This window comes from Methylobacterium sp. WL19 (assembly GCF_008040005.1).
GTDB classification, from domain to species: domain Bacteria; phylum Pseudomonadota; class Alphaproteobacteria; order Rhizobiales; family Beijerinckiaceae; genus Methylobacterium; species Methylobacterium bullatum.
On the sequence record NZ_VRVC01000026.1, the window covers coordinates 1 to 44,790 of the forward strand.

Sequence of the window (44,790 nt, forward strand, 5' to 3'; positions counted from 1 at the left end):
TTCGGAGAGGGGCCGGACGAGGTGCAGGCTCCGAGCCCCGCGGCGAGGCCGATGGCCAGCATCAGGCTGGCCGGTTGCGGCGGCACGATGTTCCTGGTCACGGCGGCTCTCCTTCACGCTCCGGCGCGATGGCCGGCACGGCATGGACGCCGCGCCGGGTTCTTGCCTTCACGTGAGGGGCGGGTCAATCACCGCAGCCGGGGCTCCGGCGACGATCCCGGACCCCGTGTCGGACCGTCACGTCAGCCCGTCACGCGAGCGCGTCATTTGGCCTTCTCGGCGATGGCCGCGAGGCCGGACTCGTAGATCCCCGTGATGGCATCGGTCGCCACCGTGTCCGGGACACCCTTGGCCTTGAAGGTCCCCGTCCACGTCACCGTCGATCCTGAGCCTTTCGGGCTCACCGCGAGGGTGGAGGAATAGTCGGAGACCGGCAGCGGGCTCTCGACGATGGCGTAGGTGTAGCTCATCGCCTTGTCGTCGCGCGCCGTCTGCGATTCGACGATGGCGCCGCCGCCCTTGAGGCTGAGTTTGCGCAGCATCGTGCCGCCCTTGGTGGAGGGCTCGCATTTGGCGATGGCCGGGTGCCAATTGCCGATGCCGCAGAAATCGCCGATCGTCGCCCAGACCTTGGCCGGGGGAGCCGCGATATCGATGGTCTTGGTGAGGTCGATGGCAAAGCCGGGGGCGGTGCCGGCAACCAGAACGAGGCCGGGCAGCACGATTCGACGCAGGAAAGTGCGCGACATGGACGGGTGTTTCCTTCCGATATTGTTATGTCGGCGCGGTACGAGGCGCACGCCGTGCCGTTGAACGGACGAACGTCAAGCTAGTCGCGAACCGGCACGCGACAATGGCCGGATCCCTGCCCACGAAGATGTGATGGACGGCGGCGCGTGCAGAGCGATCCTTGTCAACGGGGGCGTCGAGGGGTACGAAGCCGCTCGGTCGCATCGTTCGCGCGCCCGCTACGCCATTCGGGAGAGACGAGCCTTGGCCAGCGCCGGCTCCACGCAGGGAACCGCAGACACCGCCTTCGCGGCGGTGCGTGGTCATGCGCGTCCCCGAGCGCTCCTCGTCGGCCTTCTCCTCCTTATCCGCCCCTGAGGGCCGTCCGGGCGCGTGCGCCTGGGCTCTCAGGGGATCGTTTCGCGACCGGGGCCCTCGAGGGCTTCGTCGAGCCGATCGATGGATCAAGGCGCCGCGTCCCTCAGCGACCGCGCCTCCGACAGGACGACACGCCATGACCGACATCACCGCCCAGCCCAACGCCTCCCCGAAGGACCGGGTCCTCATCTTCGACACGACCCTGCGCGACGGCGAGCAATGCCCGGGCGCCACCATGACCCTCGACGAGAAGCTGGCGGTGGCCGAACTCCTCGACACGATGGGCGTCGACATCATCGAGGCGGGCTTCCCCATCGCCTCGATCGGTGATTTCGAGGCCGTCTCCGAGATCGCCCGCCGCTCGAAGCGCGCGACCATCGCCGGCCTCGCCCGCGCCATCCCCGCCGACATCGCGCGGGCCGGCGAAGCCGTCCGCCTCGCCCGGCGGGGGCGCATCCACACCTTCGTCTCGACCTCGCCGATCCACCTCGCCCACCAGATGCGCAAGTCCCAGGACGAGGTGGTCGAGATCATCCTCAAGACCGTGGCCCAGGCCCGCGACCTCGTGGAGGACGTGGAATGGTCGGCCATGGACGCGACGCGCACGCCGATCGACTATCTGTGCCGCTGCGTCGAGGCCGCGATCCGGGCCGGTGCGACGACGATCAACCTGCCCGACACGGTGGGCTACGCCACGCCCGACGAATACCGCAGCATGTTCCGCCAGGTGCGCGAACGGGTGCCGAATGCCGACAAGGCGATCTTCTCGGTGCATTGCCACGACGATCTCGGTCTGGCCATCGCCAACTCCCTGGCCGGCGTGGAAGGCGGCGCCCGGCAGGTGGAGTGCACGGTGAACGGCATCGGCGAGCGGGCCGGCAACGCGGCCCTGGAGGAGATCGTCATGGCGATCCGCACCCGCGGCGACGTGATGCCCTACGAGACCGGCATCGAGACCACGATGCTCACCCGCGCCTCGAAGCTCGTCTCGCATGCGACGAACTTCCCCGTGCAGTACAACAAGGCCATCGTCGGCCGGAACGCTTTCGCGCATGAAAGCGGCATCCACCAGGACGGCATGCTCAAGCATACCGAGACCTACGAGATCATGACGCCCGCCTCCGTCGGGGTCGCCAAGACTTCCCTGGTGATGGGCAAGCATTCGGGCCGCGCGGCCTTCCGCTCGAAGTTGGAGGAACTCGGCCTGCACCTCGCCGACAATCAGTTGCAGGACGTGTTCGAGCGGTTCAAGGCGCTCGCCGACCGCAAGAAGCACGTCTACGACGAGGATATCGAGGCCCTGGTCGACCAGGGCCTCGCCACGGCGCATGACCGCATCCGCCTCGTCTCGCTCTCGGTCATCGCCGGCACGCGCGGGCCGCAGCGCGCCACGATGAAGCTCGCCATCGACGACCGCATCGTCACCGAGGAGGCCGACGGCAACGGCCCCGTGGACGCCGTGTTCAATGCGATCCAGGCCCTGGTCCCGCACGAGGCGCAGCTCGAACTCTACAAGGTCGACGCTGTGACGCAGGGCACCGACGCCCAGGCCGAGGTCTCCGTCCGATTGAAGGCCGGCGACCGCAGCGTGACGGCGCGGGGCGCCGATCCCGACACGCTGGTGGCCTCGGCCCGCGCGTATCTCTCCGCCCTGAACAAGCTCTCGGCCACGGCCGTGCGCCTCCACGCCCAGCACGCCGCATCGGTTTAGCCGGAAAAATGACGTCCCGGGGGTGGACACCCCCCGGGGCCTTTGCTATCAGCCCCCTCGTCGCAGCGGGTTTGGTGGCTGCCGCGACTGCCGCAAGGCAATGGGTGCATAGCTCAGTTGGTAGAGCAGCTGACTCTTAATCAGCGGGTCCAAGGTTCGAACCCTTGTGCACCCACCAAACATATCAATGACTTAGCTTCTGGTTGTTGGCTTCCTAAAAATCCCTAGCAACCACATAGCTACCAGTTCGTTGTAGCAGTCTTCCCATTCCAAGCTGGTGTTGAGCGAACGGAAACGCGTGAGCGCGGTGGGTTCGTACCACTCTACAATTTTTCGAGTGGGGTCGATCCAAGCTGAGTCGGCTGAGTTTGAATGGCAGGCCGCTGCCTGAAGCATGCAGCGCCGTCGAATTCGCATGGCTACCTTCTTTACCTCAGACACCCATTTCGGGGATGCTCACATCCTGCGTCAGCGCGGAGTGGCATTCGGATCACTCAATGATCACGACGGGGCTCTGATCGAGGGTTGGAACGACGTTGTCGGCGCGGACGACGACGTCTGGCATCTCGGCGATTTCGCTGCCGGAGCGAGCCGGGCGCGCTGCGCGGAGATCTTCGAGGGCCTAAGAGGCCGAAAGCGGCTGATCCGCGGCAATCACGACACCAATCGGGTTCTTGAATTGCCGTGGGTGAAACCGCCGCAGGAAACTGCGCGGATCACTGTCAGCGATGCCGATGGCACGGAATGGCGGTTGTTTCTCGCACATTACGCGCATCGCGCTTGGCCCGGCCTGTGGCGCGGGACGCGGCACCTGTATGGCCACACACATGGTTCACTGCCCGACACCCGCTTCTCATGCGATGTCGGCGTCGATGCATGGGGCTACCGACCGGTTGGCATCGCAGCCCTCATCGCGCGTCAGGATCGTGCCGTAATGCTACCCGAAGAGCTGGCGCGCGATGCCTTGGAATGAGTTGGACTATAGCGGCTGTGTGCATCGCGCATTCCGTTGACCCGTGAGGAACAGGAAAGCACGCTGATGGCAGGAACCGACGATTATCTCCGAACGCTCTTCGGTCAGGCTGCCGTAGAGGAAGCATTCCTTGACAGCCTCCGCCAAGCTAAGGACGTCCAGCCATCCGGTGCGGCTATCGCGCCTGCGCCACTTGCCGTGCTTTCTTTGATGATCACGAACCAGCAACGGGCGGAGCTGCGCGAGCTTGGCTTCTCAGATGAATCCATTCGGATGATGACGCCCGCTGAGGCGCATGACCATCTTGGGCTGACAAAGCCGAGCCTCTGAGCGAGGGATCGATGGCCGAACCATGGCGCGCCTGCCTATCAGGACTCCAGCCCTCGGCTGAGGCGAGTTCATAGGAAATCCAACCTCGGTGGGCTTATTGGAGCGGGCGCAACCGTGCCCTTCTGCCGTGCTAAGCTGCATCCACCACTTGTTGTATGATGGTGTTAGCCAGAACTTGGATTGGGCGCCTTAACCCTGATCAGGCGACGACCCCGTCGATATCTTCAAAGGGATCCGCTCCGGCATCTAGCTTCAGCCCCTTAACTCGGCTGGAAAACACTGCACGGAACCGCTCCATTTTTTCCAGCATCCAAGCATGCTGCCCTTCACGGGATGTTTCGTCGGATGGGTCGGTGGCTGACCTAAACAGTGCGATGCGACACGCTTTCTTTCCGGGAAGCTCCTGCCAACTCAGCTCTTCACCGAACTCTAATTCTGCCGCATCTTTCTGATCCAGAAGAGCCTTAAAGGCTCGCTTGCTAGGATCATTAGCGATGTAAAGCTCAACTCCAATGCGCTGTTTGTCTGTGCTGATTGTCGAACTGATCACAAAGCCGCTGCGTCCAATTGGAAACTCAAACCAGTGGTCCTTGTTCGCGCGCTTTATCCGGAACCCTGTGTTGCGTGCTTTCAGGAACTCGCCAAACGACGCCCAGTATGCGAGCCGGACATGATGTCGCTCAGCGAGAGCTACCTCTCCAACATTCCGAGTTGCAACACGCGCCTGCCGTGTCCAGTCGTTTGGGCTGGCGATCACATTGAACCGTGGGGCAGGAGGCGAATCCCCGATACGCCAGAGTTCGAGTTCAACAGCAAAGAACGAAAAATCTTCGTCGGTGTGTTCATTTAGCCAATCGATAGCCGCCCGGTGGTCAGGCTGAAACGTTTCCGCAATCCAAACTATAGTCTTAGCAGACTCAATACCCGCAAGATAAGTTAGAATCTGACCTAAGTGGCGGTGATCAGTACGACCGAACTGATTTTCAATCAGAACCCTGTGGTCCGCCTCATCCTGTACACGAGCCAAAACATCGGCTCTGAATGGGCCGACCCAGTGCTCGACCGCCTCAACTTCCATTTCTAGGCCGAGTGTAACGCCGAGTTGCACCATGTTCGGCGACTGCGCCAGCCACGGAGTGAAGTTGCGATCCTCGGTCGGCCAAGCTTGAGTGATCGCGACTTTTTCGAAGATACCTAAAGGAATTATAGAACTCACTTGTGCTCTCCGAGTCGTGCAGAGAGCACGCTGTTGCGGAATGACTATTTGGTAGTGAGCCACTCACGCAATTTCGTCCAGCGCCGCTTCTGCTGTCCGCCTCGCACAGCCATGCCGATGGCCTTGCGCTGGCCGATCAGCACCACAAGTTGCTTGCCCCGTGTGACCCCCGTGTAGAGCAGGTTCCGGGCCAGCATGTTGAAGTGCTGCGTCACAATGGGGATCACCACCGCCGGGTACTCCGAGCCCTGGCTCTTGTGGATCGTGGTGGCGAACGCAGGCACGAGCGTATCGAGTTCGCCAAACGGATAGACGACCTGGCGGCCGTCGAACGTCACGAGGACGGCACCCTCTTCCTCGTCAATGCCGGTGATCATGCCGAGGTCGCCGTTGAAGACCTCGCGGTCGTAGTCGTTCTGCGTCTCCATCACTCGGTCACCCGGCGCGAAGCGCCAGCCGAAGCGCTCCACCTGCACAGGCGGCTTGGGGTTCAGCACGCGCTGAAGCTCGTGGTTGAGGTTGCGGCTGCCGAGCGAGCCACGCATCATCGGCGTCAGCACCTGCACATCGCGAACCGGGTCTAAGCCGAACGTGCGTGGGATACGCTTGGTGACCACCTCGATCAGCTTGGCGACGCCGACTTCCGGGTCCTCAATCTCGATCAGGTAGAAGTCGGACTTCTCACCTGCGCGGGGCCACTCGGGCATCTGCCCTTGGTTGATTCGGTGAGCGTTGACGATAATCCGGCTTTCAGCCGCTTGCCGGAACACCTCAGTCAGTCGGGCAACCGGCAGCCGCTCAGATGCGATCACGTCGGCCAGGACCTGCCCCGGTCCAACTGAGGGTAGTTGGTCTACGTCGCCGACGAGAAGCAGCCCTGCGCGCTCTGGCACGGCCTTGAGCAACGCGTTCATCAAGGGCACGTCGATCATCGAGCACTCGTCGAGCACGAGGAGGTCGCAATCGAGGGGGTTCTCCTCGTTGCGCGAGAAGCCACCGTGCTTCGGATCGATCTCCAGCAAGCGATGGATGGTCTTCGCTTCCAGACCCGTCTGCTCGTGCATGCGCTTGGCAGCACGGCCGGTGGGAGCCGCCAGCAACACGCGCACGCCCTTGGCCGTCAGGATGCGCAGGAGCGAGTCGAGTGTGCTGGTCTTGCCGACCCCAGGACCGCCGGTGATCACCGTGAGCTTCGAGCCGAGCATCAGCCGGATGGCTTCAACCTGCGAGGGCGAGAGGGTCTTGCCGGTCTTCTCCTCCACCCAGGGCCGTGCTTTGTCGATGTCGATCTCCGGCCAGGGCGGCGACCCAGAGGCCCGGTCGATCAGGCGCTCGGCGATGATCCGCTCGGAGGAGTGCAGCCCCTTGAGAAAGATGCAGGTCTCGCCATCCACTGTGTCGGCGACCACGTCCTCACCGCGTAGCTCCAGGGTGATGGCGATGTGGACGAGATCAGCCTCGACCTCCAGCAGCTTCTGCGCGAGCACGGCAAGGCGCTCGGTGGGCAAGCCGCAATGCCCTTCATCCATGGCAGTCTGGAGCGCGAACGACACACCTGCCCGCAGGCGCTGCGGCGCTTCCTTCTCAAGCCCGAGCTTCATCGCGATGGCATCGGCTGTCCGGAACCCGATGCCGCGAATATCGCGTGCGAGCCTGTACGGGTCTTCCGTCATGACCTTGATGGACTCTTGGCCATAGGTCTTGAAGATGCGCACCGCCCTGGCGGTGCCGACGCCGTGCGCGTGCAGGAAGATCATGATCTCCCTCACAGCCTTCTGCCCGGCCCAGCCCTTCACGATGCGCTCGGCACGCTTCGTCCCGATGCCTGCGACCTCCTTCAGGCGCTCAGGATTGGCTTCAATGACCTCGAAGGTGTTCTCGCCAAACAGCGCAACGATGCGCTTGGCCATGGCAGGACCGATGCCCCGCATGTACCCTGAGGCGAGGTACTTCTCTATGCCTTCGACACCGGTCGGCGGCGTGGCCTTCAGGGTGTCGGCCTTGAACTGAAGTCCATGCTGCCGGTCTGAAAACCAGATGCCGGTAGCCGTGATCCACTCGCCTGCGCCGATGGCCGGAGCATGCCCAATCACCGGCACGAGGTCACGTTTGCCTCCCGCTTGCACCTTGAGGACGCAGAAGCCCGTCTCGGCATTGTGGAAGGTGACACGCTCGACCGTCCCGGCGAGTGTCTCCACGGGCGTGCCACGCTCAAATCTGGCTGGGCTCGCCCTCTGGTTCATCTCGCCAATCACTACCTCAGAGCTTTCACTACTCACCGTACGTGGACTGCGATGATCCGCCAAACGGGCAAACGTTCATTGGCCTAACACCAGAGTTTGGGCAGTGGTGACCGGCGCTGAATCGCGGAATGCCGCCTCGGCAATGATGCAAATCTACTGTTCTGCCGCTGCCAGCCGCTCGACCTCACGCACATAGCCGTCGGCATCGAACTTCTTCAGCGTCGCCGCGCCGAGCGAGCGCACATTGCCGTAAACCGGACGCGGACCCCATGGCCGGTCGTGTAGTCCAACCCCATCCAGTAGAGAACGTAAGACGCCTTCTCCTGGGTCGGGGCGTCGTTCAAGGGCTTGATGCGTGTCGGCTGGATCATCGCCGTATGGTGCGTGAGAAATCATCGCGGCGAACTACGGCCAAGCGTCACAACCCCGACATCGATTGCTGAGCGCACTGGCGGAGCATCGAGGTTCAATGCTGAACCGACGCGGGGCCACCGGCAGTGAACACGACGGTCCGGGAGAGCTCAGCGATCCCGCCCCAGCAACCAGGACGACAGTGGGTCTAGCACGTAGGCAGATAGCCGACCCGCCCAAACTCTTGCCCTTGAGGTGAAAGCATCACGGTCCTCGCGCAGGCTGTCCTCGCGCGCCAACTGCACGATCATGACAGCCGAGACATAGGCATCCTCGTTGGGCTTGCACGCAGCGAGCGCGGCACGTTGCGCCGCCACGTTATCTAGCCCCAGGGGCTGACCCGCGAAGGACCGCCGTACGCAGCGATGCCATTCCTTCTCAAGCCGCACCAAGTCAAAGGCCTCCACCCCCTGCGCCTCGGCTTTTACAGCCGCCTGCGAAAAGCAAGCGAGAGCGAGGCAGAAGCTGAGCACGATGCGCATTCGCCTCGTATCCCGCGAACCGCCAAGCTTGGCAAGAACAAACGGGCAACACTGGGCTCCTTTCGAGCGGTGGTCGTTCTCGCTCATGACGGGGATCGGCCTACAGTGTCGCTGCAAGTGACCCAAAGGCCGTTCATCCCAAGGCACTCGACGACGTTGTTGAGCCGTAAGTGCTCAAGCACGTTGGAAAGGAACTTCGAGGCTTGTGCCCGCCTCCCGCCCCCAGCCACATGGACGACCATGCCGGATACCCTGATCGCCTGGACGCAAGATGAGATCGCCAACGTTCCGCTCCAGCGGTTTATCGGCCGCATGGGTGAAGTCGAAGTGGGTACGGTCGAATACGACGGTGCGCATAAGCTCTGGACATGGTGGAGCCCCTTCTCTGAGGAAGCATGGGGGCATGCCCAGGAAGAAAGCGGAGCCAAGCAGGGATTCGAAGTATGGCTGCGGCAGTGGCTGGAAAACTTCAGACCGTTTTTCGAGGAGCGCTGAAGCTCCTCTACTGCTTTGTGTCTCCCGCAGGTTTCTTTGCGACCCTCTGAGGCGCGACTTGCCGCACGATGAGTTCGACACGGGTCTTCATGCGATCTGGAGGCCATCATGAACCACGACCGAGGCTGATTCCCCTGGGGATGAACCTTGATCGGGGCTGGTTGAGCCGATGTCGCGTTGCGTAGGTTTCTCCCCTGAGTCGTTGTGGCTTAATGCTCCGCAATGGCATCCTCCGGGACCGAGACACAGTGACGGTTACGCAACCCCTCGACAGCATTGCTTCTGTGCTGGAGAGCACAGGCGAATACCGCGTGCTTAGGAGGGTTGGACCGTTCGCCGATTGCACCGATCAGCCGACCGAGCCGACGTTCATTGGCCTGATCCTCGATACCGAAACGACCGGGGTCGATTACACGCACGACGAAGTGATCGAGCTTGGCATGATCAAGTTCGAGTACGGCGCGAGCGGCCGCATCTACCGGGTGCTTCAGGTCTTCAACCAACTTCAAGAGCCGCAGAAGCCGATCCCGCCAGAGATCACTCGACTGACCGGCATCACGGACGCTGACGTGGCCGGTCAACGGATCAATGACGCGGCGGTACAAGCGATGGCTGGCGATGCCGTCGTGGTGATCGCCCATAACGCAAGCTTCGACCGCCAGTTTTGTGAGAGCCGCTGGCCGATCTTCGTTGAGAAGAACTGGGCTTGCTCTTGCCATCAGTTGCCATCCTGAGGATCGACGACCTCGACGCCGATGGGTTCGAAGGCGGCCTCGCGACCGATGCGAAGCGGTCCGAAGGGATCATCCTCGCCAAGCGCGGGGGCGAACCGCGTCGCCGCTTCACCATCGCGCACGAACTCGGCCACTTCCTGATGGCGCACCACGTCCCGGATCAGCCCGGCAGGTTCCTATGCAAGAGTTCCGACCTACTGCGCGTGCAAGCGAAGGAGGGCGACCAGCGGCAGCGCAGGGAGGTCGAGGCCAACCGCTTCGCCGCTCTCGTGCTGATGCCCCCGCACCTGCTGCGAGGGGCCATGGCAGCCTTTCGCGAGCCCGATCTGCATCACGTTCTCACGCTCGCACGCGACTTCGCGGTCGGTAGGGAGACGGCGGCTCGGGCCTACGTGCAGTACCACCCCGAGCGGATCGCCATCGTCGTGGCGGGCAACGGTCGGGTGCAGCGGTGCTACCGCAGCCTCTCCTTTCCTGCCATCGTCTGCGCGGGTGGCAGCCCGGTCCCGCTGCATTCGCTCTATCACAGCAGTTCGCATCGGCCGAACATCGCGAGCGACATCGCCGTGTGTAGTGCCGACCTTTGGATCGATGTGAAGCGCGACCTCCGCGCGCCGGCCCTCTACGAGCAGGTGTACCTCCAGCAGAACGGCTTCGCGATGATTATGCTGTGTCTGAAACCCGTCCCGGAAGAGAGCGCGGAGGAGCGCAGGCTTGAGGAGGGCTGGCGTCACCGCTTTCACTCGGGGCGACGGTAGGCCAGAATCATCCAGGGTCTGCATGCTGAGCGTCGCCACAATCCCGGCCCCTCCCATGTGGTCGTGATCGTAAGGACAACCGTATCGAGTCGAATGGCCAAGGATTACCAGTGGCGCGGGCGGGTGATTGCTCGAACGAACTCCTCGCAACCCGGCACACATCATCCCGGGACCATACAAATAAAGCGGTCCGATCAGTGACCGGGTAAATCGAGCCATGAAACCGGAGAGAACGGCTCTTGTTAGCCTTTGACCGCAATGGTGCGCGACAAACTCCTCAACGGCGAAGGCTCTTTCTTTCTCAAGAAAGTCGGCGTCGGGTTAAGGAACAGAGGTAATGGATCACAACAGCAGCGGTTCGCATCCCTTGTTTGGGCACCAATCGCCTGCACCGAAGTTGGTCATTTGGTGACGGAACCAAGTGGCTCCGTGTCTTCTGCTCACCCCGCCATCGTCAAGCGGTCTACGCTGCCCTCTGTTTAAACCTGGGCCACCGAATGGGAGGTAGGCGCCATTGTCATTGATCTAAAGAGGAATCCCATTTACCAACGCAGTAGCCGCGCGTGAAAATAATGCTGCCGGGAGGTCGAGTTCCGTCAATGCCTGGAAAGCCCACGTTCGCAGATTTTGGCCCTTGGGCTCAGAAAAACATTGGCTTTGATCCAACGGCGAAATCGCTGAGCTCATGGATTAGTACAAATACTAGAACTTTTCTTGCCTCTATTGAGGATCATATTTTTTATTCAAGACTACAAAGTTTAGTTGAGGCGCATAAGGCCAACGCTACACATCAACAAATAAATATAGTCACCATAAAGCCGGAGCTAAATGTCAAAAGCGTAGACTCTATTATATCAAAACTTTATAGAATTAACGTAGTGGAGAACGGCAATTTTCCTAATCCGAAAGGGGAGAGGTGGGTTGGCGCCAATGATATTTTCAAAGAACTAAAAGATATCATAAGGACAACAATTGTATGCAGGCACATTGACGAGCCAGCAAAAATCACAGCTTTGATAGAAAGTATATGTAAAGAGCTCGAGCTCCCGTGTCACGTCAATGCTCAGGCGAAAGAGCATGGGTACTATGCGTATCATGTTTATGTTGTTTTTAATTTTGAATTCACCAATATGGCGTGGGAGTCATTCCGGGAAAATGTTTACTTTGAAATTCAAATTACAACAGAAATGCAGTATATGCTGTACGCACTGACGCACGTTTTTTACGAAGCAGAGCGGGAAAAGTTAGATTTAATTCAAGATACTTGGAAGTGGGATTATAAATCGGCTAAATTTTCAGCTTCCTATCTTAGTCATTCTCTTCACTTATTAGAAGGTCTGTTGCTGAGGTTGTACGAGGATGTTGCCACTAATGCTAATCAGCCGGCAGTGCTTGGTACAGAAGATCATGCGCTCTCAAAAAGCATAGATAATGAGGCGACTGATAATAACGCTATGCCTGAGCCCCTCGGAGAGCAGTAAATGACTTCCCCATCAAGTTCACCGGCGCCTACGCCAGCAGTTGAGCATCTTCCGACAGTGTTTCGACGTATCCGCACTGGTGAATATAGAGTTCCTCCTTTCCAGAGAGAATTCATATGGGATGAAAGGCAAGTCCTCGAATTGCTTGAGAGCGTTTACTTGGGGTTTCCTATTGGTAGTACTTTGCTGTGGAAAGTCGAAAATAAAGTTTTTAAGACAGTCAAAGAAATGTCAGCGGGATTTCCGCTCGTCTCTGAGGCTTATCCTACCAGCTTTGTATTAGACGGAGTCCAAAGGCTAAGTTCCTTGAATGGTGTTTTTAATCGGGACGAAGTTGCCGATGATAAAAGATTCGACGTCTTCTTTGATTTAGATGAAGAGATATTTGTTCACGCTAGAGACTTGAACGACAAGATGGTGGCGATTCCTTTAAGCACAGTTTTCCGCCCAAGGTTGTTTTTGGATCAACAGCGGCGGCTTGCAAGTTTAGATAAGGGGGATCTTTACTTAGAACGGGCTGTAAATATTCTTACCGTTTTTCAAGAGTATCTTCTCCCGGTAGTCACTATTTACAATCGTAACCCAAACGACGTTGTTAGCATTTTTCAACGCATTAATTCCACTGGCGTCCGCTTGGGCGTAGTGGATTTTATGCGAGCTTTAACATGGTCTGATGATTTCGATTTGTCAGCAGCACTATTAGATCTGCAGGATCACTTTGGGCATCGGGGTTTTCGGTTTGATGACGAACTGCTCCTGAAATCGCTAGGAATGGTTATGGGACTTCGTCCCCTACCCGACGTTTTGCTCGAGCTCCGGGGGAGATCCGCAGACGATCTCCAGCAAGGGGTGCAGCTACTGCAAAGTAGGCTAGACGACGCAGTTGAGTTTGTTTCGACATACATTGGAATCGCAAATAGTGATGCTTTGCCGTATGAGGCTCAATGGTTGCTGCTGTTAAGGCTAATTTGTAGCAATGTAAAACTTGAGCAGGTCAAGATACCGCTCCTAAGTTGGATTCGAACCTCAAGCCTAACAGAGTCTTTGCAGGGCCGTCCTGATCATGCCCTAGTCAGAATGATCGACGAAATCGACGGTGCAGTCTCTAAAACCGGAACCATTAAGCCTGTTCCAGTCCATATTGCCGCAGAAGACATACTATTTAAAAGATTCCTTAAGGGAAAGGCTATGTCGGTTGCATTTCTATCTCACCTATCAGATAGGGGATTGTTCAATCATGAACCTATGCTTGATGTCCCTTATGACAGATTTCTGCCATTATTCGATAGGGCCGAATTATCATCAATGCTAGATAGAGAGATAAACTCAGCGAGAACTATTGGGAACGTAGTATATCTAGCTGATATAAAGCCGAAAAAAGACGGAACGCTTTTTGAATTGATACAAGAATCCTTTGTCCGAGGGGACGCTGAAATTATTGAAATGCTTGATAAGCAATACATCGACAAAGAGTTTATAAAATTCGTGAATGCCGGGTTGCCTGAACTTGCATTAAGGGAGCGGGCGCAAAAAATGCTTGATGGCGCAATGCAAATATAGCGACGTGAGGTCTGGTTTCCCTGACAATGTCGCCTTAAGCCTGTTTCTAACATCAAGGTATACCCTGAAGTGACGTAACATGACCAACTTCGGCCGTCGTAACATCTGGGTTGACACCGACTATTTGTGACAAGGTAGCCTCGGGCCTAAAGCTTGAGGTTACACATCATGGCCCGCATCGGTTACGCCCGCGTCAGCACCCTTGACCAGGACCTCGACGGGCAGGTCGCCCGGCTGAAGGCCGAAGGCTGCGGGGTTATTAGGTCGGAAAAGGTCTCTGGCGGTAGCCGCGACGGCCGAGCCGAGTTGGCGACTGTGCTGGAATTCCTGCGGCCGGGCGATGAACTGATGGTTACGCGGCTTGATCGCCTCGGTCGCGATACCCGAGACGTCCTGAACCTCATTCACGAGGCCGAGCAGCGCGGTGCGCATGTCACTGTGCTCGACCCGCATGTCTCGACCCGAGGGGAAATGGGCCACGTTGTTTTGACGGTGCTCGGTATGGTCGCGCAAATGGAACGACGTTTTATCAAGGAGCGCCAGCGCGAGGGCATTGAGCGGGCGAAGGGTAGCGGCGTGTATGCCGGCGGCAAGCGCCGCCTCGACCACGACCGGATTATGTCGTTGTCGAAGGCTGGCAATGGGGCCGCGGCGATTGCTGCGGCCTTGGGCTGCTCCCGCATGCAGGTGTACCGCGTAATCCGCGAGGGATGACGTCAGGCCGGCTGTATCGGGCCATCGCTATGTCCCTCATGGTTGGACTTTTGCCGATCTGTTTCCGGGGCGCAATGCATGAATGCGGACGATATCGCCGTACCCGCTCACGACCTGTCTCGGACCCTCGGAAGGTCTGCTAAGAGGTAGGTTGGCGGAGGATGGCCCCACGTGTGGGCTGGGTAGAAATGAGACGGTCCGCTTTCACACTCATGTGAGGGCAGAAGCGGACGTCCAAGTAGCGCTCGTGCCTTAACGCGCCTGCCCGAAGCGACGATGCGTGGTTAGGCGGCGCGGACAGTGTGGAGGAAGCGACCGACCTCGGCGGAGAGTTGCTCAGACTGGCGCGACAGCTCCGATGCGGCCGACAGCACTTGGCTGGCCGCTGCTCCCGTCTCTTCCGACGCCCGCGCCACCCCAGACATGTTGCTAGTTACCTCGGTCGTTCCAGTGGATGCCTGGGCGACGTTGCGCACGATTTCCTGGGTTGCGGCACCCTGCTGCTCGACAGCGGCGGCAATCGAGGTGGCGACCCCGTTGATCTCGCGAATTCGCGCCGTCATCGATCCGATGGCGGACACCGCCTGCCCGGTGACGCCCTGGATCTGGCCGATCTGCGTACCGATCTCCTCGGTGGCCCGTGCCGTCTGCGAGGCCAGTTCCTTCACTTCGGTGGCGACCACCGCGAAGCCGCGCCCGGCTTCGCCCGCACGGGCTGCCTCGATGGTGGCGTTGAGGGCCAGGAGGTTGGTCTGGCTCGCGATGTTCGAGATCAGCCCGACCATGTCGCCGATCCGGGCCGAGGCCTGGCTGAGGGCCTGGACCAATTGCAAGGTCTGATCCGCCTCACCGACGGCCGTTTGGGCGAGGTCGGACGAGCCCGAGACCTGCCGCCCGATCTCCTGAACGGATGATCCGAGCTCCTCGGCAGCAGCAGCGACCGTGCTCACGTTCGTGGACGCCTCTTCCGCCGCTGCGGCGACCGTGATCGACTGCGCTGCAGTTTCAGCAGCATTCGAACTCATTTGTTGGGCGGTCACCTGCAGCTCGGTCGCTGAAGAAGAGACCATCCCGACGATCCCGCCGACTGCCGCTTCGAACCCGTCGGCCAGTTCGATCATGGTCCGTTTGCGCTCTTGAGCGGCCGCTGCTTCAGCGACACGCTTGATCTCTGCCTGTTCCGCCGCCTTGGCCGAGACCATGGCCTTGATACCTTCGACCGCCTTGCCGACGGCCCCGATCTCGTCCCCGCGTCGCGCTTCCGCGATGGATGTGTCGATCTCGCCTTGCGCCATCCGCTCAAGCACCGCCACCAGGCGACGGATCGGTAGAACGATCAAGCTAAAGACGAGGCCTGTGAGGAAAACGGCAATGATGACACTGGCGATGCTTCCGATGATATTGGTCAGGTAAGCCGTTGAGAAAGAGGTTTTCTGTTCGATCCCTCGCACATGGAGCAAATCGTGCTCAACCTTTGCCATTTCGCCAACGACAGCCCGAATAGCATCCATCGATGCCTTGCCGGCACCACTTCCCTCAAGCGCCCGCGCCTGTTCTAATTTGCTCGACTCAACTAGGCCGATTTCTTTGCTCGCAATGTCAGTTGACCATGATGTGGCAACACGTTGAAGTGCCGTAAGGCGATCTTGCTGGGCTAAGTTGTCAGCAGTCAGATTTTTGACTTGATTGAACTTTTCCTGGAATTCAATCTGACCTGACTTGTAGGGTGCGAGAAAGTGAGAGTCTCCTGAGACGAGATATCCACGCACGCCGGTCTCTTGATTGACCATGGCCATGTTGATGCCATCAAGGGCCTGTAAAACTTTGTATGTGTGCTCAGTCTGGCCGATGCTCGCTTCAATTGAGGACAAGCGCGTGTAGCCAAGCAAGCTGACGCCTATAGTCACGGCAGACAAGGAAACGAAAGCAACCGCAAGCTTGGTAGTTATTTTAATATCTGAAAGAGCACGCATCTCGGGAGCCTCAAACAGATCCACAAGGGCGCGATCTGGTGGGCCGTTCATAAATCTTATAGGTTAATCTCAAGTTTCGCTCAGAGAGCACTGTAGAAATCGGAGGGGTTTTCACAAACTTTTGAGCACACGAGCCCCATGGCCGCTGCTGTAAACCTAGCAATGGCCTGTGACTTATCGTTGTATTTCAACCCTGCCTCGCTTCAAAGTTCGGCAGCTGGCAGCCAGATCTGAGCACTGGGTAACGATGAGCAGGCATATGAAGCGACAACTCAGAACCGCCAGCATCTACATCCAAATAAGCCGAACCTGGCGGTTGGTATCCGATCACGCATTTTACGAATGGCCACAGTCGGAACGTCCGCTTTAGGGCGAAGCGTCAGGGGCCGCTCACCACCCTCAGCGGAATTAGCCCGAACTGGAGGGATCATGACCGATCACGCCGCCCTAGCAGAGTGGGCCGCCGCCTGTGCTAAGCGGGTACAGCCCATCTTCGAACTCGAAGGTACTAACGACGCCCGACCTCGTGCGGCCATCGCGGCGCTCCACTCGTGGCTCGGGGGTGAACTATCTATGCCGGAGGTCAGAAAATTTGCTTTCGCCGCGCACGCAGCCGCGCGGGATGTGTCCGGACCGGCTGCCACCGCTGCGGCACGTGCCGCAGGGCATGCTGCGGCAGTTGCCCATGTTCCAACCCATGCGCGGCACGCAGCAGCCTACGCATTGAAGGCGGTCGCACTATCGGCCGGGGATATCAAAGCCGAAGCGGCTTGGCAGAGAGATCGTTTGGCGGAGCACCTTCAGCTTGAGCACTGTCCAGGCAAGGGCAACGAATGATCGTTATCCACCCATTACAGTCGCGGGTCCTCGTCAACCAAGCTGCTGGAAAGTAAACCTTCCGAGGATTTGAAAAGGGTGGTTTGTTGTCCATCTGCTTCCGGGCGAGAGTTAGCAGAAGCAGACAAGGTCGTCATGCCCTGGTATTGCAGTCGCAGCAGGAAAATAGAGGGACAATCTCGTCGATGATCTTAGGTGGATGCCTTTGCGGTGCTTGTCGCTACAGCACCGACGCCGAACCGCTTAATGTGCGCGTCTGCCATTGCCACCGTTGCCAAAAGGCGACGGGCACCTCCTTCCTCGCGCGTGTCTTGGTGCCGCTGGCCGGGTTGTCCTTCAATGGGCCGACAGGGTGGGTAAGCAGCGATAGCGGTCTACGACGAGGCTTCTGTACCCGATGCGGAACAACGTTGTTCTCAGAACGCCAAAGCGCTGGCGCGATAGGTCTTTCAATGGGCAGCCTTGATCGACCGGAAGCGTTCGAGCCGACCGAGCATATCTGGACCTCCAGCAAACAGCCTTGGCTGGTCATTAACGACGGAAGACCTCAATACCTCGAAGGATCACCGGTTTGAACGGCCAACGAATGGGCGCTTATGGGAAGTGCCGATGTCGGTCCACGCGGCCAACATGGGTCTGAGGAGGAGCGTCCGCTGCAGGGCGAAGGGGCAGGGTCCGCTCCCCACCCCGAGCCGAAGTTGCCGAACGGCCAACGAATGGCCGCTTATGGGAGGCGGTCATGGCAATCTGGGCGGCTGGGTTGGGTCGAGACCCGTCCGTCTGCCCAACGGAAGGGTTGGGTGGGGAACGGGCCCTAACTCTTCGCCCTGAAGCGGACGTTCCGCACCCGACCCTTCTCAGACGTTCTGTACGGGCGCTAAGCATCTGGCTTCATCCGCCTGTCCCTATCCGGGCCGGGTTGGATCGGCTGAGTTGTCCGTCTGCTAACCAGCCAGCCGGCATCCTCCCATCGAGCCAAGTTGCGTATCGGCTCGCTGTGAGATGGACGACCCACCCCGCCGGCCCCGTGAGCAGATCGGGGCGGCGGGGCTGTGCCCGCCTCCCCTATCGGCGCTGGTTGGGCTCAGGACGGCCTAGGCGCCTTCCATGCATGCCTATCAAGCTGCGGCAGTCTTCCGAGGCCGACCCGCTCGCTTGGGTTTCTCAGGGGTCGGGACGGCCTCTTCCACTGCTGCCTTCGCTGGGACAGCATTTGCCTCCGGAGCCGTCATCTGGCGTATCTGTCCAAGGCCCAGGGATCGGGCAAGCGCCGAGCGCTGCGCTGAGTAGCTGGGTGCGGTCATCGGGTAGTCAGCGGGCAGACCGTACTTCGCGCGGTAGGTCTCCGGGCTCAGACCACGAAGCGTCAGATGCCGCTTCAAGGTCTTATAGGACTTGCCGTCTTCGAAGCTGATCAGCGCGTCCGGTGTGATGGACTTCCTAATCTGAGCCGGCGTCAGCTTCTCGATCTTGCCCGGCGCCGATGCGCTCTCTCCTCCGGCTGTGAGGCCACTAATCGCGGCATGCACGTTGCTCAGCAAGTCGGCCAATGCAGTGACCGGGACAGAGTTATTGGAGACGTAGGCGGCGACGATGTCGGCCGCGAGTTCGATGTAGTTTGCCTTAAAATCTTGGGTGCTGTCAGTCATAGCGTTTTCTCTGAGGACCATGGACGCCTCATAGAGTAAGATTGGTACGAAACACAACATTTCCAACGAACAGAACCCACGTAGCTTGTTGGATAGCAGCGCCCTGAAGCGATCCACTCCGGTCAGAGCTGCCGAAATCGGTAAGGCATGACGCCTCAGCAAGGCCGGCATCATCACGACCAACTTCGCGCCCATTGCCGAACCTCGGAAGGTCCGCTCCCAGGCTGTTAAGCCAGACGCCGACGTCCGGGGTGGGTGGAAAGCGGTCGTCAGTCACTCGCGAGATAGGCCGACGCTTCTAGGTCAAAACCGAAGCGACCAATCGCTGCCACCACGTCGTTCGGCACGAGCAACGAAGCAGTCACGCGATCCTCCTGGACGAAGAAGGCAACGTCTAGGGACGGCCGCCCAACCTCTCCGCGCTCGACGTGCCCCAGCAATGCTGGACCGACCCGTTCAATGAGAGCGAGCACGTCTGACCATGCGCAGTCTTCGGACGTGCCGATCTGAGCGTAGTTGAAGCCGCTCACCTTGGATGCCTCGAACCGATCAAGGGGGCCTACTATCGCCTCCATCGACGTTCGGGAGATAGTGACGGCTGGAACGCGCACCACGGCATTGACGGGAGGTTTCGACTGCTCGGCCATGCGAGCAGTTTCAGGCGAAGTGCCTACGTCCGCAATGGGTCGATAGGAGCCATCCGCCCTACATCTTTCGAAGGATCGAGGCTTTGAGCATCCGGTGTTCGATCTCGTCGATGTGGCCGGCTGTGCGGAGATCGGCGAGGCGTTCGAGTTCCCGCCCTGCATCGGCCGGCGAAAGAGTGGATCGCGTGAGGCCGCCCCCTTCGAGGTAGGGGGCCGCCACGATGGCGACCCGCCGGGTGTCGTTGACCAACAGGTTCAGCCCCGACTCACCGCCCTGCGAGGCGCCGGGTGTGTCTGGCCGATGCACCGCGTGAAGCGCCCAGACCAGCGCAACGACCCAACCCACGAGCGTCCCACCAAACAACCCGTTGACCGCCAGGTTGACCCAGCGGTTGGGGTGGCGCCGATGGAAAGCGATGATGGACGGAAGGCCATAGATCGCGACGCAAACGGTGACGACGACGAGGATCGAGGCCGTGTCGTCGTTCACGCGCCGCGGGCCTGTGACAGGGCTTGCGCCTTCATCACCTCGAACTCGGCCTCCGACAGGTTGCCGCCCGCACGAAGCTTTGCCAACCGCTCGATCTCGGCGATTACATCACGCTGCGGCAGCGCGACGGGGGGCGCTGTCACAGGGCCTGAGGCGGCAGCGGCAAGTGAAGCAGGCACGACACCGGCCACCGGGGGCGGCCCGAACCGGTTCGTCCCCGGCGTCCCGGCAAAACAGGCAAAGACCAGTGCCACGGGACTAAGCAACAACCACCAGCCCGAATGGTCGGTGTCGTGCATGCGGCGAACGCCAGCGGCGATCTGCGGTATCAAGTGGCCAAGGTGTACCAAGCCGATGAACAGGCCGCCATCCTTGTTGCCTGTGCCCAACGCAGCGTCAACGACGAGGGCGATCATGGCGATTCCGATGTACACAAGGATAAAACGCCAATAATCGCCCCGGGAGGTTCTTCCCCTAAACTTGGCATAGTTGCGCATTGCGCGGAGATATGAATCAAGCATAAATTGACCTTCAACAGGGGCAAGCTGGGTGGCGCGAGTCAAAAGTCGCGCTTTGGAACGGCTGCGGCTGGCGACAGCATTCGGAAGTGATCGCGCAGGGCTGTGAAAAATCCGTCGCAGTAATTTTTCCCGTATTGATTGAACTCCCGACCCTCTACCGCTGCAACACCGAATGCACGGTGATATGCAACAACGCGTTCCATTTCGTTGACGGGGGTTGGGTACTCATAGGCATTTGCAGCCGCCCAAACTTGATCCTTATTGATGCTTGGATCCTGTTTGACAATTTCGCCTTCAATTATTTTGATGGCTTTCTTTGCAAAATCAAATTCGTTATCTTGAACGTAACGGATGGCATAGCCTTGCCGGCTCGCATAGCACTTGCTTACGCCAATATAATTTCCATACGCGATGAGCAGCATGCCTTTTGGTTTACCCTCCTCCTCTTCCTGCTCATTGCGCACTGAAATCGTCCTTTCGAGCTTGTCGAGGGCGGCCTCCACTCTTGGGAGGCATCTCTTCAATTCGCTACGCTCCATCTGACTTAGATCGTTTCCTAAACCGACAATTTGCTTGCTGTATCCGCCCCATGTCTTGATCTCATTGGAGAGCGCATTCTTGACGTTCTGAAAAACCTCAGTTGCCTTTTGAGGCTGCCCCTCGAGTAGCCCATTCTCTAATCGCTCTGTTACTCGATTTACAGCACTGCCTATCGTCGGTTCAGCCAGCCAACTGTTGCAATCGGAAAGTACATAATTTCCTTTGTTTGCTTGAGCTAATGCGTTCGTAGACATCGTGGCTGTTAGAAATATTACGCTGGCAGCAGCTATCGTTTGATGCATGGCGAACCTCTTCGGCGATGGCGGTTGTGATATAATAGGGGACTGTCAGTCCGTCGATTGTCAAGCCGCATACAGGGCTTTGTCGCGCCCTCATGGATGCGCGCGCGATCATCGGTTGGAACCTACGGCAGCTTCGAGTGGCTAAGGGCCTCTCTCAGGAGCGATTGGCCTTGGCGGCGGGTATCGACCGGGCCTATGTCGGTCGTGTTGAGCGCGGCTCAGAGAACGTGACCATTTCGACGCTCGAAGCCATCGCGAAGGTGCTGAGCGTGCCCTTGGCGGTGCTGCTCACCGAACCCGTCGAGGGTGCGGCTGTGCCGTCGCCACTTCGTGCTGGTCGCCGTTCAAAAAACCCGCCCGGTTAGTGGCCTCAAGAAATTCGCGTTAGCGTGTTAGCCGTCAGTACTCGTCGGCGAGCATAACGGTGAGCACACGGGCCGTAACCGAAGGGTCGGCGGCATCGCGTGAGTGGCCCAGCATGGCAAGGTCGTAGGCGTCGATCTTCCAGTAGCACCGGTGACCGCCAACCTCGACCACACCGAAGTCGTGTTCGTCATAGGGGTCGTTGCCTTGCTCGAACCCCGTGAACCGCCGCACTGCCAACAGCACGGCGATGCGGTCAGCATCCCTCAGGTTGGCGATACCGGGCGTCTCCAGCACTGCGCCGCCCCTGAAGGTACGGCGAAATGCATCGTTCAGGCTGCGAATGGCAGCAATGGCATCGGCTACCGCTGGATCGCACCGCATGCCGCTGCGCTGAGCGACGGGCGAAAACGTGGTCATGCCGTTGACCCTACGCCTCAGGGCCAAGTGGGCTCAGCAGCGCCAGCGCGTCACGATGCCGAACGAAGTGCGCCTCCTCCGGCCAATCGCGCCAGCGCAGTTCGAACAGGCTGTCGGCCTTTGTGTAGACGACAACCGATTCGAACCACCCCTCCTGCGGCCCGGTCGAGGCGAGCACCAGGCTGCCGACCTTGACCGCATCCCAACTGGCAGGGCGTGCGAAATCACCGGCAGGCGAAGTGGCATCGTTTGAGGGCGGCGAGCTCGCCATGTTTTGTATCGGGCGCGGTGGCGCCTCGCCGGGGCCCGCCAAGGTCGTCAGGCGCTCGTACAGGGCCTTCTTGACGAATGGCACGAACCCTCGCCCGCTTTGGGCGAAGATCCGGCCTGCGGGCAGCTGAGCGGCAACGGCGCGATGCTCATCGTTTGTGATGTGCAGTACCCGTAAGCCCATCAGCCCAGCTGCCCGCTCGGAGAGTTCGACCTCGGCGCGGGTGAAGGTCGAAGCGTGTGGCTTGCCGCCCTCATCGGTGCCGAACAAAATCACGGCCGCCGGGATGGCGATGACGGCGGTAGCCGTTGCCGCGGCGTCGTTGGGTTCGCTGGTGGCAGTTGTTGGCGTGGTCATCACAGGGCTCCTGAAACGAAGAAGGCGGCCCGAAGGCCGCCTTGCTGAGTGATTGATGGAGAGGGGTCGAGGCCGACGCCTTCGGGCGCATTTGGAAGCGTGGGCGGTGCGTTGTTCGGGGACATTTTCATCGGCATTCTGCGCATCGCAAATGCTGCGACTAGCAACATTATTATAGGAATATTTTCCTCTTGTCAACAGTACGTTCATACTGGCGTGCATGGCGCTGCGAACAGTCTCCGACATTAGAAACCTGAAGTCCGGAGCCGCTGCACACAGTGCTTCGATGAAAGGGGGGTGGCTCACCGTCAGCAAGCTTGGCCGAATCACGTAACAACACCCACGGAGCAGGAATGCCCGCAGCCAATAGTGGCCAATCAAGCTCGAGACGGTATCGCCACCTACCAGTGCGGATAATCAAACGACGCTCGTGGGCGAAAGCGCTCGTTGGCAAGCGCGTCTTGTGCAGGAGGCGCCTACATTGGTTATAGCCTAATGTAATTTCTGTGGGCCCAATGCTCGACTCGCTAACGCAGCAACATCATAAGATAATAATTGTTATTAGGGTGCACAGCGGGTGTAATATAACATTTGAACTATATATTCGTCTTACTGGCCGTCTTATATTCAGATGCTAGATTAACGCATCAACCGGTCGAACTCGACACGATCTACTCCAAGCTTAGGGTTGGTTTCGCTGCGCGGAGCAGCCGGTGCTCCATCGGCCATTGCGGCAGCTGCTTCAGATGCATGCCTTGCTATTCCTGCGTCCCAAACTACTGTGAGGAAGACTTTACCACGGTCCCGGCATGCTTGATAATCACTAACGCCGTGCAACTTACCTTCCGTTGTCTTCTGTATGCGGCGGTCAGAATAAAGAATAGCCTTAGCGTCAAGTCTGGCAGCATCTTTGGCCAGACTAAACCCTTCTGGGGTTTCACTCATGATCGCTGCTTGACCGGTTGCCTTGAAGCGCATCTCGGAACTCGAAGCATCCGCTATAACCCCCAATGACATTGGTGCGCTGCAGCGGACTGGCGTGGCGAGGGCTGGGGGCGCCATCGCTATAATTACTAGTACGCCTAGTGACCAGGCTTCACACTTTGTGCCCATCAGAACTTTTTCAGACCATCTGTTCGGCTAAATCCGTCCATTCCATTGGGCTTCTGAGTGGGTGGACGGCCCTGTGGTCCGACTGACGGTGCACCATTCGGCCCGCCGGCGGGGGACTGGGCCATTCCTTGCCCCAACGTGTCGGCCATGCCCATGGTTTCGGGCTTTACACCGACACTAACCCGGAACTCTTGTCCCTTCGTATAGCATTCGCCAAGCGGCACGACGCCTTTCAATAAGGCCTGAGATGAGGAGGACACTTGTTTGAGCCGTTCGACCACTTCTTTTCGGGCGTTCGATTTAGATTCGCCCTGCATTGATTTTGTCTCTTGTACTGCCCGATTAAGCGCTTGATCACTTCGAACGCCCTCGGTTAAGAATTTTGAAATCTCTGCCTTCGCAAGAAGCGTTGCCTCATCCCGTGCGTCAGCAACTGATGAAGCTTCGTCGAAGCTGACCGCCGCAGTGCCGGTGGCGACGATTTTTATACCCCCTTCAACGAGCTCTGCATTGATGCCAGGTGTACTTGGGTAATCATCACAGCTTGCAGCTTGGCACGACCAGGATAGGCCGGATGCCATAAGAACTAATGAAACAGTTTTGATCATAACTAATCTCCGCGATTGTTGATTATTGCGTAAATTTCACGGTTGCACGGTCTGCAGCCTTCAGCGTCTCGGGATTCATCTCCGCAACTATGCTGAACTTGCTGCGCCTTGCGATAAAAACACAACCGCGATCTTCGCGCACTAGAGTCCAGGGTAGGAATAAGCTGCTGTAGTCAGCGTGGGGCACAATAGCTACCTTGCTACCTATTTGATTTCCTTGACTGAAGAATCGTTCCCAAAGGATCGTTCCGTCCCGAGATAGAATCTGAAAATTGAGCTTGGGCGGTATCCAATCTTTACGTGGTAAGCGGACATCGGAAAGTTTATATGTTTCGGTGATGGTGTTCTCGCGGCCGCCACGGCCCGTCATCAAGTCGGTTGAGGCAAGCAACTTTACGCCCGTATCGCTCTGCGAAACCGCGTTACCTTCACGGACGCCAGGACGCCCATTCCCGTCTCGCGCCTTCATGATTTGGCACATGTGGCCGAGTGGAAGACTTTCCTGTTGACGAAGTTTGTCAGTAGCGGTCGATTCAAGCGTCCGAACGAGATTTTGTCCAAAAGACTCGTCCAGGGAAACTTCGACAGGGAAGACTACACTGAGCACTCGATTCATCTGAGAGATTTCACGCGCCGCAGGTCCTCCGTGATCTTGCTGCTGTACAAGGTCCGAATTTGCAAGCGGAACGGGGCTACCCACGCTAATGCGCACTACTTCGCCGGCGGCGATAGGGCCAACGATCTTGTCCTTAAGGAGGCCTTCGAGGCTTTGCTGCTGACTGTGCGCCGTGGCGATTTGAGCAAAGAGGCCTGCTCCCATGGCCGTCTCACCCACCGCCACCTTCTTGATGTACGCCTTGAAGTCTTCGACCCGCACTGTTACGCGAGCCTGTATCCGAACAAGACCGCCCTCCGTGGTCGTATCGACGACCTCGAGTGCCTTGATCGATCCCTGGGAATACTCTCTAACGTTGCTGCGTAGACTGCGCGTCTCCGAGCGGATGCCGTCAACGATCTGGCTGCGCTTCTCGAGCATCTTTTCGGTGTCAATAAACGAGCCCACAACCTGGGTGAGTGCATTCTCGGCCGCGTTCTTGGTGGCAGATTCGACATCCGTGCCCATGCCCTGAGCAACGACGGTCTGAATCAACGGCGCGACTGCGGTCGCTCCGGCCACAATGCTGGCCCCGGAAGCTGGTGCCGGAACCAGATCCAGCCGCTCAGAGGATTGTAAGGGACGACGCGTGCCTTCCGAGGCGAAAGCCGTATCAGTTGCGGCGTCGCCGACTGCCGTAACTGCCGACGGCACTGGGCGCACAATTGCTGCCGGTGCTCCAACCTTAGTTGTGAGCGCATCTGAGGGTGGAGTCACTGACCCCAGCCCGGACAGGTCGGCCGCTGTGAGGCGAAGGGTGCCCCGGCCATCGCTACCAAAGCTCGCGGCCCATATGTAACCCGGTCCGCCAGTGATCCGGTAGACGGGCTGACCCAGCCGCGCTGAACGCCGGAAGTCGCCAAGGTAATCGATCAACAGACCAGCCTTTAGCGCACCACCGGCCGTAAGAGTCTGCAAACTTGCCGGGTCAAGCGGGACAAGTTGCAACTTCCCCCAAGTGGCGATCACTGCGCTAGGCAGGCCAGCGGACGGTGTAAGGGAAAGGACACGTCCCTGTTCTCGGAAGTTTCGGGAGAGGCGCGCAATTTGGCCGTCAACATCGCCCGGCCCGAATGTGGCGGTGTCAATGAACTGATTGACGTACCGGACTACGCCATCAGATGTGTGAAGGATCGAACTGGAAGATGAGCCCCCACCCTTTGCATTTTCCTTTCGTCGCTGGCACCAAGTTAGGCCTGGGAATGCCTCACTCGGCGAGCACCTGAAGTCGCCGTTCCCACTTCCTAAGTCAACTCTAGCTCCTACACGATTACCTTCGACGACGTACGGACTTGGACCGATGAAAGCTGGGATACGGGCATCGGCCTGCTGCGCGGGCTCCCGCCGTCGGTCAGCGTGCCAATCGTCCATCGGACCAGGGGAAGCCTCAAGTGGCCTCTCATCACGATAGCGCCGCCGCTCGTTGGGTGACTGTCGCCCTTGAGCTTCGATTGCGCCTTGCAAAACACCGCCCATGAGGCGCCCAAAATCTACATTTTGAGCCTGGGCTTGGAAAAGTCCGGTCGATACTAAAAAAATGATGGCCAAGCCGATGCGGCGTCCCGGCGCATAATGATTGTCATGCGATGACGCATGTTCGCCGTATAAGCTGTACCTCGACACCGTTTGCCACCCTTGACCACCCTCCGATTGTCTTAACGGCACGGGCACGTTGCGCGCAAGGAACACAGCTCCCGAAACGTCGTCGAATCAAAGGCTGACGCTGCTCCGACCCGCACGGGAAGAAATCGCGCTGTTTGGTTCGATGGGTAGAAGTAAGAAAGTATGGACCTGGCGCAGGCTTTGGTTGCGGCGCAACGCAATTGGGGTAATGCCCGCCCCTCTCACACCAAGCCGTAGAGCGCAATTCGATCACACCCCGAATGCGCTGGGCAGTAGATTTGCTGGCAACGGCCGGTGTCGTCGATCTTTCGACCGTTGCACAGGTTCCAGCCCCACTCGGCACACCACAGCCAGATTGCGTGCTGCACGTAGCGTGGGAAGGTCGCGGGGAAGGCAGGGTTGAACTCGCGCGCATCGATACGCTCGGCAAAACCTTCAATGATATCGGCACACCCACCAGCGGCGTAGCAGTTGGGGCCGTAGGGGTGCTCGGCGTTGAAGCGTTCAGCGGGCGGATATGATACAGACAGCTGCGCGCGAGGCTGTTGAGCCTTGACGAGCGAAGCGGTTTCCAGCCGCCCCCGATCTTGATGCACACCGTCCCGATCAGACCCTCTGGTTCTGAGACACTAGGCGCTTGGCAATTCATTTCCAGGGTCCACTGCGTTAGGCAAGGTAGCCTACGCCGCGTAAGGATACCGATCAGCCAGCCATCAGCTCAAACTATGGGGGTACGCATGGGCGTAGCCATTCTCGCACCGGTGCCTGCTGTCATCATCGACTCAGCCTTGGAGACTTGCACGCGCGAAGGCGTGGTCGCGTTTGGAACGAATGCGTTCGAACTTTTCCATCGGGTTGAAGAAGAGTACGGCACTGGGATACCCGTCATTATCAAACCGACGCCCCGGTATGGGGATCCAAGTGGATATGCTCGGATGACTTTCTCTGGTTCTTTCGTGTGTTTCACGAGGGCCGACAGACATGGCCTTCATCCCGAACCTTCGAAGAGACCCGCTGTGACCTTGAGCCCTGAGGACCCTGACACGCCCGTTTACGGTTTTTGGGAAATTTCCAAATTTAAAATTATGCCCATTCCGGTCTCTTTAGGCAGCCTGAGAGCGGTAGGTAAGAAGACCCCCCTACCAGCCACGTACAAGTTTCAGGGGCCGCTACTCGTGGCTGCTGATTTTCTTTGAACGCGTAGAGTAAAAATAGGAACGAGCATGACACTTGTCGCCGACGTTTCGCGGTGTCTTTCAAATGGAAGTCGCTATGCAAATATGTTGCCATGCAGTCCGATCCTATCACATGGTCGAAACGGGAGGCGAATACGAGCAGCAGGAGATCGCGGTACGCCGCTGGGCTAAGCAATGGATGTGATCTTGGTCGTGCCCTTGACTCTATCCTCTAAGCCGAGTGGGCGGAGCAGTGCCAGACCATCGCGATGCCGAACAAAGTGAGCTCCATCGGGCCAATTGCGCCAGCGCAGCGGAAACAGGTTGCCGGCCTTAGGGACCGGCCCCCATCGCGATGAGAAAGTAATGACGGCCGTTAGAGCCACGGCAGAGACGCAATACCGGGCAAGCTTGCCGTAGCGGGCGGCGATCTGGCGGAAGTCCCTAGGGTCATGTAGGTCGCCTAGATGTGCCAGCGCTAGCGGTAAGGGCGCATGTCTTGGTGGATCCGGCGCTTGCAGGGGATCACAGGCGTGATGCAGTTTTCCTGCAGGTCGGTGCGTAGCCAATCGGCGTCTAAGCCCTAGCCTGCAGCTAGCGGCCGTAGCCGACCGGGCACCTGGGGCAGCACCTCTGAGGCCGTGCGCACGTGCTAGCGCGGCCGAGTGTCAGCGGGAAGACGCCGGGTCGGCAGAGGACATCGGTAATCGCCTGGAGCTCGGTCGTCTGATCGCCGCACGACAGGCCATTAGCCCGCCCTTGAGCCCCCCTTACCGCTGCGGGCGGAGCGGTTAGCCTTGATGTGGGTGCTGTTGATCGCTGATGCATCACCTGTCCGAGATCCGCCCACGCCACTGCAAAATCCAAGGAAAGATGGTACGTGCATGTTTAGGTTGCCGAACAATGATACGTAAGCCACGTCATACCTAGGATTCAACAAAGTCTCGATCACCCCTGGGAGGGGCATAAATGCCGACACTTACTGCACATGAAAAGCAGCTTTCGCAGATATTCAGCACTGAGTATGTCTTTACAGTTCCCGGATATCAGCGGCCATATTCGTGGAATAAGGAACAGGCGCGTGAGCTAATCACAGATCTGACAGACGCTCTGCGGGATAGTTCAGGAAAGATCTCAGAGATGTCTCCTTACTTCCTTGGGAGCATTGTCTTGATTAAGGCCGAGGGCATACCAAATGCCGATATAGTAGATGGGCAGCAACGCCTTACCACACTGACCATTCTGCTCGCTGCGCTTCGTGCTGTCATACAGTCCGACGAGGGTAATGGCATCACAGCACTGATCTACGAACAGGGGCAGGTCATTCGTGGGACCGAGGACCACTTTCGTCTAACGTTGCGGCCACGTGATCGTGAGTTTTTTCAAAAATATGTTCAGCGCCCTGCTGGATTTACCAGTCTTCTAAAGTTGGATGGCATTTCCGACACACAAACCCGCATCCGTGATAATGCCAAGCTATTTTACGATTATCTGAATGCTATGACACAAGCTGAGTGCATTCGATTGGCCCAGTTTATCGTAACTCGATGCTTTTTAGTAGTTGTTTCGACTCCGGATTTAGAGTCTGCCTATCGCATATTTTCAGTTATGAACAGTCGCGGTCTCGATCTAACGGCGACCGACATTCTGAAGGCGGATATCATTGGCCATTTGGACGAGGGGTTGCGCGAAACCTACACTCAGAAATGGGAAACCGCAGAGGAAGATTTGGGGCGCGACGCGTTCCAAGATCTTTTCAGCCACATCCGTACGATTTACCGCAAGACTAAACCCCAAGGGACGCTCCTAAAGGAATTTGAAGAGCACGTAAGTCCGGAGCATACCCCAAAGCAGTTGATCGACGACGTGATCGTTCCAATGTCCCGGGTTTATGCAGAGATAGCTGACGAATCTTATACCAGTACGGAAATGGCTGAGGAAGTGAATGGGTATCTCAAGTGGCTCAATCGTCTAGAGTTCTCTGACTGGATGCCTCCCGCGTTAGCGTTCGCAGCCAGGCATCGAAGCAATTCCGCTGCAATGCGGAATTTCCTGAAGGATCTCGAACGGCTTGCATACTGGATGCTGATTACCCGAGCAGGAGTCTATGACCGCATCGAACGATTTGCTCGCCTCACGCGCGACATAGAAAGTGGTGCAGATCTCTCCGCTACAGCAAGTGCCATACAACTCACGTCGGGGGAGCAGCAGGCAACCCTTACGGCTCTGGATGGTCCCATCTACTTGTCAATGCCAGCTCGTGCCCGCTCGATTGTTCTATTGCGCCTTGACTCGCTCGTTTCCGGCGGTGGTGCGACCTACGATTACCCTACGATCACGGTGGAACACGTGCTACCACAGACACCCGCAACTACTAGCGAGTGGCTGAGGTGGTTCCCCAATGAATCGGACCGGCTTCTATGGGTGCATAGGCTAGGCAATCTTGCGTTACTAACGCGCAAGAAAAACAGTTCGGCGTCAAACTACGAGTTTGAGCGCAAAAAGGCCGCTTATTTTGCGAACAACGGCGTCTCTCCCTTCCCGATCACCACCCAAGTTTTGCAGCACGTTCAGTGGACGCCCGAAATTGTCACCATGCGCCATGCGGAGCTAATGCATCAGCTAAGCGCTCACTGGCGGTTGGCCTCCTCGGTTTAGGTTCGCCGCCGCTTACTTGTTCCAGTGTTAGCCGGAACAAGTAAGCTGCCTATAAATAGGTGGCCCGACCCATTCCCGACGGTGATGCAGGGGCAATCGATCATTTGCTTGTCGGTGGGCCTTGCAACACGACATGAAGGGTGACTCGATCACACCCCATATAAGCTGGGCAGTAGATTTGCTGGCACCGGTCGGTGTCATCAATTCGTCGGCCGTTACACAAGTTCAAGCCCCACTCGGCACACCACAGCCATATTGCGTGTTGGACGAAACGCGGGAAGACAGCTGGGAAGGCGGGGTTGAACTCGCGGGCATCGACACGCTGCGCGAGGCCTTCAATGAGGTCAGCGCACCCACCATCGGCGTAGCAGGCAGGTCCGTAGGGGTGCTCGGCACCAAAGCGATGAAGTGCGCCGCTGCGATGCAGGAAGTTGTGCACGAGGCTGTCAATGGCGATCATGCTGGCGCCCGTAGTGACCCATCGCTCACGGTTCGGGTCGGCCACAAGCAGCAACTCCGCGAGCATCATGGACCACAGCTTGTCTGATACGCCCACAATCGAAGTGAGGGGGCCTAAAACGACCGCTCGCATGGCTTGGCTTCGGTTGGAGCTGCCGATGCCAGGATCGCCCCCAGCGAGCCGCCTGTCGAGCCAGCCGATGAAGTCACCGCCGCACACATCCCGAATGAACAAGGCGAGGCTGTAAGCTGCTTGGTTCAGGCCCCCCTTCCGCAGGGGCAGGGTCGGCAGTGGGCAGGTCGGGCGATGCCGAGCTTCAGCGCATGTGGCGGCGACCTTCCGATAGCCGCAGTCCGCAAAAGCCCAGTAGCTGGCAAGCCGGGGGCACGACGGCGAGGCGTTCAACGCTGCGACCACAGCGGCCCACGTAGCCCTTCCGTGCTGTTCGGCATAACCGAACGCGATTGCATCGGAGATACCCTGCAGCGGCACCAGGGTCATAAGCCAGTCGTACACCGGCCCGGTATCACCACGAGCGACGGCATCGATCACACCGGCCTCGGCAAGGCGGCCGGCGATGTCCTCGAGCAGTGTGGAAGGCGCGAGAACCAGCGCGGGCCGAGTCACCTTCAGTAGGTGGGCGAAGGGATCATCACGCCCAAAGTTTGCAGCTGGCGAGTTTGGCGACCTTGGCATGTCGAACGCCGTAGCAGACCGTCAATAAGCAAAGTCAACCGCACCCGGTGCCGATGAAGCGCTCCTCCCGTGATCCATTCGCTTTCGGGAGGATGAGGCGCTACCCGACGTCGTGATAGTTTGAGCTGCGGGTTCTGCACACCAGCGCCCGCAGCCCATGTTGTTTGCGTTGAATTACGTCACGCGAATTCCGCGTTTTTCACAAGCGAAAATAAAGCGATCTGCAGGTGCAGCGTTACGTTCAGGCTGCAATACGCTGATCGTTCCGACCGCGTAATCCAGCACGGCTTCCAGCACCTCAGACGGCTTGCCCTCCCAGTCCGAGAGCAACTCGTCCAAGTGTGTCCGCACCAAATCCTGCGCAAGACGTTGCCTTTCCTCTCTCGCACGAGCCTGTTGGATTCTCGTCGGCATTGGTAAAATCCCTTCCTGTTTGAAATGCACATGTCGTTAGGTTCAGGATTGGCACATTCGCCATCCACATAGCCTTTACGCAAAACAATGGGTCACACGCCTGCGCCCGCGTCATGGGGCAAACACAGCCCATAAAACCTAATCTCATAGGCATAGGTGGCTGGGTGGTGGGTCCATCCGCATACCTTGAGAGATAATGGCTATCGGCCCGATGAAGTGGCTACTTGTTAATTCATCGAGCCACCGCCGTTACGAACATAAGACTAAGTCGCCGGCACAGTGAACGGCTGAAGCCGGCAAGTTGATGAGAGACAAATCGATACTACGAGGTGCAGGGGCGATATGCTGTATACCTACCCCAACACTGCCACATTGATCAAACACCCCCAACTAACCCTGTATCACCCCTGAAACCACCCTATAGGGGCATACAGGCGTGTTTGCGGTGATTTTCGTGATGTCACAGACACTGCTAACTATCGCAGTAAAGTCAGCCTTCCGTGAACCCGCCTAAAGCCGCGCATGACGAGTCGCTCGGTTGGCCGTAGGCCGAGCAGCCAAATATTATATTCCAGATTGGCTCGACTTTGCACCGGCTGCTTCAGGCAGTCTCGCGTGGTACGTGAGCCTGTTGTTGATACTCGCTGCGCCGGCGTACGCTTACCGCAGTAGCTCAAGGCGTTTCCCAAGTTGTAGACCGGTGTCATCATGATCGGCCGGAACCCCCTCGGCAAATCACCAGCGGGCCTTAGGGCGGCTTTTAATTCAGCTTCAGGGCAGCGCGCGGCTACCACAAGATGCGTATGGGGCCCCCAATACGGTTCGCCATTGCGCCCAATCTCAAAGCTTGCCTCGATACCGCCGAAGGCATGGAGGGGCCCGTAGGCCGCCTCGATATGCTTGAAGCGCCTGCTCAGACCCTGCTTCATGCCATCGAGCGCCATGGCTCGGAGTTCGCCGGCCGATACCCTGTAGCGGGGGTCAATCACCGTGACGAACCACAGGGGCAAACCGGTTTGTTCGAGGAGGTCATGTGCTTGCGCCACCAAACTGAGGTATGCCGCACGTTCACCGAACCAGCACGCTGACGAACATGTGCGGTTCGGACAACCGCGCCCTTCGCAAGCAACAAGTCGTTCCCATCGACGGCGTGGCACATTTCCATGCTGGAAACTGGCCAGCATCGACGTTTGCTCCTTTTGCATGAGCTCAAGGGTCGGCAGGTACCTTGCCCCTTTCTCCTCCAGTTCGGCGAGCAATTCGGGCGTCACAACGTAAGGGAGGCTGGTCATCGGCTGCCCCCCTGATCGCTGGTGCTGCTACGCAGGCAAGCGGTTTCCCATGCAACGACGTCGCTAAGGCGGTACCGCACCAAACGACCGAGTTTGAGGAATGGTATGCCGTCGCCAGCGACACGTTGATTACGTAGGGTTTTGACAGAGCGGGCCTGGCGCTTTGCCACGGCATTTTCATCCAGCAATACATCAAGGTTGGGTATGGCGGTCGCACCAGTGCTGAGTGCTTCGGTCGCCATTTCATGTACGTATCGATTTGCCATCACTGCGTTCCTCGGGTTCGTGACGACAATTTTTACGCAACCGGGGCGCGGGCTATTGGTGCGGATAGCTGCAGGCAGAGACAGCCATCGACGTCATGCGGGTGAGCTGTTTCCGGGCCCTACTGCGATTTGGCGAAGTCAGTGTGGGGCATTGGCAGCGTGCTTCATCGCTGGTACATTTCCGTTAAACGGAATGGAGACCTGCAATGCGTGCGTTGAGAACACCTAGCGGAAAGCTCGACACCCAGACCCGTCTAGTTTCAAATGAGGTGGGCAGCGCCGACGCCCCCATCATATTTGGAGGAGGGCGTACTGACCCTGAAGTTGTTCAGGATGCTCAGGCACATCTCGGTTCGGCATTTGATTTAAATGATGTCTTGAACAGAGATGACTACAATATTGATTACGCACTAAAATCAGCCGTTTCAAAGTTTTTAAAAAATAGCGAGCTAGCACATCTTGAAGCAATTGTTCTAGCGTACTCATTGTTAGTTATCATAGACGGCACACAAAATATAAAATTACTTTCAATTTTGGCAAAAAATCTGAATCGAAAGCTGACAAAAGAGAACAAGATACGCATCATAGTTGAGAGTCTTATTTCATACGGTGCTAAAAACGACATTGAACGCAAAAAGGCCGAACGCTTATACAGTCGCGACAAGCGAGCCATTGAGTACTTACAGCACTCAAAAATCCACCCGAGCCAAGTTTCTGAGAAATCAAAAGCTAAGGGGGAGGGTGTTGATCGTTGGGCGCGTGAAATGAGTAAAATTAGTCCTAAAAAACCAAGGGCAACTGCACCAAGCATTATCACAAAACAACAGGAAACATTTTTTAACGACAAAGGAATTGATATTTATTGTTTTGATCGCGCAAGTGGCGATATTATTAATCAAATATCAGCAGATGACAATGAAACAACAAGAAAACTTATGAACTTAATTATGGATAAGTTGAAACCTTCTTTTGACAAATTTAGTAGCGAAAATTAGATAAATCTATGATTGCTTTGCATTTAGCATGGTGCTGAGCTGTTGGCCAATAAGTTCATTGGCTGCTCTCAGCGGGTCAGCGGCAAGGTGAGCATACCTTGCCGTTGTCGCCGCCTGAGTGTGCCCGAGCAGGGCGCCGATCATCGGCAGGCCAAGGCCCGCACCGGCGCCGATGGAGGCAAAGGAATGTCGCAGGTCGTGAAGCCTCACATCGTCGAGGCCCGCACGAGCCCGAACCCGCTGCCATGGCTTTTCGAGGTTGACGAGGTGGGCGCCCGACCGCTGGCCGACGATCACGTAGGGGTTGTTGAGTTCGCGCGGCACGGCGTCGAGAACGGTGAACGCAGCCTCATTGAGGTGAATCTCCTTCGCCCCGGTTTTGCTGTCCGGCAGTTTGAGACAGCCGCGCTCGCGATCCACATAGTCCCATTGAAGCGTGAGGATCTCGCCTAGCCGAGCGCCGGTTAGCAGCAGCAACCTGATCGCCGCGATTGGGTGAGGGGAAACTCCGCCTTCGGTTTCGAAAGCTGCCAGTGCTTCGCCGAGGCGGCCGAGCTCGACCGTTGAAAGGTAGCGGCGGCGCTTTTTTTCGCCGAATCTTTCGATGCCGGTGCAAGGATTGCTTTCGCCCCGGCGGCCCGACCAGCTGAACATTTTCGAAAGCAGGGCGATCAATCGATTGGCCTGATAAGGCGTAGCTCGAAGCTTTGCGTGGAGCCGGCGAACCTCCTCGTGCGTGACCTCATCGGCCCGCTTGCTGCCAAGCTGCGGTTTCACGAGCCGCTCGACGAGCCGGGCATACTCAGCATGTGTGCTGCCCTTATTTTTCGCCTCTACGTGCTCGCTGAGGAAAAGGTCCGCGAGTTCGGCAACAGTTGGTGCGGTTCGAGCGACGGCCTTTTTCGTCGCCGGATCCTCGCCGCTTGCAACCAGCCCTAACAGGCGCTTGGCTTCCCGACGGGCTAGATCGGCCGTCCAGGGCGAACCGTGCTTTCCAATGGTGAACCACCGCTGCCGCCCGTCGAGGCGGTACTTCAGCACGTAGACGTGGTCACGACGCTGACAGCGAGCTGCGAAGCCCTTCAGTTCGGAGTCCCATAGGGTCTGCCCTGGGATAAGGGCTTCGACGGCTGCTTTCGTAAGGCGCTTTGGCTGAATCATGATTGGTCGCTAGGGGCTCAACTAGCAACCATCGTAGCGTGATCGCGATGCACCAGCAAGGTAATCCCGGGTAGTCAGCTTAACAAAATCAGTAACTTAGGGACGTGGAAGGTACCCCTGAGATAGAAACACCGCAAACTCTTAATCAGCGGGTCCAAGGTTCGAACCCTTGTGCACCCACCAAATAAACTGCTGATTCGATCGCGGTTTTTCAAAACACTTCAGAGCAGTCAGCCTCGGTCGGGAATGCGATCGGGGCTTTTTGCTGTCTCTTCCGGCGTCTCTGGTGCGACCCGTCGAAGGGGCGGTCTCCGCTTCCTTGCAGTTCACCAGCGTTGGGAGCAACGAGGCGTTCGAGCCTTCCGCGCGGGCGCTCTCCCTTGCGGCTGTCCTCCACCTTCACAGCCACCTCGCCATGCCGTTCACCGTGGCACGCAGGGTATCGAGGGTGGCCAATCCTGCGCGCTTCCGCCCGGGCCGCTTTCCGCCCTGGGGCCTCAGTCGCGGTGGCGTGGCGGGGTCGGCCTCACCGATCCCGTCGTGACTGCGCCGTCCGCATCGATCCGGGTGCGAATGGGGCGGGAGAAGCGGCTGTCGTATTCGCCGACGTTCCGGGCGGCGGCCTGTCCGTCGAGACCGCCGGGGGCGGTCGCTGCCGGGATGCCGGCCGGTGCGGTGTAACTTTGCGCGAAAGCGGTGCCGGACAAGGCGAGACCGAGGGCGGCTCCCAGAATGAGGCGTGTCGTCATGGATGTCGTCCCAGGTTCGGGCCGGACTGCCTGAGGAGACGCGGCAGTCCCGGCCAATAACCTAGAATTTGTGCACCAAAGCCTCGTAAAGCAACACGGAATGGTCAGTGCGTGTGCATCATGTTCATGCACCGAGCGTGCAAGCCATATCCTCCGGATCGATGGCCACAGGAATAAGCCGTTTCATCCCATGGGTTTGGTTCGGGCTGCGACATTTTTTGCCAGTCATGGCCGGCATGGCATGACTCTTCCGCCGCCCGCGCGTCCTCGCTCCATCGACGCGCTTGCCGGACGTTCGGGGATTACGGGGACCGGGCCGGGCGCCCGTGGTCGCGGCCTCGCGGAAGGCCGTTCGGAAGGCGGCACTCCCCCTCTTCCGAAGGGCCGGGATCGTGCGGCTCAGCCTCGCCCGATCGTCGCCTCGATCTGACCGTGGGGCTCGTCGGTGGGCAGGAACACCGTGTTGGGGTTCTCCAGCCCGAACGGTGTCAGGTTGATCGGGATGTAGTGCTTGTTCGGCATGGCGAACCCGATCTCGGCGATCTCGGGAATGGCCGCCAGGACCGCCTCGCCCATGCGGTACATGCTGTCCTGCACGCTGGCGCTGTAGGTCGTGCCGAAGACCTCGATCAGGATGTCGAGCACCCGGGCATTGGTCGCGGTGTAGTCGGCGGGCGCGCTGGCCCAGGTCCAGGTGGCGTCCATGGCGGTCGCGGCGATGCGGTCGGTGGCGTCGGCCAGGGTGCGGTACGCGTCATCGACAAAGTCGGCCCAGCCCGATTGCGTGGTCTTCATGAAGGTGAAGCCCCGCAGCCCCGACTGCAGCACGGCGCCGTCGCGGCTCGCCACGAGCTTGACGTAGCCCGTCCCGTTGCCGTCGAGGGTGAAGACGTGGCCATGCGGCCGGCCGCCGATGGCCTGGCGCAGCCAGCGCGTCTCCTTGCCCTCGATCCCGATCTCCTCGACCTGCGGATACGTGTCGAGGAAGGTCGCGGCGACGGCCTCGGCGAAGGCTTCCTTGTCGAGGGACAGGTTCTTGGCCGCCACCACGTTGACGATGTTCTTCACGCTGTCGGTGGCGACGCAGGCCCGGTTGTCGCCGTCGGTCCAGGCGGCCTCGAAGGCCCCCTTCATCAGGACCGCGAGGGACAGTTCGCGCGGGGTGTGGTCGTCGCCGTCGCGGGTGAGGCGCATCACCCGCACGCGGCCCTTGCCGTATTTCGAGGCGATCAGGGGCATACTTGTCTCCCAGGAGGGGGGCGGTGGATGGAGACGGCCGTCGTCAATGTTCGGAGGAGGCCGCCTGATGCCGGGCCGCGGCGCGGGCGGCCTCGTCGCCGGTCAGGCCGTTGAAGAATAGGTTCAGGCTCACCGCCGCGATCGCGCAGAGCAGGATTCCGGATTCGAGGAGCGGGTGCAGCGCGTGCGGCATCTGCTTGAAGAAGGCCGGGGCGACGAGGGGGATCATGCCGAAACCGACGGAGACCGCAACGACGAACAGGTTGTTGCGATTGCGGGCGAAGTCCACCGCCCCGAGGATGCGCACGCCCGTCGCGCCGACCATCCCGAACATCACGAGCCCGGCCCCGCCGAGCACGCATTGCGGCACCGCCTCGACCAGGGCCGCGAGCTTCGGAATGAGCCCGAGCCCGAGCATGATGAACCCGCCGACCACCGCGACGTAGCGGGTGCGCACCCCGGTGACGCCCACGAGCCCGATATTCTGCGAGAACGAGGTGTAGGGGAACGTGTTGAAGATGCCGCCGATGACGGTGCCGAGGCCGTCGCCGCGCAGGCCCCTGGTCAGGCGCTTCTCGTCCACGGGGTCGGCGCAGATCTCGGCGAGCGCCAGGAACATCCCGGTCGATTCGATCATCACCACGATCATCACGATGCAGAGGGTGACGATCGAGACGGGATCGAAGGTCGGGGCGCCGAAGGCGAAGGGCCGCACCACGTCGAACCAGGACGCGGTGGCCACATGGCCGAGATCGACCAGCCCGAAGGCGGCGGCCACGAGCATCCCGGCGACGATGCCGATGAGCACCGAGGCCGAATTGACGAAGCCGGTGCCGTAGCGGGTGATCGCCAGGATCACGCACAGCACGAAGGCGGCGATGGCGAGATGGAGCGGTGCCCCGTAATCCGGGTTGCCGATTCCTCCGGCGGCCCAGTTCACGCCCACCTTCATCAGCGAGACGCCGATGACCAGGATGATCGTTCCGGTCACCACGGGCGGGAACAGCGGCAGCAGCCGTCCGATGAGCGGCGCCACGAGAAACGCGAACAGGCCGGCCGCGATCACGGCGCCGTAGATGCCGGTCAGCCCGATCTCGGGATTGGTCCCCATGGCGACCATGGGCGTGACGGCGGCGAAGGTGACGCCCATCATCACCGGCATGCGCACGCCGATCCCCGGCAGGCCCCAGCTCTGCAGCAGAGTCGCGAGCCCGCACGCGAACAGGTCGGCGCTCACCAGCATCGCCACCTGATCCGGCGGGAGTTTCAGGGCGCGCCCGACGATCAGCGGCACCGCGACGGCGCCGGCATACATCACCAGGACGTGCTGCAGCCCGAGCAGAGCGAGGGCGACGGGAGGCACCGTCGTCACGGGCGCCTTGACCGGCTCGGCGGCATGGATGCTGTCGGGAGGGGCGGCGATGGTCGTGGCACTGGTCATGGGGTCGACGCCTCCGCCGCTCCGGGCAGATCCCTCAGCGGGGATGCGGTGTCCGTGGGCGCAAGGCGTGTGCCACCGGGGCGGGACCCGGCGGTGGCGCGCATGGCCCGTTGCCTGCACCGGCCGGGCCTGCGATGCGTCGTCATCGCCTGCCTTCAACGGAGAGCCCGCCGCCATGGCGTCGACACTCGCAGCTCTGAACGAGGCCTCCGATGCGGACTTCGTGGCCACGCTCGGTGCCGTGTTCGAACACGCGCCCTGGGTGGCCGAGGCGGCCCTGCCGCAGCGGCCCTTCGCCACCGTGGAGGCGCTGTTCTCGGCCATGCGCGATGCGGTCCAGGGCGCGCCGGAGGGGCGGCGCCTCGCGCTGCTCACCGGCCATCCCGAACTCGCCGGGCGCGCCGCCCGATCCGGGGCCATCGCCCCCGATTCCATCGCGGAGCAGGCCGCGGCCGGCCTCGACCGGATGTCGGAGGCGGAATACGCCCGGTTCGAGGCGCTCAACGCGGCCTACCGCGACAAATTCGGGATCCCCTTCATCCTGTGCGTCAAGCGGCACGGCCGCGCCTCGCTGCTCGGGACCTTCGACGCGCGGCTGGAATCCGCTCCCGATGTGGAGCGGCGCACGGCCGAGGCCGAGGTGATGCGGATCGCCGCGATCCGCCTGAACGCCCTGGTGAGCGGCCCCGGTCCGCTCGCCACGACGGGCCGGATCTCGACCCATGTCCTCGACACCGTCCGGGGGAAGCCGGCCGCCGGGGTGGCCGTCGACCTCGTCGAGTTCGTCTCCGCGACGGAGGCGGTGCTGGTGGCCCGCGCGGTGACCAACGCGGACGGCCGCACCGACATGCCCCTGATCCACGGGCGCCCCGTGCCGATCGCCACCTACGAACTGCGCTTCGGGCTCGGCGACCACTTCCGGCGGGTCGGAGCGGGTCCAGGCCTCGCTCTCCCCGAACCGCCCTTCCTCGACATCGTGCCCCTGCGCTTCGGCGTGGGCGACCCGGAAGGCCATTATCATGTGCCGCTGGTGGCGACCCCCTGGAGCTATCAGACCTATCGCGGAAGCTGACGCGGAACCTCTCCGGCCCGGCTTCGATTTTCTTCGAGCGGCCAAAGACTTGCTTCTCGTTTTACGGTTCTCTCGCTCTTCGCCTCTCTTGAAAGGTCATCGACCATGCGTATGACGATATCGGCCCTCGCTCTGTGCGGGCTCTTCGGGTTGACCGGCGCGGCCCTCGCCCAGGGGACCGGTGCGCCCGCCGGCCGCGACCCAGCGACGGCTCCCGGCGGGACCGAGGGGATCGCCGGCCCGCGGAACGAGCGCGAGGCGATCCGGAGCGGCGATGCCGTCGCCGCGCCGAGCGGAGTCGGCGTGCCGGCTCCCCCGCCCTCCGACGAGCCGAAGGCCGACCGGCCGGCGCGCCACCACAACCATTGAGCGCAGCGACGCTCCCATGAACGAAGAAGCCCCGCCGGGACGCTCCGGCGGGGCTTCTTTTCCATGCGATGGTGTAGAGCCCGGGGTTATTGGGTCAGCTTGTCGTCGATCCCCTTCACGTACCAGTTCATGCCGAGGATCATCGGGTCGGGCGCGGTCTCGCCCTCCTTCACGGCGACGCTTCCGTCCTGCTTCAGCACCGGCCCGGCGAAGGGGTGGATCTTGCCGTCGGCGATGGCCTGCTTGGTCTCCTCGGCCATGGCCTTCACGTCGTCGGGCATGTTGGTGAAGGGGGCCAGCACGACCATGCCCTCCTTGATGCCGCCCCAGGTGTCGTGGCTCTTCCAGGTGCCGTCGAGGACCGCCTTGGCCTCCGCGATCACGTAGCCGTTCCAATCGTCGGTGATGGAGGTGAGCTGGGCCTTGGGGGCGAAGCGGTACTGGTCGGAGGACTGGCCGAAGGCGAGCTTGCCCTGCTTCTCGGCCTCCTGGAGGGGAGCGGCCGAGTCGGTGTGCTGGGTCAGGATGTCGGCGCCCTGCGCCAGGAGCGCCTTGGCCGCCTCCGCCTCCTTGCCGGGATCGAACCAGGTGTTCACCCAGACCACCTTGATCTTGATGTTCGGGTTGACCGCCTGCGCCCCGAGCATGAAGGCGTTGATGCCGCTGACGACTTCCGGGATCGGGAAGGACGCGATGTAGCCCACCGTGCCGGATTTCGAGAGCTTGCCGGCGATCTTCCCGCAGACGTAGCGACCTTCGTAGAAGCGGGCGGAATAGGTCGAGACGTTGTCGGAGCGCTTGTAGCCGGTGGCGTGCTCGAACTTCACCTTGGGAAACTTCCGCGCCACCTTCAGGGTCGGCTCCATGAAGCCGAAGGAGGTGGTGAAGATCAGGCCGGCGCCGGAGCGGGCGAGTTTCTCGATCGAGCGCTCGCTGTCGGCCTCGGGCACGTTCTCGAGGAAGGTGGTCTCGACCTTGTCGGGCAAGGCCTCGGCCAGGGCCTTGCGGCTGAGGTCGTGCTGGTAGGAATACCCGAAATCGGCGACCGGCCCGACATAGACGAAGCCGACCTTCAGCTTGTCGGCCGCGAGCGCCGGCCCTGCGGCGAGCATCGCGCACAGAACCGCAGCGCCGAGCCTCATCGACCTACCGAGCCTCATCGACTTGCCGTGCATCATGGACCTGCCCCGCATCGTGTCGTCCCTCTGGATCCATTGCCGTTCGCCGGCCCGGCGTGTCATCGGCTCGGCGTGAAGACTCGCCCGAGCGAGGCGGGCGCCAGCGAGCCGCCATGGCGCTGCCCGAGAGAGAGCAAGACCAGGGCCAGGATGGTGGCGAGATAGGGCAGGGCGGAGAGGAGCTGGCCCGGCAGGCCGAGGCCGGCGGCCTGGGCGTGGAGCTGCAGCACCGTCGCCCCGCCGAACAGCAGGGCACCGGCCGCGACCCGCAGGGGCCGCCACGAGGCGAAGACCACCAGGGCGAGGGCGATCCAGCCGCGGCCCGCCGTCATCCCCGGCGACCAGAACGGGGTGTAGGCCAGCGCGAGATAGGCCCCGCCGAGCCCGGCGCAGGCGCCCCCGAACAGCACCGAGAGGAAGCGGACCTTGCGCACCTTCAGCCCGAGGGCGTGGGTCGCCACGTGGTCGTCGCCGATGGCGCGCAGGGTCAGGCCCGCCCGCGTCCGCCACAGGAACCACGACACGGCGGCCACGAGGGCGACCGCCGTATAGACGAAGGCGTCCTGGCCGAAGACGAGCCGGCCGAGTCCGGGCAGGTCCGTGAGGCCGGGGAGGGACAGGTGCGGCGCCGGATCGCGCTTCATCCCGACGTAGTTCGCGCCCACCAACCCCGACAGGCCGAGCCCCAGGATGGTCAGCGAGAGGCCGGAGGCGACCTGGTTCGCCGCGAGCCCGACGGTGAGGATGCCGAACAGGGCGGCCAGCAGCAGGCCGGCCCCGGCCCCGCCCAGCGCCCCGAGGAAGGTCGAGCCGGTCTGTACCGCCACGGCGAAGCTGACGGCGGCGCCGAAGATCATCATCCCCTCCACCCCGAGGTTGAGCACGCCGGAGCGCTCGGCCACGAGCTCTCCGATGCCGGCGAGGATCAGGGGGGTCGCGGCCGCCAGGACCGTGACGAGGACCATCTGGACGATGTCGAGGGTCATGATCGGCTCCGATATCCCTCGAATTGGCTCACGACGCCGTGCGGCCGGACGGGCCGCCCGGCACGAGCCGCACGTGATAGCCGGCGAACACGTCGGCCCCGAGGACGAGGCCGAGGAGCAGGCCCTGGAAGGCGCGGGTCAGGTCGAGGGGCAGCTTCAGATCGATCTGCGCGCCCTCGCCGCCGATGGTGGTCAGCGCGATGACGATGGCGGCGATCAGGATGCCCGGCGGCGAGAGCCGCCCGAGGAAGGCGACGATGATCGCGGTGAAGCCGTAGCCCGGCGAGATCTCCGGCTGGAGCTGCCCGATCTTTCCCGCCACTTCGACGATGCCGGCAAGGCCCGCCGCGCCGCCGGAGATGGCGAAGACGGCCAGCGTCAGGCGGGCATCGGAGAAGCCGGCGAAGCGCGCCGCCCGCGGGCTCGCGCCGACGACCCGGACCTCGAACCCGAACAGGGTGCGGGCCAGAACGACGGTCGCCAGCACCACGGCGAGGAAGGCGATCACCACCCCCGCATGCAGCGTCTCGCCCTCCATGAGGTAGGGCAGGCGCGCCGCGGGATCGAAGCCGACGCTCTGGGGAAAGTTGTAGCCGGCCGGATCGCGCAGGGGGCCGCGGACCATGTAGTCGAGGAGGAGCTGGGCGACGTAGACGAGCATCAGGCTCGTGAGGATCTCGGAGACGCCGAGGCGGACCTTCAGGACGGCCGGGATCATCGCGTAGGCAGCACCCGCGAGCGTCCCGGCGATCAGCATCGCGGGCAGGATCCAGAGCGTGAACCCGCCCATGCCGTGGGTGGCGACGCCGACCCAGCCGCCGGCCAGGCCGCCGATGACGAACTGGCCCTCGGCCCCGATGTTCCAGAGGTTGGCGCGGTAGCAGAACGCCAGACCGGTGGCGATCAGCGCCAGGGGCGCGGCCTTCAGGGCGATCTCCTGCAGCGACCAGACCTCGCTCAGGGGCGTGACGAAATAGGTGACGAAGGCCTCGCCCGGCGAGACGCCGAGGGCCGCCACGGCAAGGCCGCCGATCAGCACCGCCGCCACGAAGGCCAGCGCCGGAGAGAGGATGTCGAGCACCGGAGAGCGGCGGGTGCGGGGAACGAGGTCAAGACGCATGATGCGCTCCGCATGTCGTCGGACCCGCCGCGCGATCCCGCCGCCGCCCGAGCGGGGCCGTCCGGGGATGGCTTTCGGGAAAGGCGCCGGTCCCCTCTCCCTGCGGGCTGCTACCGGATTCGCTCATCTGCTCTTGCAGGCAGACCGCGTCCCTCTCCCCCTTGTGGGGAGAGGTTAGGAGTGGGGGTGGCTCCGCCAGCCTCCGCAGCAGGAGTGTGGCCCCACCACCCCCACCTCCAACTCCTCCCCACAAGGGGGAGGAGGGCCGCGCATTTCGCGACAGGCGTGAATGCCGTAGCCGCGTGCGGGGAGAGGGGCTGCGCGGGCATCGGTCAGTGAGCATGGGGCACCGCCTTCGATGCGTCATGAGGTTCGGCCGGCGCGTCTCCCGATCCGCCCATGAGCAGGCCGATGGCCTCGCGGGTCGTTTCGCCCGAGGGCACCGCCGTCGAGAGCGTCCCGTCGTGCAGCACGGCGATGGAGCCGGCGATTTCGAACAGCTCGTCGAGGTCCTGGCTGATGACCAGGATCGCGGCGCCGCGCGCGGAGAGATCGATCACCGCCTGCCGGATATGCGCCGCCGCCGCCGCATCGACGCCCCAGGTCGGCTGGTTGATGACGAGCACGCCGGGCTCCGCCAGGATCTCGCGGCCGACGACGAATTTCTGGAGGTTGCCGCCCGACAGGGTGCCGGCGGCGGGGTCTGGCCCCGCCTTGCGCACGTCGAAGGCCTCGATCACCCGCTTCGCGAGATCGCGCGCGGCCCCCAGCCGAAGCAGGCCCAAGCGGGTCAGCGGCGCGGTCGGGTAGCGTGAGAGCAGGGCGTTCTCGGAGAGGCTCATGAGAGGCGCCGCCGCGTGGCCGTTGCGCTCCTCCGGCACGAACGCCGCGCCGAGGCGCCGGCGCGCGTTGATGCCGAGCCCCCCCACGGCGGC

The 44,790-nt window shown here is 60.5% G+C and carries 43 protein-coding genes, 1 tRNA gene and 2 pseudogenes; 17 read left to right on the plus strand and 29 right to left on the minus strand.

What is annotated here, in order from left to right:
* Positions 1-263: 263 nt before the first annotated feature.
* Positions 264-749 (minus strand): SRPBCC family protein, encoded by a 486-nt coding sequence (locus tag FV220_RS07445; RefSeq protein WP_147830453.1) that lies wholly within the window; start codon positions 747-749, stop codon positions 264-266.
* Positions 750-1,243: 494 nt separating this feature from the next.
* Here FV220_RS07445 and FV220_RS07450 point away from each other — a divergent pair, with 494 nt between their 5' ends.
* The 4 genes from FV220_RS07450 (at position 1,244) to FV220_RS07465 (ending at position 4,121) form a co-directional block, all read left to right on the plus strand.
* A complete protein-coding gene (locus FV220_RS07450) occupies positions 1,244-2,818 on the plus strand; it encodes a 2-isopropylmalate synthase (RefSeq protein ID WP_056143471.1) in 1,575 nt (524 codons plus the stop codon).
* A gap of 102 nt (positions 2,819-2,920) precedes the next feature.
* Positions 2,921-2,996 (plus strand) — tRNA-Lys (locus tag FV220_RS07455).
* A gap of 237 nt (positions 2,997-3,233) precedes the next feature.
* Positions 3,234-3,791 (plus strand): metallophosphoesterase, encoded by a 558-nt coding sequence (locus FV220_RS07460; protein WP_147830454.1) that lies wholly within the window; start codon positions 3,234-3,236, stop codon positions 3,789-3,791.
* A gap of 66 nt (positions 3,792-3,857) precedes the next feature.
* Positions 3,858-4,121: a hypothetical protein gene (locus tag FV220_RS07465; protein ID WP_147830456.1), complete on the plus strand. Its 264-nt coding sequence runs from the start codon at positions 3,858-3,860 to the stop codon at positions 4,119-4,121.
* A gap of 199 nt (positions 4,122-4,320) precedes the next feature.
* On the opposite strand, the gene FV220_RS07470 is transcribed toward FV220_RS07465, so the two are convergent.
* The 3 genes from FV220_RS07470 to FV220_RS07485 form a co-directional block, all read right to left on the minus strand.
* Positions 4,321-5,337, minus strand: a complete 1,017-nt coding sequence (locus tag FV220_RS07470; RefSeq protein WP_147830458.1) for a DUF4268 domain-containing protein — start codon at positions 5,335-5,337, stop codon at positions 4,321-4,323.
* A 44-nt stretch (positions 5,338-5,381) separates the two neighbouring features.
* The gene (locus FV220_RS07475) at positions 5,382-7,580 is read right to left on the minus strand and encodes an ATP-dependent RecD-like DNA helicase (protein WP_147830460.1); all 2,199 of its coding nucleotides are present in this window, start codon (positions 7,578-7,580) and stop codon (positions 5,382-5,384) included.
* A 521-nt stretch (positions 7,581-8,101) separates the two neighbouring features.
* Complete coding sequence (locus tag FV220_RS07485) at positions 8,102-8,560, minus strand: hypothetical protein (RefSeq protein ID WP_147830464.1); 459 nt, start codon at positions 8,558-8,560, stop codon at positions 8,102-8,104.
* A gap of 153 nt (positions 8,561-8,713) precedes the next feature.
* On the opposite strand from FV220_RS07485, the gene FV220_RS07490 reads away from it, so the two are divergent.
* From FV220_RS07490 to FV220_RS07515, 6 genes are all read left to right on the plus strand, one after another.
* A complete protein-coding gene (locus FV220_RS07490; RefSeq protein ID WP_147830466.1) occupies positions 8,714-8,968 on the plus strand; it encodes a hypothetical protein in 255 nt (84 codons plus the stop codon).
* A 248-nt stretch (positions 8,969-9,216) separates the two neighbouring features.
* Entirely contained in the window at positions 9,217-9,702 is a 486-nt protein-coding gene (locus FV220_RS07495) for an exonuclease domain-containing protein (protein WP_246689403.1), read from the plus strand.
* On the plus strand, positions 9,681-10,460 hold the full coding sequence (locus FV220_RS07500) for an ImmA/IrrE family metallo-endopeptidase (protein ID WP_246689404.1): 780 nt from the start codon (positions 9,681-9,683) through the stop codon (positions 10,458-10,460). Before FV220_RS07495 ends, FV220_RS07500 begins: the two co-directional genes overlap by 22 nt.
* Before the next feature lie 599 nt (positions 10,461-11,059).
* A complete protein-coding gene (locus FV220_RS07505; RefSeq protein ID WP_187273353.1) occupies positions 11,060-11,941 on the plus strand; it encodes a hypothetical protein in 882 nt (293 codons plus the stop codon).
* Positions 11,942-13,501 (plus strand): DUF262 domain-containing protein, encoded by a 1,560-nt coding sequence (locus tag FV220_RS07510; protein ID WP_147830473.1) that lies wholly within the window; start codon positions 11,942-11,944, stop codon positions 13,499-13,501.
* A 168-nt stretch (positions 13,502-13,669) separates the two neighbouring features.
* Positions 13,670-14,215 carry a recombinase family protein gene (locus FV220_RS07515; RefSeq protein WP_147830475.1) on the plus strand — a complete coding sequence of 182 codons (546 nt, stop codon included), beginning with the start codon at positions 13,670-13,672 and terminating at the stop codon, positions 14,213-14,215.
* 284 nt (positions 14,216-14,499) lie between these two features.
* On the opposite strand, the gene FV220_RS07520 is transcribed toward FV220_RS07515, so the two are convergent.
* Positions 14,500-16,188 (minus strand): CHASE3 domain-containing protein, encoded by a 1,689-nt coding sequence (locus FV220_RS07520; RefSeq protein WP_147830517.1) that lies wholly within the window; start codon positions 16,186-16,188, stop codon positions 14,500-14,502.
* A 429-nt stretch (positions 16,189-16,617) separates the two neighbouring features.
* Between FV220_RS07520 and FV220_RS07525 the strand changes: the two genes are divergently transcribed.
* A complete protein-coding gene (locus tag FV220_RS07525; RefSeq protein ID WP_147830477.1) occupies positions 16,618-17,025 on the plus strand; it encodes a putative immunity protein in 408 nt (135 codons plus the stop codon).
* 185 nt (positions 17,026-17,210) lie between these two features.
* Entirely contained in the window at positions 17,211-17,600 is a 390-nt protein-coding gene (locus tag FV220_RS07530; protein WP_147830479.1) for a GFA family protein, read from the plus strand.
* Positions 17,601-18,143: 543 nt separating this feature from the next.
* Here the strand turns inward: FV220_RS07530 and FV220_RS07535 are convergent.
* The 5 genes from FV220_RS07535 to FV220_RS07555 form a co-directional block, all read right to left on the minus strand.
* On the minus strand, positions 18,144-18,674 hold the full coding sequence (locus FV220_RS07535) for a MucR family transcriptional regulator (protein WP_147830481.1): 531 nt from the start codon (positions 18,672-18,674) through the stop codon (positions 18,144-18,146).
* Positions 18,675-18,943: 269 nt separating this feature from the next.
* On the minus strand, positions 18,944-19,321 hold the full coding sequence (locus tag FV220_RS07540; RefSeq protein ID WP_147830483.1) for a hypothetical protein: 378 nt from the start codon (positions 19,319-19,321) through the stop codon (positions 18,944-18,946).
* Positions 19,322-19,379: 58 nt separating this feature from the next.
* Positions 19,380-19,811, minus strand: a complete 432-nt coding sequence (locus FV220_RS07545; protein ID WP_210245937.1) for a superinfection immunity protein — start codon at positions 19,809-19,811, stop codon at positions 19,380-19,382.
* On the minus strand, positions 19,808-20,332 hold the full coding sequence (locus FV220_RS07550) for a DUF805 domain-containing protein (protein ID WP_147830521.1): 525 nt from the start codon (positions 20,330-20,332) through the stop codon (positions 19,808-19,810). Before FV220_RS07550 ends, FV220_RS07545 begins: the two co-directional genes overlap by 4 nt.
* 38 nt (positions 20,333-20,370) lie before the next feature.
* The gene (locus FV220_RS07555; protein ID WP_147830485.1) at positions 20,371-21,174 is read right to left on the minus strand and encodes a hypothetical protein; all 804 of its coding nucleotides are present in this window, start codon (positions 21,172-21,174) and stop codon (positions 20,371-20,373) included.
* A 92-nt stretch (positions 21,175-21,266) separates the two neighbouring features.
* On the opposite strand from FV220_RS07555, the gene FV220_RS07560 reads away from it, so the two are divergent.
* Positions 21,267-21,539: a helix-turn-helix transcriptional regulator gene (locus FV220_RS07560; protein WP_147830487.1), complete on the plus strand. Its 273-nt coding sequence runs from the start codon at positions 21,267-21,269 to the stop codon at positions 21,537-21,539.
* Between the two features lie 34 nt (positions 21,540-21,573).
* Here FV220_RS07560 and FV220_RS07565 read toward each other — a convergent pair whose 3' ends face one another.
* The 7 genes and pseudogenes from FV220_RS07565 to FV220_RS26015 all read right to left on the minus strand — a co-directional run.
* Positions 21,574-21,957 carry a DUF3768 domain-containing protein gene (locus tag FV220_RS07565; RefSeq protein ID WP_246689405.1) on the minus strand — a complete coding sequence of 128 codons (384 nt, stop codon included), beginning with the start codon at positions 21,955-21,957 and terminating at the stop codon, positions 21,574-21,576.
* 10 nt (positions 21,958-21,967) lie between these two features.
* Complete coding sequence (locus tag FV220_RS07570) at positions 21,968-22,585, minus strand: hypothetical protein (RefSeq protein WP_147830489.1); 618 nt, start codon at positions 22,583-22,585, stop codon at positions 21,968-21,970.
* Between the two features lie 639 nt (positions 22,586-23,224).
* Positions 23,225-23,563 carry a hypothetical protein gene (locus FV220_RS07575; RefSeq protein ID WP_147830491.1) on the minus strand — a complete coding sequence of 113 codons (339 nt, stop codon included), beginning with the start codon at positions 23,561-23,563 and terminating at the stop codon, positions 23,225-23,227.
* A gap of 134 nt (positions 23,564-23,697) precedes the next feature.
* Positions 23,698-24,306 (minus strand): hypothetical protein, encoded by a 609-nt coding sequence (locus FV220_RS07580; protein WP_147830493.1) that lies wholly within the window; start codon positions 24,304-24,306, stop codon positions 23,698-23,700.
* A gap of 22 nt (positions 24,307-24,328) precedes the next feature.
* Positions 24,329-25,837 (minus strand): hypothetical protein, encoded by a 1,509-nt coding sequence (locus FV220_RS07585; RefSeq protein ID WP_147830495.1) that lies wholly within the window; start codon positions 25,835-25,837, stop codon positions 24,329-24,331.
* 968 nt (positions 25,838-26,805) lie between these two features.
* Positions 26,806-27,180: a hypothetical protein gene (locus FV220_RS07590; RefSeq protein ID WP_187273354.1), complete on the minus strand. Its 375-nt coding sequence runs from the start codon at positions 27,178-27,180 to the stop codon at positions 26,806-26,808.
* 938 nt (positions 27,181-28,118) lie between these two features.
* Positions 28,119-28,591 (minus strand): annotated as a pseudogene (locus tag FV220_RS26015) (IS5/IS1182 family transposase); the annotation flags it as partial.
* A 137-nt stretch (positions 28,592-28,728) separates the two neighbouring features.
* Between FV220_RS26015 and FV220_RS07595 the strand changes: the two are divergent.
* A complete protein-coding gene (locus tag FV220_RS07595; RefSeq protein WP_147830497.1) occupies positions 28,729-30,417 on the plus strand; it encodes a DUF262 domain-containing protein in 1,689 nt (562 codons plus the stop codon).
* 100 nt (positions 30,418-30,517) lie between these two features.
* Here the strand turns inward: FV220_RS07595 and FV220_RS07600 are convergent, their stop codons facing one another.
* The 4 genes from FV220_RS07600 to FV220_RS25780 form a co-directional block, all read right to left on the minus strand.
* Positions 30,518-31,429: a hypothetical protein gene (locus FV220_RS07600; protein WP_246689406.1), complete on the minus strand. Its 912-nt coding sequence runs from the start codon at positions 31,427-31,429 to the stop codon at positions 30,518-30,520.
* 318 nt (positions 31,430-31,747) lie between these two features.
* The gene (locus FV220_RS25425) at positions 31,748-31,912 is read right to left on the minus strand and encodes a hypothetical protein (protein WP_187273355.1); all 165 of its coding nucleotides are present in this window, start codon (positions 31,910-31,912) and stop codon (positions 31,748-31,750) included.
* 551 nt (positions 31,913-32,463) lie between these two features.
* Positions 32,464-33,279, minus strand: coding sequence for a hypothetical protein (locus FV220_RS07605; RefSeq protein WP_147830501.1), 816 nt, complete (start codon positions 33,277-33,279; stop codon positions 32,464-32,466).
* On the minus strand, positions 33,276-33,545 hold the full coding sequence (locus tag FV220_RS25780) for a DNA-binding protein (RefSeq protein ID WP_147830503.1): 270 nt from the start codon (positions 33,543-33,545) through the stop codon (positions 33,276-33,278). Before FV220_RS25780 ends, FV220_RS07605 begins: the two co-directional genes overlap by 4 nt.
* Positions 33,546-33,751: 206 nt before the next feature.
* Between FV220_RS25780 and FV220_RS07615 the strand changes: the two genes are divergently transcribed.
* Positions 33,752-34,540, plus strand: a complete 789-nt coding sequence (locus tag FV220_RS07615) for a hypothetical protein (protein ID WP_147830505.1) — start codon at positions 33,752-33,754, stop codon at positions 34,538-34,540.
* Positions 34,541-34,546: 6 nt separating this feature from the next.
* Here the strand turns inward: FV220_RS07615 and FV220_RS07620 are convergent, their stop codons facing one another.
* From FV220_RS07620 to FV220_RS07635, 4 genes are all read right to left on the minus strand, one after another.
* Entirely contained in the window at positions 34,547-35,701 is a 1,155-nt protein-coding gene (locus tag FV220_RS07620) for a site-specific integrase (RefSeq protein ID WP_147830507.1), read from the minus strand.
* A 497-nt stretch (positions 35,702-36,198) separates the two neighbouring features.
* Positions 36,199-36,450: a hypothetical protein gene (locus FV220_RS07625; RefSeq protein WP_056143474.1), complete on the minus strand. Its 252-nt coding sequence runs from the start codon at positions 36,448-36,450 to the stop codon at positions 36,199-36,201.
* A gap of 399 nt (positions 36,451-36,849) precedes the next feature.
* A complete protein-coding gene (gene pucL, locus FV220_RS07630; protein ID WP_056143476.1) occupies positions 36,850-37,689 on the minus strand; it encodes a factor-independent urate hydroxylase in 840 nt (279 codons plus the stop codon).
* A 43-nt stretch (positions 37,690-37,732) separates the two neighbouring features.
* The gene (locus FV220_RS07635; RefSeq protein WP_238253959.1) at positions 37,733-39,130 is read right to left on the minus strand and encodes a nucleobase:cation symporter-2 family protein; all 1,398 of its coding nucleotides are present in this window, start codon (positions 39,128-39,130) and stop codon (positions 37,733-37,735) included.
* Between the two features lie 175 nt (positions 39,131-39,305).
* On the opposite strand from FV220_RS07635, the gene uraD reads away from it, so the two are divergent.
* A complete protein-coding gene (gene uraD, locus FV220_RS07640) occupies positions 39,306-40,202 on the plus strand; it encodes a 2-oxo-4-hydroxy-4-carboxy-5-ureidoimidazoline decarboxylase (protein WP_147830509.1) in 897 nt (298 codons plus the stop codon).
* A gap of 105 nt (positions 40,203-40,307) precedes the next feature.
* Complete coding sequence (locus FV220_RS07645; RefSeq protein WP_147830511.1) at positions 40,308-40,571, plus strand: hypothetical protein; 264 nt, start codon at positions 40,308-40,310, stop codon at positions 40,569-40,571.
* Positions 40,572-40,657: 86 nt separating this feature from the next.
* Here FV220_RS07645 and FV220_RS07650 read toward each other — a convergent pair whose 3' ends face one another.
* The 4 genes and pseudogenes from FV220_RS07650 to FV220_RS07665 all read right to left on the minus strand — a co-directional run.
* Complete coding sequence (locus FV220_RS07650) at positions 40,658-41,713, minus strand: BMP family ABC transporter substrate-binding protein (protein ID WP_026176256.1); 1,056 nt, start codon at positions 41,711-41,713, stop codon at positions 40,658-40,660.
* 95 nt (positions 41,714-41,808) lie between these two features.
* Positions 41,809-42,735, minus strand: coding sequence for an ABC transporter permease (locus FV220_RS07655; RefSeq protein ID WP_147830513.1), 927 nt, complete (start codon positions 42,733-42,735; stop codon positions 41,809-41,811).
* 28 nt (positions 42,736-42,763) lie between these two features.
* The gene (locus FV220_RS07660) at positions 42,764-43,855 is read right to left on the minus strand and encodes an ABC transporter permease (RefSeq protein WP_147830515.1); all 1,092 of its coding nucleotides are present in this window, start codon (positions 43,853-43,855) and stop codon (positions 42,764-42,766) included.
* 332 nt (positions 43,856-44,187) lie between these two features.
* A pseudogene (locus tag FV220_RS07665) lies at positions 44,188-44,790 on the minus strand (ABC transporter ATP-binding protein); the annotation flags it as partial.

Excerpts from the sequence above, each read along its gene's own strand:
- FV220_RS07445 (WP_147830453.1), bottom strand. The coding sequence starts at position 749 with ATGTCGCGCACTTTCCTGCGTCGAATCGTGCTGCCCGGCCTCGTTCTG.
- FV220_RS07450 (WP_056143471.1), top strand. The coding sequence starts at position 1,244 with ATGACCGACATCACCGCCCAGCCCAACGCCTCCCCGAAGGACCGGGTC.
- FV220_RS07460 (WP_147830454.1), top strand. The coding sequence starts at position 3,234 with ATGGCTACCTTCTTTACCTCAGACACCCATTTCGGGGATGCTCACATC.
- FV220_RS07465 (WP_147830456.1), top strand. The coding sequence starts at position 3,858 with ATGGCAGGAACCGACGATTATCTCCGAACGCTCTTCGGTCAGGCTGCC.
- FV220_RS07475 (WP_147830460.1), bottom strand. The coding sequence starts at position 7,580 with ATGAACCAGAGGGCGAGCCCAGCCAGATTTGAGCGTGGCACGCCCGTG.
- FV220_RS07485 (WP_147830464.1), bottom strand. The coding sequence starts at position 8,560 with ATGAGCGAGAACGACCACCGCTCGAAAGGAGCCCAGTGTTGCCCGTTT.
- FV220_RS07490 (WP_147830466.1), top strand. The coding sequence starts at position 8,714 with ATGCCGGATACCCTGATCGCCTGGACGCAAGATGAGATCGCCAACGTT.
- FV220_RS07505 (WP_187273353.1), top strand. The coding sequence starts at position 11,060 with ATGCCTGGAAAGCCCACGTTCGCAGATTTTGGCCCTTGGGCTCAGAAA.
- FV220_RS07510 (WP_147830473.1), top strand. The coding sequence starts at position 11,942 with ATGACTTCCCCATCAAGTTCACCGGCGCCTACGCCAGCAGTTGAGCAT.
- FV220_RS07515 (WP_147830475.1), top strand. The coding sequence starts at position 13,670 with ATGGCCCGCATCGGTTACGCCCGCGTCAGCACCCTTGACCAGGACCTC.
- FV220_RS07520 (WP_147830517.1), bottom strand. The coding sequence starts at position 16,188 with ATGCGTGCTCTTTCAGATATTAAAATAACTACCAAGCTTGCGGTTGCT.
- FV220_RS07525 (WP_147830477.1), top strand. The coding sequence starts at position 16,618 with ATGACCGATCACGCCGCCCTAGCAGAGTGGGCCGCCGCCTGTGCTAAG.
- FV220_RS07530 (WP_147830479.1), top strand. The coding sequence starts at position 17,211 with ATGATCTTAGGTGGATGCCTTTGCGGTGCTTGTCGCTACAGCACCGAC.
- FV220_RS07535 (WP_147830481.1), bottom strand. The coding sequence starts at position 18,674 with ATGACTGACAGCACCCAAGATTTTAAGGCAAACTACATCGAACTCGCG.
- FV220_RS07540 (WP_147830483.1), bottom strand. The coding sequence starts at position 19,321 with ATGGCCGAGCAGTCGAAACCTCCCGTCAATGCCGTGGTGCGCGTTCCA.
- FV220_RS07550 (WP_147830521.1), bottom strand. The coding sequence starts at position 20,332 with ATGCTTGATTCATATCTCCGCGCAATGCGCAACTATGCCAAGTTTAGG.
- FV220_RS07555 (WP_147830485.1), bottom strand. The coding sequence starts at position 21,174 with ATGCATCAAACGATAGCTGCTGCCAGCGTAATATTTCTAACAGCCACG.
- FV220_RS07560 (WP_147830487.1), top strand. The coding sequence starts at position 21,267 with ATGGATGCGCGCGCGATCATCGGTTGGAACCTACGGCAGCTTCGAGTG.
- FV220_RS07565 (WP_246689405.1), bottom strand. The coding sequence starts at position 21,957 with ATGACCACGTTTTCGCCCGTCGCTCAGCGCAGCGGCATGCGGTGCGAT.
- FV220_RS07570 (WP_147830489.1), bottom strand. The coding sequence starts at position 22,585 with ATGACCACGCCAACAACTGCCACCAGCGAACCCAACGACGCCGCGGCA.
- FV220_RS07575 (WP_147830491.1), bottom strand. The coding sequence starts at position 23,563 with ATGCGCTTCAAGGCAACCGGTCAAGCAGCGATCATGAGTGAAACCCCA.
- FV220_RS07580 (WP_147830493.1), bottom strand. The coding sequence starts at position 24,306 with ATGATCAAAACTGTTTCATTAGTTCTTATGGCATCCGGCCTATCCTGG.
- FV220_RS07595 (WP_147830497.1), top strand. The coding sequence starts at position 28,729 with ATGCCGACACTTACTGCACATGAAAAGCAGCTTTCGCAGATATTCAGC.
- FV220_RS07605 (WP_147830501.1), bottom strand. The coding sequence starts at position 33,279 with ATGACCAGCCTCCCTTACGTTGTGACGCCCGAATTGCTCGCCGAACTG.
- FV220_RS25780 (WP_147830503.1), bottom strand. The coding sequence starts at position 33,545 with ATGGCAAATCGATACGTACATGAAATGGCGACCGAAGCACTCAGCACT.
- FV220_RS07615 (WP_147830505.1), top strand. The coding sequence starts at position 33,752 with ATGCGTGCGTTGAGAACACCTAGCGGAAAGCTCGACACCCAGACCCGT.
- FV220_RS07620 (WP_147830507.1), bottom strand. The coding sequence starts at position 35,701 with ATGATTCAGCCAAAGCGCCTTACGAAAGCAGCCGTCGAAGCCCTTATC.
- FV220_RS07625 (WP_056143474.1), bottom strand. The coding sequence starts at position 36,450 with ATGACGACACGCCTCATTCTGGGAGCCGCCCTCGGTCTCGCCTTGTCC.
- pucL (WP_056143476.1), bottom strand. The coding sequence starts at position 37,689 with ATGCCCCTGATCGCCTCGAAATACGGCAAGGGCCGCGTGCGGGTGATG.
- FV220_RS07635 (WP_238253959.1), bottom strand. The coding sequence starts at position 39,130 with ATGACCAGTGCCACGACCATCGCCGCCCCTCCCGACAGCATCCATGCC.
- uraD (WP_147830509.1), top strand. The coding sequence starts at position 39,306 with ATGGCGTCGACACTCGCAGCTCTGAACGAGGCCTCCGATGCGGACTTC.
- FV220_RS07645 (WP_147830511.1), top strand. The coding sequence starts at position 40,308 with ATGCGTATGACGATATCGGCCCTCGCTCTGTGCGGGCTCTTCGGGTTG.
- FV220_RS07650 (WP_026176256.1), bottom strand. The coding sequence starts at position 41,713 with ATGAGGCTCGGCGCTGCGGTTCTGTGCGCGATGCTCGCCGCAGGGCCG.
- FV220_RS07655 (WP_147830513.1), bottom strand. The coding sequence starts at position 42,735 with ATGACCCTCGACATCGTCCAGATGGTCCTCGTCACGGTCCTGGCGGCC.
- FV220_RS07660 (WP_147830515.1), bottom strand. The coding sequence starts at position 43,855 with ATGCGTCTTGACCTCGTTCCCCGCACCCGCCGCTCTCCGGTGCTCGAC.